Raw genomic sequence first — 57,671 nt, forward strand, 5'->3', positions numbered from 1 at the left:
GATTTACCACAACGTTTCCAGAATACTCCATTATTTTATTCAAAACGGTACCGGCATGAACAAGATTCCCTTCTGTGTCCTCTGCGTCCTCTGTGGTGAATAAATGAACTTTATAAAGCGACTATTGTTTTCTTCAAACCTAAACTTTTAACGAATAAGCATTATGAAGATACAGACGGGACGAGGAACAATTCCTCTTATCACTTTAATTGCCATTTGGTCTATTTCGGCATTGACTTCATTGCCAGGACTCGCTGTTTCACCCATATTGGGTGACCTTACAAAGATATTTCCGAAAGCTACGGATCTGGACATACAGATGTTGACATCACTGCCATCATTGCTCATCATACCTTTTATATTGCTGGGTGGTAAACTGACGGAGAAAGTCGATTATGTCCGTGTATTGAAAGTCGGACTCTGGCTTTTTGCCGCAAGCGGTGTTCTGTATCTGATATCCAATCGAATGTGGCAGTTGATTGTGGTTAGTGCTCTGCTCGGCATCGGGTCCGGACTTATTATCCCTTTGTCTACCGGACTGGTTTCCAGATATTTTGTGGGAACTTATCGGGTGAAACAGTTCGGGTTGAGTTCGGCCATAACTAATTTTACGTTAGTGATAGCAACTGCCGTGACAGGTTATCTGGCAGAAGTCAGTTGGCACCTACCTTTTCTTGTTTATCTTCTTCCGTTGGTTTCCATTCTGCTGGTGGGACATTTGAAAGAAGACCGGTCCGGAGAAGTCGCTTTTACGGCATCTTCTTCGTCTGCTACTGCTGCTACTGCTACTACTACGGCGGCGGCAAATGTAGCAACTGCGAATGCGGCGACGGTGACTTTGCCGGAGACGAATTCAGCGGACGACAGCAAAGCTACCCGACAGTCTGCCATAGACATTGGAGGCAGTAAATATGGTATTCACATCAAGCATTTGATAGAATTGATGCTTTTCTATGGGGTGATTACATATATCGTAATAGTAGTGATCTTCAATCTGCCTTTCTTAATGGAAAAGCATCATTTCTCCAGTGGTAATTCCGGACTGATGATTTCGCTTTTCTTCCTGGCTATCACGGCTCCGGGCTTCTGTCTGGATAAAATTGTAGGCTTGCTTAAAGAACGTACGAAGGCATATAGCCTGTTGTCGATGGCATTGGGACTATTATTAATCTGGATAGCTCCGATAGAGTGGCTGATTATTCCCGGGTGTATTCTGGTCGGTTTAGGGTATGGCATTATCCAGCCCATGCTTTATGACAAGACCACGCAGACCGCATTACCGCAAAAGACCACATTAGCTTTGGCATTTGTGATGATGATGAACTACCTGGCTATTTTGCTCTATCCCTTTATCGTCGATTTTTTCCAGTGGGTATTCCATACCCAATCGCAAGAGTTTCCGTTTATCTTTAATCTGCTGATTACTGTTGTTACTCTTTTCTGGGCATACCGGCGTCGTCATACCTTTTTGTTTAACGACCAATTGAAATAAAAAATGAAGAATAAGAAACTGGAAGCCAATCTTAGCATGGCCGTCTCGAAAGTTTTTAGCGGGTTAAATATGAATGCCCTGAAGTATCTTCTGCCTTTGTGGATGAGTCCGCTGACAGGAGCAACCCTTCGCTGCACGTTTGCGGCAGCAGCCTTTTGGGTAATCGGGTGGTTTATGCCTCCGGAAAAATCATCCGCCAAAGATAAATGGCTCCTTTTCCTGTTGGGGGCCTTGGGACTTTATGGCTTTATGTTTCTCTACCTGGCCGGATTGAGTAAAACAACTCCTGTTTCCAGTTCTATTTTTACCAGCCTCCAGCCTATTTGGGTTTTTCTCATGATGATATTCTTTTATAAGGAGAAGGCGACCACTAAAAAAATAATAGGAATTTCTATCGGTCTGATAGGAGCATTGGTTTGTATTTTAACCCAGCAAAGTGATGATTTGGCGTCCGATGCTTTCACGGGAAATATGCTTTGTCTTCTTAGCTCTGTGGTATATGCTGTCTATCTGATTCTTAGTCAGCGTATCTTGACTGCCATCGGAGCAATAACCATGTTGCGCTATACCTTTTCCGGTGCTGCCGTATCTGCTATAATAGTAACGTTCATTACGGGATTTGATGCTCCGGTATTTTCCATGCCGTTCCATTGGACACCTTTCCTTATCCTGATGTTCGTATTGATTTTCCCGACCACTATCAGTTATATGTTGTTGCCTGTCGGTTTGAAATATCTGAAGACAACGGTGGTTGCCATTTATGGTTATCTGATTCTGATTGTGGCAACTATTGCCTCCCTTGCTTTGGGACAAGACCGTTTTAGCTGGACGCAGACGTTTGCCATTATTTTTATCTGTATCGGAGTTTATTTGGTAGAAGTTGCCGAAAGTAAGGAGCGATAAAAGTTTCTCGGTGTGGAACAGGTTGTTCCTCGGTGAGGAACACTTCGTTTCACACCGGGGAACACTTTGTTTCAAGGCATGGAATAAAAAAAGAGCGTCCTTCACAGAACGCTCTTGCTTATTTCATCATCATGTTTTATAGAGAGGAGTTGATTGCTTGTGCTATGGACTTGAATTCTTCATCCGACAATTTCAGTTTCGGATTCGAGAACAACATATCCGATTCCTTTTGAATAGGAATTAAATGAATATGTGCATGAGGAACTTCCAGTCCGATAACCGCTTCGCCCACCTTTTTACAGGGGAAAGCTTTTTCAATGGCACGGGCCACTTTCTTTGCAAATACATGCATAGCAGCCAGGTCCTCATCGCTCAAATCGAAAATATAGTCTACTTCCTGTTTGGGCACCACCAATGTGTGTCCCTTTACCAACGGATTGATATCGAGAAACGCAAAAAACTTTTCGTTTTCCGCCACCTTGTAGCAGGGGATTTCGCCTGCGATGATTCTACTGAATATTGTTGCCATAACTTTTATTGATAAATGAAGGCAAGCCCCACAAGGAGACCTGCCTTTACGTTAAATTGATATGTTTACTACTTCCAATGCAATTTTACCTTGTGGAACAGTGATTTCGGCTACATCACCCACCTTCTTGCCAAGCAGACCTTGTGCAATCGGGGTGTTAACGGAAATCTTTCCTTCCTTCAGGTTAGCTTCACTTTCGGAAACGATGGTATAAGTCATCTTCATACCGTTCTTTACATTCTTCAGTTCCACTTTATTTAAAATCTGTACAGAATCTGTTTTCAGCTTAGATTCATCAATGATTTTTGCGTCTGCAATGGTAGCTTTCAATTTGTTGATGCGCATTTCAAGCATACCCTGCGCCTCTTTGGCGGCATCGTATTCTGCATTTTCCGACAAGTCTCCTTTATCTCTGGCTTCGGCTATTGCCGCAGAGATCTTCGGGCGTTCCACTGTTTCCAGTTCCTTCAGTTCCGCCATCAGTTTCTTGTAACCTTCTTCTGACATATAAGCCATGATGTTTTCCTCCTTTAATTGTTTTAAATGGTCATATAAACAAAAAAGAATTCCAACATGAGCCATGTTGGAACCCTCTTATCATTATTTCTTTGCAAAGATAGACTTTTAAGTGATACGTGTCAAGTGAAAAAAGATGCTATGTAACATATTTAAATGAAATATGCTAAATTATAACAACTTAGAGCAATGACTTGACAGCTGCTTCCAAATTCTTGATATCTTCGCCACGAAGCTTCAATTCGTTGTTACGGTTAATCAAAAAGATAGATGGAACTTGACGAACATTATATACAGCCACGTTGGTAGAATACACTCCGTTTCCATCGCGTACACAAACCCAAGGAAGGTTGTCTGCCGCAGTTTTCCAGTAGTGTTCGTCCGCATCGAGAGATACCTGGTATATTTCCAGTCCTTGTTTTGCGTATTCATTATATAGTTCGCGAAGCATCAGGTTGTGAGGAGATCCGGCAGGCGACTGGAATACAGAGAAATCGAGCAATACGACTTTTCCTTTTAGGTCGGTCAGTTTGCGCACATTTCCTTTCACGTCACGCAGGGCGATGTCGATAATTCCGGTTTCCACTATTTTCTCTTGAGGAATCTCCAATGCTTTCGCCTGTGGCTGGCGTGTGTTCTTCATCCCCTTAATTACAATATTATAAAGGTTCTTGGAACGTACGGCATGAGGGAACGCATTGTTGAGGCTCGTAGCAACAGCAGCGAAGCATTTCACATCATCTTTATTGTTCAACGGATCGAATATCAGGTAATTATTGAGTTTTTGGAACAGGGCAAAGTAAGCGGCTGCCGTGTTGGGAGCAGCGAAAATATAGTTCACTTTGACATCTTCCTTGTAATTGTTGAGTAACGTTGCCAGACTGTCTTCAAACACATCATGCCCCATTCTGTTACTGCGTAAAGCTGCCAGCAAGTCGTCCACCTCTTTTTGCAGGCGGATCTGCTTCAGCGTCAGCTCTTTTATCTTGTTGCTGTTTTCCGAACCTTCCACCGTGTAAGTTGTGGAGAAATCCACATACGGCGCTTTGATCTGAATCGTTTCGATAGAATCTACAGAAAAATTGATGATTTTGTCGTCAATCCGCAAGCGATAAAATTCGGGTGATTCGGGACGAGGCTGCTTGAAACTGAATGTACCTTCCCCCTTCAGCTTCACTGAATCGAGCGGAACAATACCTTCCAGACCGGAAGCTTCGAGATAAAGCATTTTACCATCGGCTCCTGATACATCCCCGTTCACCTGGAATTTAGGACCGGAACTACAAGCAGTAATAGTAAGTGCGGCGAGCGCTGCAAAAGTAACCTTTTTCATATAGTGTGTGTTATTAACGAGATGCAAATATACTTCTTTTCGAGATTAGTCAAAGCATTTTGCCGGGTTCTTCATCCTAATTTTGAAAAAAAATCAGTTCACCACTAACTTTTTACCTCATTTCCACCTGATTACCACGATAAATGTATATCTTTGCAGGAATTTTGAAAGAAAAAGTATAGATAAAACAATTTTTATGATTAACCCAATTGTTAAGACAATCGAGTTACCTGATGGAAGAACCATCACACTCGAGACGGGAAAGTTGGCAAAACAGGCAGACGGTTCTGTAATGCTCCGCATGGGCAACACCATGTTGTTAGCTACTGTTTGTGCCGCTAAAGATGCAGTTCCCGGAACAGATTTTATGCCTTTACAGGTAGAGTACAAAGAAAAATTTGCGGCATTCGGCCGTTTCCCTGGTGGTTTCACCAAGCGAGAAGGTAGAGCTTCTGATTATGAGATTCTTACTTGCCGTCTTGTAGACCGTGCTCTCCGTCCTTTATTCCCCGATAATTATCACGCAGAGGTATATGTGAACATCATCCTCTTTTCTGCTGATGGTGTGGATATGCCGGATGCATTGGCAGGACTTGCCGCTTCTGCAGCACTTGCCGTTTCAGATATTCCTTTCAACGGACCGATCTCTGAAGTACGTGTAGCACGTATCGATGGTCAGTTCGTAATCAATCCTACTTTTGAACAACTGGAAAAAGCTGACATGGACTTGATGGTAGCCGCTACTTATGAGAACATCATGATGGTAGAAGGTGAAATGCATGAAGTATCTGAAGCTGAATTGCTGGAAGCAATGAAGGTAGCTCACGAAGCTATCAAGATTCATTGCAAAGCGCAGATGGAGTTGACTGAAGAGGTTGGAAAAACTGTAAAACGCGAATACAACCACGAAGTAAACGACGAAGACTTGCGCAAGGCTGTTCGCGAAGCATGTTACGACAAGGCTTACGCAGTTGCCGCTTCCGGAAACAACAACAAACACGAACGTTTTGCTGCTTTCGAAGCGATCCGCGAAGAATTCAAAGCTCAATTCTCTGAAGAAGAGTTGGACGAAAAGGCTGCATTGATCGACCGTTACTACCACGATGTAGAAAAAGAAGCCATGCGCCGTTCTATTTTGGACGAAGGTAAGCGTCTGGATGGTCGTAAGACTACTGAAATCCGTCCGATCTGGTGTGAGGTTGGTCCTCTGCCTGGCCCTCACGGATCTGCTATCTTTACTCGTGGTGAAACACAGTCATTGACTTCTGTTACTCTGGGTACAAAACTGGATGAGAAGATTATCGACGATGTTTTGGAACACGGAAAAGAACGTTTCTTGTTACATTATAACTTCCCTCCTTTCTCTACAGGCGAAGCAAAAGCACAACGTGGTGTAGGCCGTCGTGAAATCGGTCACGGTCACTTGGCTTGGCGTGCTTTGAAAGGACAGATTCCTGCTGACTATCCGTATGTAGTACGTGTGGTTTCAGATATCCTCGAATCTAACGGTTCTTCTTCTATGGCTACCGTATGTGCCGGCACATTGGCATTGATGGATGCAGGTGTGAAGATCAAGAAACCGGTATCGGGTATCGCTATGGGATTGATTAAGAATCCGGGCGAAGAAAAATATGCTGTATTGTCTGATATCCTGGGTGACGAAGACCACTTGGGAGATATGGACTTCAAGGTGACCGGAACAAAAGATGGTATCACTGCTACACAGATGGATATCAAGGTAGACGGTCTGTCTTACGACATTCTGGAACGTGCTTTGAACCAGGCTAAAGAAGGACGTATGCATATCCTTAATAAGATTACTGAAACAATTGCTGAACCACGTGCCGACCTGAAAGAACATGCTCCACGTATCGAAACGATGACAATTCCTAAAGAATTCATCGGTGCTGTGATCGGCCCTGGTGGAAAGATCATCCAAGGTATGCAGGAAGAAACTGGTGCTGTGATTACTATCGAAGAAATTGATGGTATGGGACGCATCGAAGTTTCCGGAACAAACAAGAAATGTATTGATGATGCAATGCGCATGATTAAAGCAATCGTTGCTGTTCCTGAAGTAGGCGAAGTTTATAAAGGTAAAGTTCGTTCTATTATGCCTTATGGTGCATTTATCGAATTCTTGCCGGGCAAGGATGGTTTGCTGCACATCTCCGAAATTGACTGGAAACGTCTGGAAACAGTAGAAGAAGCCGGAATCAAAGAAGGTGATGAAATCGAAGTAAAATTGATTGATATCGATCCGAAAACTGGTAAATTCAAACTTTCACGCAAGGTATTGTTGCCAAGACCGGAAAAGAAGTAAGAAAGCGATAGCTTCTATATATAATGAAGGCTGTTTCAAATTTAATTTTGAAACAGCCTTCTTTTTTATTAGTATCCTCCGGAGTTGAACTGTTTTATATATAGAGTTAGTATATATTAGATTTATCCAGTTTATTAAAACCTTTAAAAAGATGAAAGACACCTTATTATATCCTCCCCAAAAAAGAATCGGAAAGTACCCCCATACTTCCCGATTCGAAACAGTCAAAAATCGACCTTAATCAATTTATTAACTTAACACGTCGCAAAGATATGAGAAAAATTTCTTTGAAAGAGCTTTTTTATTTAAAAAGTTTATGATACAGGCAAATATACCTGTTAATAAGGTCGTTTTTCTTGCTTTAAAACCAAAGCTTCACTCCTTTTAAAGGAACGCCCCCTTCCTTTAAAAGGAAGAGGCCGTTGGTTCTAAAGAAATCTGGTGGGGTGTTTATATAGAAATTTGGATTAATGATTTTTCAATTATATAAATCCGTTTACAAGTTTGTTTTATACTCCTCTTTTATTCGTATTATGTGTGCTAAGTTCTTTTCCAGTAATTCATTTAGCTCATTATCCGAAAAACATTCTCCTAAATAGATCGTGCTTTCTGTTTCAAAATCAAATGATTCGTCGTCTTCATTCACAACAATCTCAATTTTTCCTTGTGCATCTGTAGAGATCACTGCATTGTATTTAGTCATCAATTCTTTGAGCTCTTTTATGAACCTGTATTCTTTATTTGTCAATATTCTTTTCATGTTCGTAAGCTCTTTTGTTTTGTTGCCCTTTCGTGCGGTAAAGTTCGTGATAATTTAACACATTATACGCTGTTTGAAGTATTCATTTTATTCTATTTGTCAGGTTGTAATATTCATTTTATCCATATTATCACATCTATTCGTTTTTTTCGTATATTTGCTTCGAGCGAAACTTTTCATTTGTATATTTGTTGGATTTTAAAAAGAAAGAAAATAAAAATGGAAACAGAAGAATTGACAATTGGGAGAGTCCATCACGGACGCAATATACGTCGTACCCGTATTGAAAAGAATATGAACCAGGAGGGTTTGAGTGAATTAGTACATCTCTCACAACCTGCTGTTTCTAAATATGAGAAGATGAAGGTGATTGATGATGAGATGTTGCAACGCTTTGCACGTGCATTGAATGTCCCTTTCGATTATCTCAAGACTTTGGAGGAGGATGCACAGACGGTGGTGTTTGAAAATAATACGGTGAATAATTCAGAACAAAGTGCAGGTGGGGCAAACATCAGCATGGGTATAGTTAAGTCTGATACCGAAGATAGTATTAATGATAGTCGAGTTAACAACTTCAATCCTATCGACAAAATCACTGAACTCTACGAGCGTCTTTTAAAAGAAAAGGATGAAAAGTATGCAGCATTAGAACGCCGTTTGCAGAATATTGAAAAAAGTCTGCAGAAATAAGAGACAGATAAATTGAAAGGAATCGCAATATGATGAAACAAATACCTTACGGAATAACTGATTTTAGCCGAATTCAGAAAGAGAATTATTATTATGTAGATAAGACAATGTTCATTGAAAAAATAGAGATGCAACCGCCTTATCTGTTTCTGATACGTCCCCGTAGATTTGGGAAGAGTCTGACTTTGGCTATGTTAGAGGCCTATTATGACGTAAATCATGCTGAACAGTTTGACGAGTTGTTTGGTCAGCTATACATAGGTCGGCATCCGACGAAGCTCCACAATCAGTTTCTCATCATGCGATTTAATTTTTCGGAAGTGAGTTCCAATGTCAATGAAGTAGAGCTATCGTTTAAGCTGCATTGTTGTAGCAAACTTAAAGATTTTGTCTTTAAGTATGAAGATTTGTTAGGAAAAGAAATTTGGGATGTTCTTGATGAGAAAATACAAGAAGAACCCGGTGCTTTTCTGTCTGCGATTAATTCCTATGCTACCCGTAAGAAAAATATTCGTATTTATTTACTTATTGATGAATACGATAATTTCACCAATACCATTCTTTCAACTTACGGTACGGAGTTTTACAGAAAAGCAACGCATGGCGAAGGTTTTATTCGTGGCTTCTTTAACGTGATAAAATCTGCCACTACCGGAACCGGAGCTGCTCTTGAACGGTTGTTTATTACCGGAGTGAGTCCGGTGACGATGGATGATGTAACTAGTGGCTTTAACATCGGAACCAATATCACAAATGATTCATGGTTTAATGATTTGGTTGGATTCAGTGAGAAAGAATTGCGTGAGATGTTGACATATTATAAAGAGCAGGGAGTGCTTCAAGAATCTATAGATGAAATAGTTGCCATGATGAAACCCAATTATGACAATTATTGCTTTAGTGAAGATACATTGGAACAGTGTATGTTTAATTCTGACATGGCACTTTATTTTCTGAAATCTTTTGTACTTCATCATAAAAAGCCTAAAGAAATTGTAGACCCTAACATTCGCACTGACTTTAACAAGTTGGCATACTTGATAAAATTAGATCATGGATTGGGAGAGAATTTTTCTGTTATAAAGGAAATAGCCGAGCAAGGAGAGATTATTACTGACATTGTTACTCATTTTTCTGCATTGGAGATGACGGACCCCAGTAATTTCAAGTCTTTATTATTCTATTTCGGACTTCTTTCCATCAAAGGTGTAGATATGGTGGGAAGACCCATCCTGCATGTACCGAATTTAGTTGTAAGAGAGCAGCTTTTTAACTTCTTGATACAAGGCTACATCAAGCATGATATCTTTAAAATAGACATGAACAAGATGAGTGCTTTATTTGAGAATATGGCTTTCAGAGGAGATTGGAAACCTTTGTTCGATTTTATCGCCAACGCTGTTCGTGAGCAAAGCCGTATCCGTGAATATATTGAAGGTGAAGCGCACATTAAAGGCTTCTTGCTTGCTTATTTAGGAATGTATCGTTATTATCAACTTTATCCGGAATACGAATTGAATAAAGGCTTTGCAGATTTCTTCTTCAAACCTAGTCTGTCGGTTCCCGTACTTCCTCCTTTCACCTATCTGCTTGAGGTGAAATATGCAAAAGCCGGTGCTTCGGAAAAAGAAATACGTGCCCTTGCTGATGAGGCGCGCGAACAGTTACTTCGTTATAGTGAAGATGAGCTGGTGGCAGAAGCCAAGGCGAAAGGTGAACTGAAGTTAATTACTATTGTTTGGCGTAGCTGGGAGCTTGCCTTGTTGGAAGAAGTAACTCTTTCTTAAGAAATAAGTACCATAAATGTTACTACAAGGTTTGCGGTTCATCCATTTTACCTAATTCTTGAAATGCTGAGAAATAAGGAGATAGCAGGTAAAAGTATAGAGTAAAATAAGATGAAACCGATAGAATCGATAAATCAATAGTTTATGTTACTTGTAAACTTGTATCGGCAATTCTCCTTTCAATGCTCCTATGGCGTTAAAAGCTAACGACTCCATTTCATTCTCTCCCGGATAAACATAGATGGGAGCCAGGAAAGAGATTCTTTTTTTCAGCCTTGAAACCACATAGTCCGAATAAGCGATTCCTCCTGTCAGGAGGATAGCATCTACTTTCCCGCAAAGTACAGTAGCACTGGCGCCTATCGCTTTTGCAACATTATAAATCATGGCGTCCAGTATCAGTTCCGCCTTTTTATCTCCTTCTTCTATCGATTGGATGATGGCAGGCACATCGGTCGTACCTAAATGAGCAGTCAATCCGGCACGTCCGGAGATACGTTTCTTCAATTCGTCTTTGGTATGCTGACCGCTAAAACAAAGGTCGATCAGTTGACCGGCAGGAAGTGTGCCGGCGCGTTCCGGTGAGAAAGGGCCTTCACCATCCAACGCATTGTTGGCGTCGATGGCTCTTCCATGGTGATGGACTGCGACAGAAATGCCTCCTCCTAAATGGCAGATGATTAAATCCAACTCTTCGTATTGCGTCCCTTGCTCTTTGGCGAAACGCCGCGCGATTGCTTTTTGGTTCAAGGCGTGCCAGATGGTAATTTTCGGCATTAACGGAGAACCTGTAATGCGGGCTATATCTTCCAGTTCATCCACCACTCCCGGATCAGCGATGAAAGCCGGGCAATCGGGTAGGGTGGCGGCCAGTTCACTGGCAATCAGTCCTCCTAAGTTGCAGGCATGGGTACGCATGGCATGCACTGTATCACGTTTCATGGCATCGTTCACCTCATACACTCCGCCCGGTATCGGTTTCACCAAACCTCCGCGTCCAATGATTGCGTCAAAGGAAAAAGGGATCTTGTTATTCTCCAATTCTTGTAATACCAGATTTTTCCGGAATTCAAACTGATCTATTACCTCGGGAAAAGCGGACAGTTCTTCTACGGAATGTTTTATATTGCTGATAAACAACGGAGTTTCGTTTTCGTAAACCGCAATCTTTGTAGAAGTAGAGCCGGGGTTGATAACCAGTATTTTCATGAATGGTGAGTTTTAAATGGTGAATTTAGAATGATGAGTTGGTGACCTGACTGGCCTGTTTTCTGCACTCGCAATCTCTTGACACTTGTAAGCATGCCATCGCAATGCTATAATATTTGGACAAGCCGGAATCGCTACGTGACGGAAGTACTACAGGACAAATAGGACCTTGCAGTAATCCTGCCATCTCTGCTTTTGCAAACAGGGAGACAGATTTGTAGAATGCATTGCCCGATTCGATGTTCGGGAATATCAGTACGTCTGCCTGTCCGTTGATAGGAGATACAATCCCTTTTATATCACCACTTGCCTGTTCGCACGCAGTACGTACATCCAGCGGGCCGTCAATAATCACATTTCCGAATTCTCCTGCTTCGGCAAGCTCTACGATATTCACATAATCTAATGAATGAGGGAACTTGGCACTCACTTTTTCCGTACAGTGAATCAAGGCGACACGCGGCTGCTCGATGCCAAAGTGGCGGCAGGTACAGATAGCATACCAAATCATCTCTATGCGTTGTTGTAGCGTGGGACGCGGAATGACCGCAGCATCCGAAAAGAAAAGCAGTTTATGATAAGTAGGAATTTCCATCACTGCCAGATGCGTGAGGATTTTTCCTTTCGGCAACAACCCTTTTTCTTTGTCGAGTATGGCATGCAATAAGTTGTCTGTATTGATAATCCCTTTCATCAAAATATCGGCTCCCCCTTCGCGAACGATACGGACAGCCTCGCGTGCCGCTTCGTCCGGATTTTCGATATGGATAGTTTTTACATATTCGGGATATTGTTTGAGCGTGGGATATTTCTTCAGAATTGTAGAATCTCCAATCATAAGAAATTCTGCAATTCCCTCTTCCAGCGCACGAGAGATGGCATACTCTGTGTTAGGATCGTTGGCACAGACCACGGCAATTCGTTTTCTATGGTTTAGCTTTTTGAGATGGGCCGTTAGCTGGGCAAAATTTAGAATAGGTTCCATAACGTTAGATTTTTAGCAAATATCAGAAAAATGATTGAAAAAATAACGATTATAACCCGAAAAAAATGCATCCATTATGTAACATTTTGCTATATTTCATTTGTTTTGACTGTTGGATGTGCATGGAACCGTTTTTTCCTGTATTTTTGCAGATGAAAACAAATGCATCCGGGCAGTCTGGTATTTTATCAACGAAAGTCAATTAAATAAGAATATATATGGATATTCAATTTCCTCCCTTTTTGCAGAAAGGTGATAAAGTGGTTATTGTATCACCTTCGAGTAAGATAGACCAACAATTCCTGAAAGGAGCCAAGAAACGGATTGAATCATGGGGCTTGAAAGTGGCTATGGGAAAATATGCCGGAAGTTCATCCGGAAGATATGCCGGAACAATCAGGCAACGGCTGAAAGATTTGCAGGACGCGATGGACGACCCTAAGGTGAAAGCTATTCTGTGTAGTCGCGGAGGGTACGGGGCGGTACATTTGATTGATAAAATTGATTTTACGGCTTTTCATGAACATCCGAAATGGTTACTGGGTTTTAGCGATATAACGGCGTTGCACAATCTGTTTCAGAAGAATGGATATGTTTCCCTACATTCATTGATGGCCCGTCATCTTACGGTAGAACCGGAAGATGATCTTTGTACGAACTATCTGAAGGATATCTTATTTGGAAATATCCCTTCTTATACGTGCGAGAAGCACAAACTAAATAAGCAGGGGACTGCGCAAGGCGTTTTGCATGGTGGCAATATGGCGGTAGCATACGGTTTGCGGGGAACTCCATACGATATTCCGGCAGAAGGGACGATACTGTTTATTGAAGATGTCAGCGAACGTCCGCATGCCATCGAGCGTATGATGTATAATTTGAAATTGGGAGGCGTACTTGAAAAACTGTCCGGACTGATTATCGGCCAATTTACGGAATATGAAGAAGACTGTTCGTTGGGTAAGGAATTGTATGCAGCTTTGGCGGATTTAGTAAAAGAGTATGATTATCCGGTCTGCTTTAATTTTCCGGTAGGACACGTGACTTATAATCTTCCGCTTATAAACGGCGCAAAAGTAGAACTTGTGGTCGGAAAGAAAAATGTGGAACTGAAGTTTATATGTTAATAAACCATTCCATCTGAACGATGCTGTGAGGAAAATAACTAATTTTGAAGCCCTAATAGATAAAAGGACGATGAAAAAGAAAACTATGATAGTATTAATGAGTGCCTTTTTGTTATTATCAGCATTCTCTTGCGGAGGAGGTAATAAGGCAAATAGTACGAGTGAACAAAGCGAAGAGACAGCAGTGAATGTACCTCAATTTGATGCGGATAGTGCTTATTTGTATGTAAAGAATCAGGTAGATTTCGGGCCTCGTGTTCCTAATACAAAAGAACATGTTGCCTGTGGCAATTACCTTGCCGGTCAGTTGGAGGCTTTCGGTGCTCAAGTGACTAATCAATATGCAGATTTGATTGCTTATGACGGAACGTTGCTGAAAGCGAGAAACATTATCGGTTCTTATAAGCCGGAAAGCAAAAAACGAATCGCTCTGTTTGCGCACTGGGATACACGTCCATGGGCTGATAACGATCCTGACGAGAAGAATCATAATACTCCGATTTTGGGTGCCAATGATGGTGCCAGTGGTGTAGGTGCCTTATTGGAAATAGCTCGCCTGGTCAATCAGCAACAACCGGAGTTAGGTATCGATGTTATTTTGCTGGATGCAGAGGATTATGGTGCGCCGCAGTTCTATACGGGGCAGCATAAAGAGGAATTCTGGTGTCTCGGATCACAGTATTGGGCACGCAATCCTCATGTACAGGGATATAATGCACGTTTTGGCATCCTGCTCGATATGGTGGGCGGTGAAGGTAGCGTGTTTATGAAAGAGGGATATTCTGAAGAATTTGCTCCCGATATAAATAAGAAAGTCTGGAAAGCGGCGAAGAAGATTGGCAACGGGAAGACGTTCATGGATGGTAACGGAGGATTTGTTACCGACGACCATCTGTTTATTAATCGCTTGGCACGTATTAAAACAATCGATATTATTCCATATAATCAGGAGGGTGACTTTACTCCAACATGGCATACCGTCAATGACAATATGGAGCATATAGATAAGAATACGTTGAAAGCAGTAGGCCAGACGGTATTGGAAGTGATCTATAATGAGAAATAACAGGATTAAATAATTATTTATAATGTCAATTAATGAATTACAGGACGAAGTGATTGCAGAATTCAGTGACTTCGACGATTGGATGGACCGTTATCAACTACTTATTGACTTGGGAAATGAGCAGGAACCACTTGAAGAAAAATATAAGACGGAACAAAATCTGATTGAGGGATGCCAAAGTAGGGTGTGGCTTCAAGCGGATGATGTAGATGGTAAAATCGTTTTTAAAGCGGAAAGTGATGCTTTGATAGTCAAAGGAATTATTGCCTTATTGATTAAAGTCCTTTCAGGACATACTCCTGATGAAATCTTGAATACAGATCTTTATTTTATAGACAAGATTGGGCTGAAAGAGCATCTGTCGCCAACGCGTAGCAATGGTTTGCTGTCGATGGTGAAACAAATACGAATGTATGCATTGGCATTCAAAGCAAAAGAGGGGAAGTGAAAAACTTCCCTTTTTTTATGGTTGCTTTCTGGAAGTCAGATTGTTCATGGTCAGTATGGTGCAGATAAGTAGCAGGACTGAACCGAACAGAGCGACGAGATACGGGGTGCCGTTAATCAGGTCATCCATATTTTCGGCTTCGGGATATTTAATACTAAGATATACGGATAGCGAGTTATTGAGCACGTGCATGAGTATACACGGTATCAGGCTACCTGTTTTGTAATAAGTCCATGCCAGCAGGATACCGATTAGAAATGCCGGAAGGATCTGGGCCGGATTTATATGAAAGACGCCGAACAGAAGCGCGGAAATCAGAATGGCTTTAGTCGGATTGTATTGTTGAAGTAAAGCGCGGGTGATTGCTCCGCGAAACAAGATTTCTTCAAGCACAGGACCGATGATAGCTATTGCAAGAATACCGCCCCAACCGGATTGAAGAATGTCGAAAGATTGCTCCATGATGTTGGGTATCCAGTCTAGCAGTCCTATAAGTGCAGATACCAGAAAGCCAGCGGTGAGAATAGCCAGCCCGCTACAAATTAGGAATGGCACTGATACAGGCGACCATGTCGCTTTCTTTTTATTGATATAGCCGGCTTTCCATAGATAAATACCCATCATAATCTGACCGGCTAACTGGGCCGGAATCATAATCATTTGCGTCAGGGCAACCTTATCCAAATCTCCTGTGGTGACTAACAAATAGATCGTACAGGGAATCATAATCAGGATAGGGGCGACAATCTGCGCAATGAGAAGGTCTATTAATATCAGTTTGATAGCCGTTTTCATTGGTCTTTAGTTAGTTGTAAAGAAACTATAGATAAACATAGCTAACATCGAAATAGCTATTACCACCAAAGAGATGCTCATAAATGACTTTTGCATAAGAATCTATTTTTAAATTATTATTGTTCGGTTATTGTATTATTTATTTTGTTTCTCTGCTGTTACTGTTTGCCTTGCTGGCAAGAAGAATAGCTTCCGTCTCTTCTGCATCTTTATGGAGTTGCACTATTAACTCGTCGATACTGGAGAATTTCAGTTCGGGACGCGTCCGTTTTACAAAAGTAAGCCGGATGAATTTATCGTATATGTCCGAATGGAAGTGAAGGATATTCACCTCAATGGTCCGGTTGGGCCCATTATCAATCGTCGGGCGGACACCTATGTTCAGCATCCCCATATATGTCTTTTTATCGAATGTCACCCATACGGCATATACACCGTCCGCGGGGATCAGTTTATCAGGATCATCCACGCTTAAATTGGCCGTTGGAAAACCTATTTTGCGGCCTACCTGATAGCCGCCTACTACTATTCCATCCAGGAAATATTCATATTTCAGGCAATCGGCAGCCAAGTCTACTTCTCCTTGATGAAGAAGTTTGCGGATCAGGGAAGAACTTACCGGAACATTGGGTACGTTCTCTATTTCTATATTGCTGGTATATGCTTTGGCGCGGATCACTTCTATGCCAATTTCTTTCCCATAGCGTACATAATCCTCGAAACCTTCGCTGCGGTTGTGCCCAAAACGATGGTCATAGCCGATAACCAGGTATTTTACCTGGTAACGTTCTTTTAACAGCTGCGTCATGAACTCTCGGGCAGTAAGCCGGGAAATTTCTGGAGTGAAATCAAGCATCAGACAGTAATCTACCCCGATGTTTGCCAGCAGCCTTATTTTTTCTTCCGGGGTAGTCAGAAGTTCCGGACGATAATTCGTGTTCATCACTTTGCGGGGATGAACGGGGAAAGTAACCAATGCAGAGCGTAGACCTTTGGCGGCGGCTATCTCTTTCACTTGCTGAATCAGATAGCGATGTCCTGCATGTACTCCATCAAAAAAACCGATGGTAGCTACACTGGGTTCCGGGTTAATAGCCGATGTGTCACGTATAATCTGCATATCTCTAAAATTATTTGCTGTTGAAAAGATGGCTCCAGTCTTCGCCTTCTTTTGCTGTGTAAGTGGAAATTCCTAAATTCTGGGCTGCCTTACAGTTCATCTCGGAATCATCGATGAAGAGTGTTTCTTGCGGCTCGATACCGGCATCCTCTATGATTGCCTTGAAGATTTCCGGTTCGGGCTTGGCCATTTTCATTTCAAAAGAGAGATATGTTTTCTCAAAATAGTCTTCCACCTTAAATGTGCGGTAGGGAAACAGATGAATACATGTCCAGTCCCAGTGGATTTGGTTAGTATTGCTCAATAAATAAACGACATATTTCTCACGTAATTTTAATAATAAATCGAGTTTGTGTGTCGGTATGTCTACTAAAAAACTATTCCAGGCTGCATCTATTTGTGTGTCGCTCACTGCTTTGCCTATCATTTTACGAACTCCGTCACGGAATTCGGCGGGGGTAATCAATCCTTTTTCCTGTTGCATCAGGAGTCCGTTCGGATTATGGATATCCAGTAGGTCCTCCACGTTCCGGAGCCCTAATTTCTGAAAGTTCTCAATGCAACGTTGGCGGTCGAGATTGATAAGTACACCACCCAAATCAATAAGAAGGTTTTTTATTCCTTTACTTTTCATTTCTGTTTTTTTTGTGAATAATACGTTGAACAAGGCGAATAAGTTCTCCAACCCATAACACCGTGGACGAAACGCCTATAATAAGAAGCCAGGTTTGCCAGTTGAGCGGCTCCGTACGGAATACAGCTCCACCGAACTGTACGATCAGGAATTGTCCGGCAAGAATAGCCAATACAATAAGTTCCATACCATACGATTTGGAAAGTCCCTTGAATGCCGAATCGGTAGTGCCGAATACACGGGCATTGAACAGATTCCAGAATTGCAGCATGACAAAGAAGGTGAAGAAAATGGTCAGGTTGTGTATATCCATACCTTCCGTGCTGTGGTCGAAATAATAAATCATTCCGAGCAGTACGATGAGGAAGATGGAGCCTACACCTAATATATTAGACCGCATTGCCTTACTGATAATAAAATCAGTGCTTCGACGGGGTTTCTCAAGCATCACGGTTTCGCTGGGCGGAATGGAAGCAAGTGCCAAAGCGGCAAAAGTGTCCATAATCAGGTTCACCCATAACATTTGTGTGACAGTTAGCGGAAGTTCCGTACCGATCACAGAACCTAACAAGACAATGAGCAGTGCTACGAAGTTGATCGTCAGCTGGAAAACAATGAAACGCTGGATATTCTTATACAGGGAGCGTCCCCACATAACGGCAGTTCCGATACTGTTGAAGGAGTCGTCGAGCAGGGTAATATCGCTGGCCTCTTTGGCTACAGAAGTACCTGTACCCATTGACAAACCTACTTGGGCATGATTCAAAGCCGGGGCATCGTTGGTCCCGTCTCCGGTTACGGCTACGACTGCTCCTTTTTGTTGAAGCAGCTGCACCAGGCGTTGCTTGTCAGTCGGGCGGGCGCGGGACATGATTTTTAAGTCCATCACTCTATCCAATGCTTCTTCATCGCTCAATTCAGCAAATGCAACACCGGTGATTCGATTTCGTTCGGTATCTGTTTCGGGGTTCCAAAGACCTATCTGGCGTGCGATTTCCGTTGCCGTTCCCGGAGTATCACCGGTTACGATCTTGATGCCGATACCTGCGGACTGGCATTTAGCAACCGCAGCAGGTACGTCCGGACGAATCGGGTCGGAGATGGCAACTACTCCCAAGAAATTCAGGTCGTTGGCTGAAACCAGCTCCGTACAATCGTTTGGCTCATTTTCTCCGACAATCTTGAATGCAAATCCAAGTGTACGCATAGCCATATTCTGATAGCTCAAAAGTTGTGCTTCTACTGTGGAGCGATATTCTACGGCGTCCACTCGTCGTCCGTCCAAGACTACTTCTTTACACTTGCCCAAAACAATTTCCGGGGCTCCTTTTATATAAAGTATTTTTTTTCCGATTAATGGAGATTCAACAAGAGTTGCCATGAATTTCCGTTCGGTAGAGAAGGTGAGTTGGTCGAGGATATGTGCTTTCTCGCGAAGTTCCAGATAATTTCTTCCCTGCTTGTTCAGCCAGAGCAATAAAGCTACTTCGGTGGGATTTCCTACTCCTTTCGGTTTCTCATCGGTCGTTGACTCTTCGAGGAAAGCAGTTGAGTTAGCGCTTATTCCTTCTGCAATGAGTGTGCTGATATCATCATCGGACAACGCACTGCCATTTTTGATGCCGTAAAAATTGGGTTCGTGCACTTGCATCAGGTTTTGAGTCAGTGTACCGGTTTTATCCGTACAAATCACAGTGATGGCTCCCATTGTTTCGCAGGCGTGCATTTTCCGCACCAGGTTGTTGGTAGAAAGCATGCGGCGCATATTCAATGCCAGACTAAGAGTGACGCTCATTGGCAATCCTTCGGGCACAGCTACCACAATCAGCGTAACTGCCATCATAAAATATTTCAGTGTCCGTTCGAAAACAGGAAGCCACTCATGCCATCCGTTCAGTGAACCGAAATCAAAGAATAACAATACGTCTTTGACAAAGAAAATAAGGAAAGCGAGACCGGCAACGGTAAAACCAATCTTTCCGATGAGGTTTGCGAGTTTGGTCAACTGTATGTTCAGCGGAGTAGGTTCGAGATTGTCTTCCGTGCTCTGTCGGGCTACTTTCCCGATTTCAGTAGCATCTCCCACGTGCAGCACGCGCATGGTGCCATGACCGTCCACCACTGTCGTTCCACGCATCACCAGATTGGAAGCATAAGTTGCCTCTTCATCAAAGTCAGCTTCTACAGTTGTTTTATTAATAACGGGTTCGCCTGTCAGATTAGATTCGTTTACTTGCAAAGAGATAGCTTCCAGTAATTCTCCATCGGCAGGAATTTCTTCACCGGTTTCCAGAATTACAATATCACCTACCACTATGTCTTTGCGGGGAATTTCCTGTACACGTCCGTTTCGGATCACTTTTACCAATGTTTCTTCATTGACTGCATTCAGCAGATCAAACTTTTTGCTGGCATCATACTCGAAAAAGAAACCGATTCCGGTGGCCAGTAAGATAGCTGCTATAATTCCGATTGTTTCAGCGTATTCGTTCTCGATGATGGAAATGATTAGCGAGAATACGGCTGCTACTAACAGTACGCGTACAACCGGGTCTTCAAATTTTTCCAGATAAAGTTTCCAGAGGGAAGGACGCTTGGGAGGTGTTAACAGGTTAATACCATTTTTCTCCCTGCTTTGTAGGACTTCGTCATCCGTAAGTCCTAAATGATAATAGTCATTTTTATTTGTACTCATGCAGATACATGCGTTTAGTTTGAACCGCAAAAATACAACATAAAATTGTGATAAAATGTTTAATTAAAACTTTTTATGAAGTCGAATTTGTTACCGTGGTTTACCACATGTGCGATAAGGAATTGTAAACCAGAATGTAGAGCCTTCACCTTCTACGGAATCCGCACCAATCTGACCGCCTAGTTTCGTGACAATGGTTTGAGAAATAGAGAGTCCCAGTCCGGCTCCTTTCTTATCTTTGTTCAGTTTTACAAAGCGCTCGAATACATCCGGTAGTTTTTCTGCCGGAATTCCGGCTCCGGTATCTTTTACATAAAAGTAAAGTTCGGTATCTCTTGCCTCATATCCGATGCGGATACTACCTTCATGGGTGAATTTAATGGCATTACCGGCAAAGTTGGAAAGCACCTGTGCCACCCGGTTGCGATCCGTTTGAATTATGCACGAAGAACGAGACGGTTCTGCTATAATTTGTATCTTTTCTCCAGCGTCATTGACTCTCATCTGGAAAAGTTGTTGTAAATCTGAAAGCAACAGATTGACGTCGACCGTTGTCTGTACAAATTCCAAGGTTCCGGCTTCGATTTTGGACATATCCAGAATGTCGTTGACCAACTGCATCAGGAGATCAGCATTCATTTTTATGATTTCCTGGTATTGAGCCTTTTCCTCTTCGGTATTTGCACTGCCCAATATCTCTGCAAATCCGGTAATAGCGTTGAGAGGAGTACGGATCTCATGGCTCATATTGGCTAAAAAGGCAGATTTTGAAATATCGGCTTTTTCAGCTTTTTCTTTGGCTAGTCTCAATTCATTTTCGGCCTGTTTCCGTCGGGTGACGTCATGTACGGTGATAACCATATTCTCTTCTTCATTGAGGAGGAAATAGGAACCGGATATTACTGCATCACATTCCACAGTCGTATTATCAGATGTGACTACGGATAAAGTTGCTTCGAGATCCGTGAAGTTCCGTCTCTGTTCGAAGGCCTGGCGTATGGCAGTACGTATCGGACAGGAACCGCAGAAACTATGTGTGCCGCAGCCTCCTTCGGCAGCCAATGCGTTACGGCATTGCAGCAGGTCGCCCACTCTTTTTTCTTCTGTTCCTTTTCTGGTTCCGGTTTTTTGGTAATAGTTGGTCTTCAGTACTTTAAAATCGTTGTTTATGAGGAGAATAAAGGCATGTACATTCTTTAAAACGGCACCGGCGATATGGCTGGTACGTTCCAACTTTCTGGATTCACGGAACAATCGTTGTTGCATCCGCAAGCATTTCCTGCGTTCCCATAAAAAACTGATTAGTAGGACTGCGCATAAAACTATTAAAGTTGACAATAGTGCTATAAGCATAGTTTAATATTGTTGTTTTAGCTTGATAATATGACTACAAAGATAGCTTTTTTCTTTAGTTTGGAAAATAGTGTTGAACAAATATCTAGCTATTTGTGTTATATTATTCAGAAAACCATTTAAAAATACGAACGTTATGAAAAAGTACATTTGCACGGTCTGTGAATATATTTACGACCCCGAACAAGGAGATCCGGAAAGCGGAATTGAACCAGGAACAGCATTTGAAGACATTCCAGATGATTGGACTTGTCCATTATGCGGAGTCGGCAAAGAAGATTTTGAACCGTACGAAGGATAAAACCAAGAGAGAGAGAATTATTAAGAGGAAAATGGCCGGGTGTATAGATATATGCCCGGTCTTTTTTTATTTTTGGGAGGATGATTTAATTTAAAAAGGAGAATCAATTATACTATGATAGACTGATTCTCCTTTTTTTATGATTCAATTAAGCGCTCTCAAGAAGCTTTTTTCTCTTTCACATCGCTGCTGGCTTCCACTACATTCACTATATAGTCGCCTAGCTTTTCACATTCGGCAATAATATCCATGTAATAAACCCCCATCTGATAATCATATTCTTTGTTGTTTACGTCCAGAATGTTCTGATTCTTCAGTTGGTTACGGTAGTTATTAATTTCATTTTCGATGTTAAAGGACTTGTTGATATCGATGCTCTGATGTTCCGGCTTTTCTACTACCACAATCATTTGAGCAAGTGCATCGTTAGTCAGCTTCATCATGAAATGAATATGCTCATATTGTTTCTCGGTAAAGTCCTGGTTGGTTTGGCGTTTCCGGTTGATGGTACGTGCCAGGTTATAACAACTGTCGCCGATACTTTCAATTTCCGTCACTTCACGCAGCATGGCACGTATCTGTAATTTACTTTCAGAGCTTAACCGACCTTCAGATACTTGATTCAGGTAGTTGGCTATTTCAAGTTCCATGTTGTCGCTGATATTCTCATACTTCTCGATCCGGCTGAACAGCTTGTTGAAATCGTCATCCTTTTCTGTGTGTAGCAAATCCTGCACCATGCCGAACATCCGGTGTGTACGTTCTGCAAAAAGATGGATTTCTTTGCGTGCCTGAAGGATAGAAAGTTCAGCGGTAGAAAGCATACCACCGGTGATAAACCGCAAACGGGGCTCTTCATCTTCTTCTTTGGGGTGGATAAGAGCACATACGGTACGTTCAATCAGTTTAACCGCCCATATCAGAATACATACATTACAGATATTGAAGATTGAGTGGAAAGCAGATAACTTGTAGGAGATGGCAACTTCCGGATTGTTACTTTGGAAAAAGGTATCTACTACCCAGTTTACCAGTTCCATGAAAGGATGGAAGACAATCAAGACCCAGATAACACCGAACACGTTAAAAACAAAATGGGCCAATGCTGCCCGCTTAGCCTGTGTATTGGCTGTAAGTGCGGCAAGATTGGCCGTGATAGTGGTTCCGATGTTTTCTCCCAAAACAAGTGCTGCTCCCAGTTCCAGACTGATCCATCCGTTGGCGCACATAATCAATGTAATTGCCATGGTGGCGGCGGAGGCCTGTACAATCATCGTCAATATAGTACCGATGAGTAAGAACAGAATGATGGAGAAGAATCCCATGTCCGTGTAGTTCTGTACGAAGGCAAGCATTTCCGGGTTGGCATTCAGGTCGGGCGCGTTTGCTTTCAGATAAGAAAGCCCCATGAAAAGGAAAGAAAAACCGAAAATGAATTCACCGATGGACTTGCGGTTGCTTTTGCCGGAGAAGATGAGCGGAAGGGCGATGGCTAAGAGCGGGAGAGCGAAGGCTGCCATATCAACCTTAAATCCGAAAATTGAAATGATCCAGGCAGTCACGGTAGTACCGATATTAGCACCCATAATGACGCTGATGGATTCGGCAAGTGTGAGCAATCCGGCGTTTACGAAACTTACGACCATCACTGTCGTTGCTGAAGAAGACTGGATAAGAGCTGTTATCAACACTCCTGTTAAAACTCCCGTTACCCGATTGGTAGTCATTGCCGTTAGAATACTTCGCAATCTGTCACCCGCGACCTTTTGTAAGCCCTCGCTCATAATCTTCATTCCGTAAAGGAAGAGTCCTAATGAGCCTATGAGCTTTAAAAAATCATAAAAAGAATATTCCATCTATAATATTTTTAATGGTTATTTGTTCTCTATCTGATTATAAGTATATTAGTCCCAAATTATTCACCTTTTAACGAACTCGATGAAACAGATGTTACAAATATGTTGCAAAAATAACAATATTTCCAAAGAATTCCCTATCGGAAGCTCACTTTTGGATATTTATTACGGTTTTAATCTTAATTTTCCTTATCAAGTAGTAAGTGCCAAGGTCAATAATCGCTCCGAAGGACTTAACTTCAGAGTTTATAATAATAAGGATGTAGAGTTTTTGGATGTGAGAGATCAGTCCGGTATGCGTACGTATGTCCGTTCGCTTTGTTTTGTCTTGTTTAAGGCTGTCACGGAACTGTTTCCCGACGGAAAATTGTTTGTAGAACATCCTGTTTCAAAAGGCTATTTCTGCAATTTGCGGATTGGCCGTCCCATCGAACTGGAAGATGTGACACGCATCAAGCAACGGATGCAGGAGATTATCGCGGAGAATATTTCCTATCATCGCATCGAATGTCATACGGCTGAAGCTGTGCGTGTTTTCAGCGAACGGGGAATGAATGATAAAGTGAGATTACTGGAAACTTCCGGTTCGCTCTATACCTATTATTATACATTGGGTGATACCATTGATTATTATTATGGGAATCTGCTACCCAGTACCGGATATCTTAAATTATTCGATATCGTGAAATATTACGATGGATTGCTCCTTCGGATTCCGAGCCGGGAAAACCCGAATGTGCTTGAAGATGTGGTGAAGCAGGAAAAAATGCTGGATGTCTTTAAAGAATATCTGAACTGGAGTTATATCATGGGGCTTAACAATGCCGGAGATTTTAACCTGGCCTGTGAAGAGGGGCATGCAACCGATCTGATAAATGTTGCAGAAGCACTGCAGGAGAAGAAAATAGCCCAGATAGCCGATACCATATTCCATCGTGGTGAAAACGGTAACCGGGTAAAACTGGTATTGATTGCCGGACCATCCTCTTCGGGAAAGACAACTTTCAGCAAACGGCTTTCTATACAGCTAATGACCAATGGACTGAAACCATTCCCGATCTCTTTAGATAATTACTTTGTGGATCGTGAAGAGACTCCTCTGGATGAAAACGGAAATTATGATTATGAATCACTGTATGCACTTGATTTGGAACTGTTCAACCAACAGTTGCAGGCACTCCTGCGCGGTGAAGAGGTCGAACTGCCTCGTTTTAATTTCTCCCTTGGCAAGAAGGAGTATAAAGGTGATAAACTGAAAATAGAAGATAATACGATTCTGATTCTGGAAGGTATTCATGCCCTGAACCCGGAACTGACGCCGCATATACCGGCTGAACGGAAATTCAAGATTTATGTTTCGGCATTGACCACCATCTCTTTGGATGACCATAACTGGATTCCGACAACTGACAACCGTCTGTTGCGTCGTATTATCCGTGACTTCAATTATCGGGGATATTCGGCACGTGAAACGATATCACGCTGGCCGAGTGTACGTGCCGGTGAAGATAAATGGATTTTTCCCTATCAGGAGAATGCCGACGTAATGTTTAATTCAGCGTTGCTTTTTGAGTTTGCAGTACTCCGTTTGCATGCCGAACCTATTCTGATGGGTGTACCGCGCAACTGTCCTGAATATTGCGAAGCATACCGGTTACTTAAGTTTATCAAATATTTTGTTCCTGTACAGGATAAGGAGATTCCGCCTACGTCTTTACTGCGCGAATTTTTGGGAGGTAGTAGCTTTAAATATTAAGTAGAAAAATTAGGATATATTCGTTATTTGTACTTTCTTTGCAGAAAATATGAATTACCTTTTGTTGTAGTAAGGCAAGAGAACACAAAATAAACAATATTTGAATAGGATTCTTTAGGGGAGAATACTGTATAATGACTGTTATACTAAACTATAATATTGAACCTTTGGTTACTTTTGCTGTTATAAAAGGACTACATGCAACAAAAAAAATGTGAATATGATTTTTTATAATAGTCTTTTAGCAAAGTGGTTCTTGGGAAAAGGAAAGAAACACTATTTTATGTTAGGCTGGTTTTTCTTTACCCGGTATAAATATCTGGAAGTTTGGGAAGATATGGAGTTACGGATACATGCAAAGCAATATTGGGAATGCTTTTCTCTGACTCTGATACCAGCGTTGATTTTGTCATTACTGTTTTCATGGTGGTGTATGATACTACCATTCATAACTTATGACCTCCTTTATTGGTTTGAAAAGATCATCTACCACCATTCAATATTTAATTGGGAGGCGATAAAGCATAGCGGCGATACGCTTTATCTCCGAAAGAGAAAAGCGTATGCCTGGAAGAAAGGTTACGGGAAAAAAGAGTTGCCCGTATCCAGATGGAATGATTGATTCTTTATTTCAAATGCTTCTTTATCCAAAGCAGATGTCCATATTCTGTATCGTTGGAGGTCCAATGCTCATTAATAGGAGTAATCAGGGCTTCTTTCGGACAGTTTAGTACATTGTATACTATATAGCTGGTAGTCGGAGGACATACATCGTCATTGAATCCCCATGTTATATAGGTGTCTGCTTTTATCAATTTAGCAAAGTTCACTACATCATAATAGGCCATTGTCTTTATTTTTTCGGGGGTATCCATATCCACCGAATTTCTAAAGAAATGAGGATAGCCACCGGCACGTCCGGCTTTATAGCCTGCCATATCGCTTAATGCAGGATGATTGGCGACACAAACTGTCACCCGTTCATCCAGTCCGGCAGCGATTAATGCCAGGGCGCCTCCCTGACTACCTCCTTGTGCGATTACATTTTTGCCATCCCATTCCGGCAGGGAAGTCAGAAAGTCGATACCGCGTACACAGGCCAGATATACCCGTTTCATATAATAATTATCACGACTGTCGAGCCCGTTGGTCAGATAGCCGTTTTCTCTGCCATTGAAAGCGTTGCTGATTTCTTTAAATTCTTCATCAGTCATTTCCGGATTCAGGCCGTGTATCTCGAATTCAAAACGGATGCATCCTTGCTCCGCATAATATTTATGGCGTAGAGGTTCTTTGATGGTTTTGATGCCTGCTCCCGGAGGGCACAAGACAACCGGAAACTTTCCTTCTTTTTTCGGATAGAATAAATATCCGTAGACGCATTGCCCACGTTTGTTCAGTTGCAATTTTACGAGATAACAGTCTATTTTATCAGTGGAATATTTTTCGACATGTTCTTTGGTATACGTTAGGGGAAATTCCTTTTGTTCCGCTTTTGCCTTTTCCCAAAATTCCTTGAAATCGGAAGGCATGGTGGTATACGGACGAAGTTTTTCCGGTGAAAATCCTACTTTGATATGATGTGAATAGGTCTTTCCATCTACGGTTGCTTTCAGGCGACAGTCGCGGAATCCCGGCTCTTTCATTGTGCCCACAGGAATCACTCCCCTGCCATTCTTTAAAGTTACACTTCCTTTGGTATCGGCAACAGGCATCATATCACCACCTATTTCATAAGTGACGGTTACGTTATCTCTGGGGATACCGTATTTATAGAATTGTACCTCCACAGTTGCTTTTTCTCCTGTTTTATAAAGCCAGTCGGCATGATTGGGTACGGTGACCCAAAGCACATCGCTTTTATAAGGATAGTTTTCAGCTACGGCGGATAGCAAGGTAAGTGACAATAGCCATACAGATAAAAGTAGTCTCTTCATGGTGTTATTCTTTGTTTTATCTTAAAGCTTCCACCTCTTCCGGTGTCAAAGGAATCTTCTTACCTAATCGGCGGGCGCCGGTTTCTGTAATCAGATAATCTTCCTCATTGCGGATACCACCGAAGTCCTTATAAGTTTCCACTACATCATAATTGATGAAATCGGTAAATTTCTTTTCTCCTTTCCACATGTCGATCAGTTCCGGAATAAAATAAATACCCGGTTCTACCGTGTGTACAAATCCCGGTTCCAACGGAATGGCGAGACGTTGCGATTTGCGACCGAACTGTGTGCTCTTCGGCTGGCCGTTATATCCTACCCATATCTCTCCCAGATTCTCCATATCGTGTACATCCAATCCCATCATGTGACCTAATCCGTGAGGATAGAATAACGCATGAGCACCTTCGCGGACCGCATCTTCCGTATTTCCTTTCATCAATCCGAGTGCCTTCATACCGTCTACCATGACACGGGCAGACAGTTCGTATACCTCCATATAAGGAATACCCGGACGGAGGGCTTTTACAGATTCCAGATGCATCGCATTCTGAATCTCGTATACTTCGCGCTGGCGGGCTGTAAACTTTTTGTCGGCAGGAATGGTAGACGACATATCGCCTGCATAGCCTGATTCTACTTCTGCGCCTGCATCAATTAGGAATAAATCACCCGGTTTTACTTTATTTCCATGATAGTGGTTGTGTAAAGTCTGTCCGTTGATAGTGGCAATGGTGGCAAAAGAAAGCTGGCAGTTGTTAGATTCGGCCACCCGGTTCATTTCCGCTACCACTTCGTATTCATACATGCCCGGACGGAGCACTTTCATGGCGGTGATGTGCATATCGGCAGTTACATCGCAAGCCTTCTCTATTTCTACAATTTCTTCGGCAGATTTGTAATTACGTTGGGCTATAACGGCACGGATGAATGGAACAGAACCTTCCTGACGTGTAGGGGGAATACCCAACCAATCCATCAGTTTCAATTTATGCTCGGGACGGTAAGGCGGCAAATAATGAACCGCTTTCCCTTTCTGGACGCACTTGTGGAGATAGCTTGTAATTTCTGCGGACGGCATCAGATTTTTTACGCCCACACGTTCGCATTTTTCGTGTAGTGTAGGTTGCGATCCCATCCATACGATTGCGTCGATAGACAGTTCATCTCCGAAAATGATTTCTTTGTCTTCATCAATATCAATAATAGCCGAAAGGCCGGCGCATGAAAGTCCGAAATAATAAAGGAAAGTAGAATCCTGACGATAACGGAAGGTGTTATCCTCGTAGTTTAGTCCGCACTCGTCATTTCCGAGAAATAACAATACCCCGGAGCCTAAATTCTTTTTTAGCAGGGCTCTTCGCTGCATATACGTTTCTTTGGCAAACATATTGTCCTAATTTTTAAGTTCGTGCAACAAAGATAACGAATTTTGTGTTATAGGATTAAAAATTATCTCCCTAATCTGTGTAATCTCTCGTTAAAAAGTTACTTTTGTAGCGAGAAATAGTAGAAAGCAAAAACGAATATGGCACAAGGTTCCCGTCAAATACAATCTCAGGCGCAACAGCAGGTACAAACGCTCTCGCCCCAGCAGATTCTGGTCGTGAAACTGTTGGAGCTTCCCGCAGTAGAGCTGGAAGACCGTATCCATGCTGAACTGCTTGAAAATCCGGCACTTGAAGAAGGTAAAGAAGAAAACACTGCGGATGAGTATGCTGATTCCGACACTACGGAAGATGGCATGGATAGTGATGCCAACGATTATGATTCTTTGAGTGATTATCTGACTGAAGACGATATTCCCGATTATAAATTACAAGAAAACAACCGTTCGAAAGATGAACAGGCGGAGGATATTCCGTTCTCCGATTCCACCTCTTTTTATGAAATCCTGAAAGAACAGCTGCGTGAACGCAACCTGACTGAACATCAGTGTGACCTGGTGGAGTATCTGATCGGTTCATTGGACGATGACGGACTGCTCCGTAAGTCATTGGAGAGCATCTGTGATGAACTGGCGATTTATGCCGGCATCGAATCGACAGAAGAAGAACTGGAAGAAGCACTCTGTATCTTGCAGGACTTTGATCCCGCTGGTATCGGTGCCCGTAGCCTTCAGGAATGTCTGTTGATACAGATTTGCCGGAAGAAGGATGAAGAGAAGAAGCCCAACCCGATACTGGAGCTGGAAGAACGTATCATCAGAGAGTGTTATGAAGAATTCACCCGTAAACACTGGGAGAAGATAATAAAGAAACTGGACATTGATGAAGAGACTTTCCAGGAAGCTCTTAATGAGATAACCAAGCTGAATCCCCGTCCGGGTGCTTCTTTGGGAGAAGCGATCGGCAGGAATCTCCAACAGATAGTTCCCGACTTTATCGTGGAAACGTATGATGACGGAACCATCAATATAAGCCTCAATAACCGTAATGTCCCCGAACTCCGTATGAGTCGCGACTTCACGGAAATGGTGGAAGAGCATACCAAAAACAGGGCTAATCAATCAAAAGAATCCAAAGAAGCGATGATGTTCCTGAAGCAGAAAATGGATGCGGCACAAGGATTTATCGATGCTGTGCGGCAGCGTCAGAATACCCTGATGACTACCATGCAGGCTATCATTGACTTACAACGTCCTTTCTTCTTGGAAGGAGACGAATCTCTGTTGAAACCGATGATTTTAAAAGATGTGGCCGAACGTACCGGACTGGACATTTCAACGATCTCCCGCGTGAGCAACAGTAAATATGTGCAGACAAATTACGGCATCTATCCGCTCAAATTCTTTTTCAGTGATGGGTATACCACGGAGGACGGTGAAGAAATGTCTGTCCGTGAGATACGCAAGATTCTGAAAGAGTGTATTGATGGGGAGGACAAGAAGAAACCGCTGACAGATGATGAATTGGCGGACATCTTGAAAGAGAAAGGTTATCCCATTGCTCGTAGAACGGTAGCCAAATACCGTCAGCAGTTGAATATTCCGGTTGCGCGACTTCGAAAATGAGAACGAATATAAAGTATTAAGTATTAGTGCTGATGGACAGAGAGAGAGAACATATCATAGCGGATAAGACAATGTTGCAGGTGGCGAGAGCTACTTCGATGGTCTTTACTCCATTTTCTATTCCGTTTTTATCGTTTCTGGTGTTATTCCTGTTTTCTTATCTTCGTATCATGCCGATACAATATAAGTTGATCGTGTTGGGAATTGTTTACTGCTTTACCATACTGACACCTACCATTACCATTTTCCTGTTTCGTAAAATCAATGGCTTTGCCCGTCAGGAGTTGAGTGAGCGCAAGAAACGTTATGTACCGATTCTGCTGACTATCATCTCGTATGTGTTCTGCCTGTTGATGATGCGCCGGCTGAATATACCTTGGTATATGACAGGTATCATCCTCGTTTCTTTGGTAGTATCTGTTATCTGCATTGCAGTGAATTTGAAATGGAAATTGAGTGAACACATGGCAGGAATAGGCGGAGTGATCGGCGGACTGGTTTCTTTCAGTGCTTTGTTCGGTTACAATCCGGTCGGATGGTTATGCCTGTTTATATTGATTGCCGGTATATTAGGTTCTGCACGAATTGTATTGGGACATCACACGTTGGGTGAGGTGCTTTCCGGTTTTGCGGTTGGTTTGATATGTGCCCTTTTGGTACTTCATCCGGTGAGCAACATCTTATTTCGAGTATTTTTATTTTAAAACAGTATAAATCCTAAAAACTAATTATTATGAACTTTCCACAGAATTTGAAGTACACGAACGAACACGAATGGATTCGCGTTGAAGGAGACATTGCATACGTAGGTATCACTGATTATGCTCAAGAACAATTGGGTGATATCGTGTTCGTAGACATACCGACTGTTGGTGAAACGTTGGAAGCCGGTGAGACATTCGGAACCATCGAAGTAGTGAAAACAATTTCCGATCTTTTCCTGCCTGTAGCAGGTGAAGTGATGGAACAAAATGAAGCATTGGAAGAAAATCCGGAACTGGTTAATAAAGATCCGTATGGCGAAGGTTGGTTGATTAAAGTGAAACCGACAGACCTGAAAGCCGTTGAGGACCTGCTGGATGCCGAAGCATACAAAGCTGTGGTAAACGGATAATTCTTACCTCACTTTAAATTGTAAATAGTAAATCGTAAAATAGTAAATCAAAATGACTCCAATTGTAAGTATTATCATGGGTAGCACGTCCGACCTTCCTGTTATGGAGAAGGCTGCGCAACTGCTGAATGATATGCATGTACCGTTCGAAATGAACGCGCTTTCTGCTCACCGCACGCCTGAAGCTGTGGAAGAGTTTGCAAAGAATGCCCGCAACCGTGGCATTAAAGTTATTATCGCCGCTGCCGGAATGGCTGCCGCCCTTCCCGGTGTAATTGCAGCCAACACTACACTGCCGGTGATCGGGGTACCCGTAAAAGGCTCCGTGCTCGATGGTGTAGACGCGCTTTATTCTATCATCCAGATGCCTCCGGGCATTCCTGTGGCAACGGTTGCTATAAACGGAGCGATGAATGCCGCTATCCTTGCCATTCAGATGTTGGCATTGAGTGACGAGAAATTGGCAGAAGCTTTTGCTGCTTACAAAGAAGGACTGAAAAAGAAAATCGTAAAAGCAAACGAAGAACTGAAAGAAGTTAAGTTTGAATATAAAACAAACTAATGTGATTTACGATTTGACAATTTACGATTGGCGATTGAAATATCTTCGTAAATCGTATGTTGTCTTTGCACGTTGTCTTTGCATATTGCGCAGAAAGTGTTTTCAGTCATCAAATCATATATCGTAAATCATAAATCATAAATCAAAATGGTTGATCTATTCAATTATTTTCGAAGAGAAACCACAGAAGTAAATATTGGGGCTGTGCCGTTGGGCGGCCCCAATTCTATTCGTGTCCAGTCGATGACAAACACGTCTACGCAGGACACACAGGCTTGTGTGGAACAGGCGAAACGTATTGTTGATGCAGGTGGCGAGTATGTCCGCCTCACAACGCAGGGTATCAAGGAAGCGGAGAATCTGATGAATATCAATATCGGACTACGCAGTCAGGGATATATGGTTCCATTGGTTGCCGATGTGCATTTCAATCCGAAAGTGGCGGATGTAGCTGCTCAATATGCGGAAAAGGTGCGCATCAATCCGGGAAACTATGTAGATGCTGCGCGTACTTTTAAGAAACTGGAATATACAGACGAGGAGTATGCGCAGGAAATACAGAAAATCCATGACCGGTTTGTCCCGTTCCTGAATATCTGTAAGGAGAATCACACTGCGATCCGGATCGGTGTGAATCATGGCTCTTTGTCCGATCGCATCATGTCACGCTATGGTGATACTCCCGAAGGAATGGTGGAATCCTGTATGGAATTCCTTCGTATCTGTGTAGCGGAGAACTTCACAGATGTGGTGATTTCTATCAAAGCCTCCAATACCGTGGTAATGGTGAAAACCGTTCGTCTGTTGGTGGACGTCATGGAAAAAGAGGGGATGGCTTTCCCATTACACCTCGGAGTGACAGAAGCCGGAGACGGAGAGGACGGGCGTATCAAGTCGGCTCTCGGCATCGGAGCATTGTTGAGCGACGGGTTGGGCGATACCATCCGCGTATCTTTGAGTGAAGCACCCGAAGCTGAAATTCCGGTGGCCCGTAAATTGGTGGATTATGTTCTATTGAGGCAGGAGCATCCTTATATTCCGGGATTGGAGGCGCCTGAATTTAACTATCTGTCTCCTGAACGCCGGAAGACAAAAGCGGTCCGTAATATCGGAGGCGAACATGTGCCCGTAGTCATTGCCGACCGCATGGACGGAAAGACAGAAGTAAATCCGCAATTCACTCCGGACTATATTTATGCCGGAAGAGCCTTGCCCGAACAACGGGAAGAAGGCGTGGAATATATTCTTGATGCGGACGTATGGCAAGGAGAGGCCGGAACCTGGCCTGCTTTCAATCATGCGCAACTACCATTGATGGGTGAATGTGATGCAGCGCTTAAATTCCTGTTTATACCCTATATGGCCCAAACAGATGAAGTGATAGCCTGTTTGAAGTACCACCCGGAAGTGGTAATCATCTCTCAAAGCAACCATCCGAACCGTTTGGGTGAGCACCGTGCATTGGTGCATCAGCTAATGACGGAAGGTTTGCAGAATCCGGTTGTCTTCTTCCAGCATTATGCGGAAGATGATGCGGAGAATTTGCAGATAAAATCCGCAGCCGATATGGGAGCCTTGATCTTTGACGGTCTTTGCGATGGTATCTTCCTGTTCAATCAGGGCAGTTTGAGCCATGCCGTTGTCGACGCCACTGCTTTCGGAATCTTGCAGGCCGGACGTACCCGTACCTCTAAGACAGAATATATATCCTGTCCCGGTTGTGGCCGTACGCTTTACGACTTGGAGAAGACAATTGCCCGTATCAAGGCAGCCACTTCACATTTGAAAGGCTTGAAGATCGGCATTATGGGCTGTATCGTGAATGGTCCCGGCGAGATGGCGGATGCTGACTACGGTTATGTAGGAGCAGGACGAGACAAAATCAGTCTTTATAAAGGCAAGGTGTGCGTAGAGAAGAATATTCCTGAAGAAGAGGCGGTAGAACGACTCCTGGAGTTTATCCGAACAGATCGGGAAGAAAACCAACAATGATAATTGGGCACGGAATACAGGTGATGGGGACTGATCTCATAGAAAAACTGTCATCCGTGCCTAACTATGTACTACATATCTTCCAATGACAAACACATTGTTTCAATAGTATAACGAGGCAATAGCTTTTTCTTCAAATGTTCAACTTTCTGTTCCAGCAACTCTGGCTTAAAGTTTTTACGTTGGCGTTTTACTTCAGCAACTACTGCTTTGTTTTTTTCAAGACCGAGTGCAACAATATCTATTTCGTTTTGGTTCCCTTTGTTTTCCCACCATGACCCGATGGCACGGAATTGATAACTTTCTGCGAATTTCTGTTTGAAGTAAAGTTCTAATATCTTTCCGCTGTAGGTTGGATAATCAGCTTTTATGATATTACGCAGCCCTACAAAGTTTTTAATTTCTATCAATGAACGGTTACGATCGAAGTAATTGAACCAAAACCTAATAAAATTATCACATATTTCATATCGGACAGTTGTTGAGCTCTCTTTAGCTAAAATGGGACGTTGGCGTATGATAATATTATAATCGTCTATCAGACGTTTCAGGTAGCCACCTGCGCTTTTTTCTCCTAGTGCTGCCTCAATTTCTGCTTGTGTATTTCTGCCTCCGGCAATTGCACTTAAAATAGAAAAGTAGGTTCCGTAATTTTTTCCAAATTCTTCTATCAACAAATTTTTTCCTTCTTCGGTAAAGGGAGAATTATCGCGAGCCATAAAATGGATCATGCTTTCCACGTGAAGCATATGGTTGTCGCAAAAAAGTTCCACGTATTTAGGTACCCCGCCAGTAAAAGTATAAAGTGCTAAAAGATCATCATTCGAATGTGTCGGGGCATATTCATGCATGATTTCTTTTAGAACAGAGAGACTAAAGGCTGACAGCTTGATTATGTTATCAGCTCTTCCGAAGAGTGGTTCTTTGTTGTCTTGGAAAATTTTTTGCATAAGAGAATAGATGGAACCACTGACAATCAAATTCATGTGTGAGGACTTCCGATATTGGTCCCAAATATTTTGCATATCGCTGAATATGGATTCATTAATAGTATAGAATTCCTGAAATTCATCAATAACTAGGTTGAAAGTCCGTTGTGTCGAAAGCTGCATTAGGTATTGGAATAAGTTTCGGAAACTTCGGATTTCTGTCGGAACAAAGATTTGTAGGGCTTGTGCGATAAGTGGGATGAATTCTTCGCACAAGGTTGCTTCATTTTTGCGCCCTATAAATAAGTAGACAGTGGGAGTCTGTTCAACGGCTTTCATAATGAGGCTTGTCTTCCCAATTCTACGGCGACCGGTAACGACTGTCATTCTTGAACTTTCCTCAAATGCCAATTGCTGAATTCGTTTTAGCTCTTTTAGTTCTTCTTCTCTATTATAAAACCTCATAGTCAGTGAATTATATTAGTAACTGTGGTTACTGTAACCACGGTTACAAAGATATTTATTCTTAGGGGAACGGCAAACTTTTTCTTTCTTTTTATAAATTCTTTACCCTTCCCAATTAAAAATTTTATGATCGTTTCTATTGATTTATACCAATTTTATTGTCAAACTGTCAGGGTGATATTCAAGTATATGAATATCAATACTATATCACCTGACAATAGATGCTGATAATAGGCTGACAATAAAATATATCTACTTTTACTGTCAGCCTTATTTTTATCTCTTATGATCCTTTTATGACTTGATAAATAATAGCTTTAGAAGCATGTTCTGAAGTAACGTCGCATTTTAGTAACAGCCTCCCAAAGTGATATCTACCTATATAGTTCCATTAACGTGCCTATGTAGTTGCCCTAGAGTGCCAGTATAGTTCTACTAAAGTACCGCTATCTTTACTTTGTCACGGCCGTGGTAACTTCTTCCCACAGCCGTGACGAGTTCCTACCACGGCTGTGGAAAGATCTCGTCACAGCCGTGGAGAGTTAACAATACTGATGCTTTAATGGAACAATACCTACTTGTTAAGTGAAAGATACCGGCTATATAACATTCATTTAATAGAGGGATTCATTTTAAAAAGCTGCTTTCTATGTGGATGGTATGGTTACTGCAGGCGATGATGTCCTTCAGGTGCTTATAAAATGGAACAGGCTGACAATAAAAGTTCTGATTTTTTATTGTCAGCCTATTGTCATGGCTTATTGTCAGCATGTAAACCGGTGATAATCATTATACTATCGGGAAAAAACTTTGGTTGACAATAAGAATCATCAAATTTATATGTAATCTTCTTCTGTCCTGTCAAAGTTCGTCCTGTAAAGGATAAGTAGCAGTTGACAACTAAAGAAAATAGTAGCTACAGTTGGAAAGAAAAAGAAGTCTTGCTTAATATATTAAGCATGTTTTTGCTATATTTGTGCAATATAAAGAGCATATTTTATGGAAAAACGAATAATAAAGGCAATTATAGCCGAGCGTCAGCAAGAAATTAGTAAGATTCAGCTGGTTGAAAGACCGATATCATTACTTGGGATGAAGAAAGGACAATTTCAGGGAATGAGTTGGATATAGAAGTCGTGCCGGTTTGGAAATGGCTGTTGCGATATTGCTGACATTGAAAGGTGCTAAAACCGATTTATGCAACTTTGTTGCATAAATCATTTGCTACCTTTGCATCAACTAAATGATGAATGTTATGGGACATTGTAGTTGTGGCGCTCACTCATGCGCAGCAGAAAAAAAGGTTGATGTAAAGGTTTCGGTATTCCATGAATATGGGAAAGTGATATTCTCTCTCCTGCTGCTGGCAGGTGGAATAATAATGAATGCTCTCGATTTAGCATTCTTCCGTGAAGGATATGTTTCTTTGATATGGTATATCGTAGCCTATCTTCCGGTAGGGATTCCGGTGATGAAAGAAGCCTGGGAAAGTATCAGGGAAAAAGACTATTTCAGTGAGTTTACTCTAATGGTTATTGCTACTCTGGGGGCTTTCTATATTGGCGAATATCCGGAAGGAGTGGCCGTGATGTTATTTTATACAGTAGGAGAACTGTTTCAGGATAAAGCGGTAGATAAGGCCAAACGTAATATCGGAGCCTTATTGGATGTAAGACCCGAGAAAGCACTGGTACTTAGAGAGGGTAATCTTGTTCTTGAAAGTCCTAAAAAGATAAAAGTCGGTGAAATCATAGAAATAAAGGCAGGTGAGCGAGTACCACTCGATGGAACCATGCAGAATGAGGTTGCCGCTTTTAATACAGCTGCATTAACGGGCGAAAGCGCGCCTCGTAATATTCGGAAAGGGGAGGAAGTGCTTGCCGGAATGATTGTAACCGACAAGGTAATCCGACTTGAAGTGACGAGACCTTTTGACAAGAGCGCACTCGCCCGAATATTGGAACTTGTTCAGAATGCCGCCGAACGTAAAGCTCCGGCAGAATTGTTTATTCGCAAGTTTGCCCGTGTTTACACACCGATTGTTATCATACTGGCCGTATTAATTGTATTATCTCCATTTGTCTATTCACTTATCAATCCTACATTTGTATTCACATTTAATGATTGGTTATACAGAGCTTTGGTCTTTTTGGTGATTTCATGTCCATGCGCATTGGTGGTTAGTATTCCATTAGGCTATTTTGGTGGTATCGGAGCGGCATCCCGATTGGGTATTTTATTCAAGGGCGGTAATTATCTGGACGCTATCACTAAGATCAATACGGTGGTATTCGATAAAACAGGAACCCTGACAAAAGGAACCTTTGACGTGCAGGCCTGTAAAAGTGCAGGCGATATTTCGGAAGAAGAATTAGTGAAACTGATTGCTTCGGTAGAAAGTGATAGCACACATCCGATTGCCAAGGCTGTTGTAAACTACGCAAAAGAACAAAACATAGAACGCGTAACCGTTACCGATACGAAAGAATATGCCGGCTTCGGATTGGAAGCAACGGTAGGCGGAATACCGGTTCTGGTTGGTAATTGCCGGTTACTGTCCAAGTTTGATATATCCTTTCCGCAAGAATTGTTGAAGATGACAGATACCATTGTAGCCTGTGCTGTTGGAAACCGTTATGCCGGTTATCTGTTGTTGGCTGATGCCTTGAAAGAAGACGCAAAGGTAGCTATTGACCGCTTAAAAGCTTTAAATATTGAAAACATACAGATATTATCCGGTGATAAACAGAGTATTGTTACTAACTTTGCGGAGAAGCTCGGCATATCGAAAGCCTATGGCGACTTGCTTCCGGAAGGGAAAATGAAACACGTGGAAGAATTGCGTCAGGATGAGGCAAACCGGATTGCATTTGTCGGCGATGGAATGAATGACGCACCGGTGCTTGCTTTGAGTCATGTCGGTATTGCTATGGGAGGATTGGGCAGTGATGCAGCCATTGAAACAGCCGATGTCGTGATACAGACAGATCAGCCGTCGAAAGTAGCCGAAGCTATCAAAGTAGGAAAGTTGACACGAAGAATCATTTGGCAGAATGTATCACTGGCATTTGGAGTGAAATTGCTTGTATTGATTTTGGGAGCCGGTGGAATCGCTACTCTTTGGGAAGCTGTCTTCGCAGACGTAGGCGTTGCGTTGCTTGCTATTATGAACGCCGTCAGAATACAGAAAATGATAAAATAGGAGAAAGATGGAAGAAGATATTTATTTGGATAAGCTGGTCAGAAGAGACATTAAGCCAACTGCAATAAGGCTCTTGGTGATAAAAGAGATGATGCAGGCAGAGCGTGCAGTGTCATTGCTTGACCTCGAAACATTGCTCGACACAGTTGATAAATCGACCATATCCCGTACCATCGCTCTCTTCTTGTCTCATCACCTCATACATAGCATAGACGATGGAAGCGGCTCGTTGAAGTATGCCGTTTGCGACAACTCTTGCAATTGTGTGGTACAGGATTTACATTCGCATTTTTATTGTGAGAAATGTCATCGTACATTCTGCCTGGAAGGTACCCATATCCCGGTGATTGATTTGCCTGAAGGATTTACTTTGCATAGCATTAATTATGTCCTTAAAGGGATTTGTCAGGAATGTTCTTCCGTGGGAATGACATTGGCAATGAAATAAAAAAGGCCGAAATCCGGAACGATAAAAAGATCGTCAGGTTTCGGCCTTCTGCTTTCGCTAATATTGTTTGATTAGTCAATATTGGGATTCAAAGCATGCCAGTCCTTAATGGCTGGGATGATTCCCATTTCAATCACTTCGTCACGAAGTTTACATAAGTGTTCGTAGCTCTTTTCTAATTCTTCCTGTTCGGCAGGAGTTCCGGCTATTTCTTTATAAGTAACGCCGTCTTTAGTAATTGAAGTTTCCATCGCCATCATGATATGGTCGAATTTGCCATTGGAAACATACGTTCCGGCAGGCCAGCGGAATGGCTGTCCGCCCATAGCAGCAGCAATCATTTCGATAGACAGATAAGCCGGGCTTTGGAAAGAAGAACGGCCGCGCAGGTCGATGATATGTTTTCCACCCTGGATGACACGTACTTTCAGTGCTTCCCATTCCGTCAACGGAAGGCGGGTAGTACCGATGAAATCGGTCAGGGGTTCTCCTTTTATTTTGGTGGTAGATGCAAATACAGCCATTTGTTCTCCATGACCGCCATACGTACGGCAATTCTGAATGTCGGAAGCGGGGATATGGAAGTATTTCACCAGTTCGTTTTGCAGGCGGGTGCTATCCAACGCAGCCAATGTAGAAACTTGTGAAGGTTTCAAACCTGCATACAATAAAGTAATCAGACCGGTGATGTCTGCAGGATTAAAGATGACAACGATATGTTTTACGTTCGGGCAATATTGGCGAACGTCTTTTCCGAATTGAGCGGCAATCTCTGCATTTCCTTTCAACAGATCTTCGCGGGTCATACCTGCCTTACGGGCTGCTCCACCGGAAGAAACAATATAAGAAGCTCCGGTCAGCGCTTCCTTGATATCGGAAGTATAGGTAAGGTTGACACCTTCAAAACCGCAATGATACAGTTCTTCAGCTACTCCTTCCAAAGCTGGTGCGAATGGATCATAGAGACAAATATTCGGAGTGAGTTTCATCATCATGGCTGTTTGTGCCATGTTGGAGCCGATCATTCCGGCAGCTCCCACAATCGTAAGTTTCTCGTTGGTTAGAAATTCCATAATTTTATATGTTTAAAAAGGTGAATAATTTACTCTTTCTTTTTGTCGCTACAAAGTTAACATATTAGAACGCAGATTGTTCATTGCAAATAGTTTTTCTCGATAACGAAAAGTTATAGCTGACTGATTGAGGGATCTATTCAAAATAGATTATCTTTGCTGCTTATATAATATAATAGATAAGAATATGAGCATCGAATTAGGAAAGTTCAACCAGCTTGAAGTCGTGAAGGAAGTCGATTTCGGCGTATATCTCGATGGTGGAGAAGAAGGTGAGATTTTGTTGCCTACCCGCTATGTGCCCGAGGATTGTAAGATAGGAGATTTTTTGAATGTGTTTCTTTACCTGGATATGGATGAGAGGCTGATTGCTACGACACTGACCCCGTTAGTGCAGGTCGGACAGTTTGCTTGTCTGGAAGTCTCCTGGGTAAATCAATACGGAGCTTTCCTGAACTGGGGATTGATGAAAGACCTGTTTGTGCCGTTCCGTGAGCAGAAGATGAAAATGCAGGTTGGACGGAAATACGTGGTTCATGCACATGTGGATGAAGAGAGTTACCGTATTGTGGCTTCAGCAAAAGTGGAACGTTATCTGTCGAAAGAAAAGCCAGAATATGCTCCGGGAGCAGAGGTGAATATTCTTATCTGGCAGAAGACGGACTTAGGCTTTAAGGCAATTATAGATGATATGTATAGCGGTTTATTGTATGAAAATGAAATATTCTGTCCGTTGGAGACAGGGATGGAAATGAAAGCTTTTGTGAAACAGGTGCGTGAAGATGGTAAGGTCGATTTGATTCTTCAGAAACCCGGTTTTGAAAAGATTGACGATTTTTCGAAAACGCTGCTAGACTATATCAAAGAGCACGGGGGACGAATCAACTTAAATGATAAAAGTCCTGCGGAAGATATCTACGACACGTTTGGTGTCAGCAAGAAAACCTTTAAGAAAGGAGTGGGCGACTTGTATAAGAAACGTCTGATAACCTTGCACGAGGATGGCATTGTTTTGGCGGATTCCTAAACAGAATAGGGATTTCCCTACATACGAATAGAGAGAATCATTGGGGTGGGGAGTTTCCTCACCCTATTTTTGTGGTATCAGATTAAAGATATAAATAATAAAAACGAGATAAGTTATGCGTAAGATTATAATAAGTTTCTGCATCCTGTTCGCTGCCCTTTCCTTACAAGCGCAGTCTGTTAACGGAATCCGTATCGACGGCGGAAATACTCCGATACTTGTTTACTTGGGAGGAAACCAAATCAGTTTGCCTACTACTACCTGCTTTATAGCCAATTTGAATCCCGGACATTATACTGTTGAAGTATATGCCACCCGCTTTACCCGTCCGGGAGAGCGAGTATGGAAAGGAGAAAAATTGTATAAAGACTATGTTTATTTCGATGGTAGGGGAGTGAAAGAGATATGGGTGGACGGACGTGATAACGTGCACCCGGAAAGACCCGACCGCCCCGGACAGGGGGGACATCGTCCGGGACAAGGAGAACACCGCCCAGGATATGGTTACAACAGGGTCATGAACGATCAGCTCTTTCAAACGTTTTATAATGAGATGAAGAAGGAGCCTTTTAAAGATGATCGTATAAAGTTGCTTAATGCTGCATTGGCCGGTTCTGATTTTACATCTGCCCAATGTCTCCAACTGACCAAACTTTATACATTTGACGATGACCGGATGGAAATTATGAAGATAATGTATCCCCGCATTGTAGATAAAGAAGCTTTCTTTACAGTGATTAATACCCTGACATTTACTTCCAGCAAGGACAAGATGAATGATTTTGTGATAGGGTATGGTCGGCGTTGATACTATTAACTGTACGGTTATAGAGATATGTTACGCATGTTTATTGAGGAATATTATCGGAATAATAAATGATAGGAGATTGAATTATGAAACGAATACTTTTTTTACTCTTTGCGGTCGGCCTGACTGCCAATATGACCGTAATGGCTGGAATGAGCACCAGCAAGGTACGTAAGGAGACACGTTTTCTTACCGATAAGATGGCGTATGAATTGAGTTTGAGTACACAGCAATATAATGATGCGTATGAGATTAATTACGACTTTATTTATTCTGTCCGTAATATAATGGATTACGTAGCACGTGGTTACGAATGGGCATTGGATGATTATTATGAAGCTTTGGATATCCGTAACGACGATCTTCGCTGGGTATTGAGTGATGCGCAGTATCGCCGGTTTCTCGGTGCCGAGTATTTCTATCGGCCGATTTATGTAACCGGAGGGAAATGGAGTTTCAGGGTGTACATCAATTACCCGAACCGTAGCTTGTTCTATTTTGGTGTGCCTTATCATTACCGTACTTATTGTGGAGCGCATTATCGTCCGCACTTTCACCATACAAGCTACTATCGGGGAAGATATACTAATTTCAACCATTACTCTGCACCGCACCGGGTGAGAGATCAGAGAGTATATCACTCTTATCGTCGTTCGGACTTCGGTTCTGTCCGGTTCCGTCCGAATACTTCCACTCGTCCGCATAATGCACCGACACGTCCGGGTAATTCTTCCCGTCCGGGTTCATCGGCAACACGACCTGGAACATCTCGTCCAAGTACATCTACTCGTCCTGATACGTCTCGTCCCGGAACGACAACGCGACCTGGTACGTCTACTCGCCCTCGTCCGGAATCAGGAGATAGACCTTCAACTTCTGTCAGACCGTCTACACCGTCCGGAAGTGGGAGACCGAATAAAGAGGTTGTTCCTGATAGAAACGGGAATACAAACAGAGTAGAAGGAGATCGTAATTCCGGTCGCCGTCCGGAAACAAGTTCCGGTTCTTCAAGCTCTAATCGCAGACCGACAAGCGGAAGTTCGACAAGTAGCGGTTCCAACCGTGAAAGTGGAAAAACAAGTAGTAGTTCAAGGGAAAGTTCAAGTAGGCGAAACGATAGTAGTGGTTCCTATAATAGAAATAACAGTTCTGATAGAAACAATAGTTCTTCCAGTCGTGGTAGCTCCGGTCGTGGCAGTTCTAGTTCCAATCGTGGCAGTTCTAGCTCCAGTCGTAGTAATTCCAGTCGCAGTAGTGAAAATACTACCAGCCGTCGCAGTAGTACTACCTCTAGCCGTAGTAGCGGTAGTTCGAGTTCTACTCGAAGCAGCGGTAGCTCTACCCGGAGCAATGTTTCCAGCGGACAAACAGAAAGACGCTCTTCTTCCGGAAGTACGAGAAGTAATAGCACTCAAAGCTCTTCCCGTTCTTCTGAAAGAAACAGCAGTTCAAGAAGATAACCTATTCCTTTATTATTTATATCAATCTCATTGCTCCTCAGCGGTAGGAGAACTAGACTCCGGTTTTTCACCGGCTAGACTATTCCGGGCGTCGCCCGTAACTTGGATATCGGGGCGGATACTATCCGCCTCGATTTCACTTATTACTCCTTGCTGTGCAAGACGTTTTGCAATCAGCTTGTAGTAACCTTCCATATTCTCCTTTAATTGTCCGCCTTCTGCAAAAGAACTGCGGAAATGCTTGGGTTTCGGGATAATGGAAGCCAGGAAAATACTTTCTTCCGTGGTCAGTTGCGAAGGGCGTTTCTTGAAATAATAAGCAGACGCTTCCTGAATACCATAAACGAGCGGTCCCCATTCTACAATATTCAGATATACTTCGTACATACGTTCTTTGGAAGTTAGTCTTTCATTCTCTATCAGCCACACAATCAATGCTTCTTCCAGTTTACGCGCAAAGTTCTTGTTACGGTTCAGGAATACATTCTTTACCAGTTGCATGGTGATCGTACTTCCTCCGCGTGCAAAGCGTTTCACTTGCAGGTCGTAAATCAGTGCTTCCCGTAAGGCATCGGGCAGGAAACCGCGATGATAAAAGAATGCTCCATCTTCGCTTTGCATGACAGACATTCTTAGAATGGGGGAAATGCTGTCTAAGGGTGTAAAGTGATTGCATGAAGGGCCGATAGGGAAGGTTCGTACCGGCACTCCATTCTCATAAGCTGTGTAAATGAACTCACCGGACATTTTGGAGAGTGAAGTAGCTCCATAGCTTATGATATGGAAATCTTTTTCTTTCAATTCAGATTCCAGTTTGAGACTATCCAGTTGCGCAAAATCAATGTCTAACAGAAAATGATAAGCCAGCTCACCACTTGTCTTGATGCCTTCCAGATTACTGAATAATCCTTTCGGCAGAGAACTGAACAGATCGTCTGCCGGAAACCAGGATTTGTTGACTGCTGCAGTGAAATGCCAGTTTCCCTTCTCCTTCTCGACCCGTAAATAAGGATGGAACTGGAGCTTGTTGAAGTCAACAATGGTGGTACTGTCCAATTCAAATGAGTGTCCGTTTATGTTCATCTCGTAACAGAGTTGTCCGCGATCGAGATGAATGATTTCAGGAGAGAGGGCTTTATGAAATACGTCCAGCCCGTTCACTCTTGCTTTTCCTTTGAGGAGCAGTTGGGCGGTCGCACGTTTATCTTTAGTCATGCTATAAGATAATGTGTCGAAAGTGACTTCTGCTCCAAAACGGCGGGTAATATAAGGTAGTGAGATTTTCTTTTTCTCCGGAGCAAAGAGAGCTGCTTTTAATGTATAGTCTCTTCTGTTCAGTTCACCCGATGCTTGCCATTGTTGTTGAGGCAGTGTATCTTCTTTTATCTGAATGGTTGATTGAAAATGATTATCCTTAATAACAAAGGAGGGGATGTTGACTGCAACGAAGTTACTATCTTTGCGTTCGGTTATTTTTATTTGGTTGAGTTGGCCGTTTTCGGGCAGAAAACCGTAAATGAGGTTCAATACCCGGTCGATGCGGTTGGCATAGTTGCTCTCTATGGCGGGCTTTGACTCTGTCTCTTGTTGTCGTTTAAGGAACAGGAAGTCATAGTTGGCTAGGGAATCATATTTGATAAAGTTTATTGCCAGCCCATCCATATGGACATTGCGTACTTCGACTTCTCCTTTTAGCAACTTCCAAAAACTTAGTTTTACGTTGACAGATTGCAATGTCAGCAGGGTATCCCGTTGGTTGGGAATAATAGAAAGTCCTTGTAAAACCACCTTATTGCAGCCTTCCATTTGTAACTTCTGATAATGAATCTGCAGTCCGTATGCCTGTTCGATACGTGTAGTCCGTTTGTCAACGATATGGCATAAAATAATATTGCGGGATATAAAGAGACAAATGAGGCCGGTAAGCAAGATACCGGTAGCGGATAGAATAATAATTCTTTTTTTGCTGGACGTTTCCATCTTCTTTTTCTTGATATGATAATCGCTGCAAAGGTAGATAATAATTTGGGCAACAAGCGGAGTATTTTCCCATTTTTAGAGTTATATTCATCAGTAGAGAGAAGAAAATACAAAAAAAGGCGCTTTATTTGCAATATTAATCTTTTGTTAAGGTCTGTATTAATCTTTTCGTTTACTCGTTAATGTTACTTTTACGCTCAAAACCAATACTTTTGAAATTATGATGCGAATGAACAAACCGATGACTACTGCAATGTTTTGCATGGCATTATTGCTTGGAGGACTCTCATCTTGTACCACTAATGATGTGGAAGATATACAGGGAGGTGGTGAGCAAGACCTTTATGAAATTAAAGATCGTGCGTTGGGAGAATACCTTGTTTATAACTGTAGCCGTACAGACGAAAACAAGCTTCCTTATGAAATGGCTGTTGCGGAAAATGGCAAATTCTACCTGAACACCCAAAAGGCTGCTACCGTAGAAAATCTCTATCTGGTAAAAAACGATGCGCAGATAGCTAAACTGGAGAATGCGGGATTGGCTACAGCTGCAGTGAAGATTGTAGATATGGACGGTTTGCAGTTCTTTACCGCTCTAAAGACATTGAAGATTACTTCCAATTCGGTGGAGCGTATGGATCTGACTGCATTGACCGAGCTGGAAACGGTTGAGATGAATAATAACTCTGTTGCAGCACTGGACTTGTCGCAGAATACAAAACTTATTCGCTTTCGCTATGGTGGAAATTCGGCCGGTGATACATCTACCAAACTTTCTACAATTAGCTTTGCAAATAATAATGTGATAGAACATATTTATTTAAAGAACCAAAATCTTCAGGAAAATGGCTTTATTCTTCCTTCAAACTATGCAGCATTGAAAGAACTTGATTTGAGCAATAACCCGGCTGCTCCTTTTGCTATTCCGGAGGATTTAATGACCCAGTTGACTACTGCTGTCGGAGTGGTGGCTGATTCCGAAGGTGGAGGAGGTGAAGACGGTGAATTGTTCACAATCCCGGATAAGGCTTTTGGAGAGTATCTTTATTATCTTTCAACAGATGCTGGTAAATTGCCACAAGGGCTGGTTGTGAAAGAGGGCAATGAATATCAGTTGGATAAGACGATTGCGGCTACTGTTACGGCGGTAAATGTAGCGAAAACATCAGCCGCTACCAGTGAGTTGGTTACAGCCGGTCTTGAAACGGCAGAGACCCCTATAGCTTCTGTAGATGGCTTGCAGTTCTTTACAGGATTGGTTGAATTTACTGCCACCTCAAATAAGTTTACCGAGGCACTTCCGCTTACTGGACTTAGTAATTTAGAGGTCCTACAAGTGAATACGGCAGGAGTCGGTTCATTGGATTTGAGTGGTAACCCTAAATTGCGTATTTTGAATTGTAATGGTAGTACGAAAAGTGGATATGGTACGCTTTCGACCATTAATCTCTCATATACCCCCAATCTGGAAACTCTTAATCTGAAAAATAATAAATTGACAGAAATCAATGTTTCGAATCTGGTTAAATTGACAGAACTCGACTTAAGTGGCAATCCTGGTGCAAACTTCAAGATTCCGAGCGCAATATTTAATAATTTGACTACTACTAAAAACAAAGGTGTAGAAGCAGAATAATTCAAATAAAGAATACTATGATGATATATATAGGTGCATTTATAGCCTTACAGGTAATTGTATTGGTAGCTTATTGGCTAATGAAAAAGAATAACCCGCAAGGAGTATTGATGGTAGCCGGGATTTTGATGTTAGCACTTAGCATGTTGCTTGGTATGCATTCGCTAAGTCTGACCGAAACAACGGGGACGCCGGTTTTCGACCTCTTTCGGATTATAAAAGAAACTTTTTCATCGAACATGCTTCGTGTTGGTTTGATGATTATGACTATTGGAGGTTATGTAGCTTACATGAAAAAGATCAAGGCTAGTGATGCATTGGTATATGTGTCTATGCAACCGCTGGCTATTTTCAAGAAGTTTCCCTATATCGCTGCTTCCATTGTAATCCCTATCGGACAGATGCTTTTCATTTGTACACCGAGCGCAACAGGACTTGGTTTGTTGCTGGTTGCTTCTATCTTTCCTATTTTGGTAGGTTTGGGAGTGAGTCGTCTGACGGCAGTATCGGTTATTTCTGCCTGCACTATTTTTGATATGGGTCCCGGTTCGGCCAATACCGCCCGGGCGGCGGAACTTGTCGGTCAAAATAATATGCTGTACTTTGTTGAACACCAGCTTCCGCTGGCCATTCCGCTTACTATTTTGCTAATGATTGTTTACTATCTCACCAATCGTTATTTTGACCGCAAGGATCGCCAGTCAGGACGTACGCAACCAGAAATGATGGATACAAAAGATTTCAAGGTGGATATTCCATTGATTTATGCGATTCTGCCAGTGTTGCCGTTATTCCTGTTAATCATCTTTTCGAAATATGTACACCTGTTCGACCCTCCGATTGAATTGGATACCACTACGGCTATGTTTGTCTCTCTGGCAGTTTCCATGTTGTTTGAGTTGATACGTCTTCGTTCTTTTAAAGCTGTTTTTATGACTATGAAATCATTCTGGGAAGGGATGGGTAAGGTATTTACCAATGTGGTGACACTGATTGTTGCGGCAGAAATCTTCTCTAAGGGGTTAATTAGCCTTGGCTTTATTGATGCGTTGGTTGAAGGATGTACCAGTCTGGGATTCTCTGGCATTTTGGTTTCGATTGTCATTATCCTGATTCTTTTCCTGGCTGCTATCCTGATGGGAAGTGGAAATGCTTCGTTCTTCTCGTTTGGTCCGCTGGTTCCGTCAATTGCTACCAAAGTCGGTATGACTCCCGTAGATATGATATTACCTATGCAATTAGCATCGAGCATGGGACGGGCGGCATCACCTATTGCCGGTGTGATTATCGCCATTTCGGAGATTGCCGGTGTGTCGGCTACCGATTTGGCCAAACGCAATATCATTCCGTTGTCAATCACATTGATTGCTATGATAGTTATTCACTTTTTTATCTAACAAGTAATACTGATTATGATGTTCAAACTGATTCAAAATATACATCTTTATGCTCCTGAAGACAGGGGGATAAACGACCTGCTTATTTGTGGTGAAAAGATTGCTTGTATCGCACCCCATATCGATATTCGGGGATTAGAGGTGGAAGTGATCGATGGGGCAGGCATGAATGCTGCTCCCGGCTGTATAGACCAGCACGTACATATCATTGGCGGAGGCGGACAAACCGGCTACTTTTCTTTGGCCCCTGAAGTACCGTTAAGCCGTTTACTGGCTTGTGGAACGACTACGGTAGTCGGACTGTTGGGAACCGATGGTTTCGTGAAACAATTACCGGCACTGTATGCCAAAACGAAAGCACTGTGCATGGACGGTATATCCGCTTATATGCTTACCGGTTACTATGGACTGCCCACTCCCACATTGACAGATAGCATTGCCAACGATTTGATTTTCATTGATAAAGTGATTGGCTGTAAGATAGCAATCAGTGACGACCGTAGTTCCTATCCTACTAAAACCGAATTGATGCGTATCATTCAGCAAGTACGCTTGGGAGGTTTTACTTCTGCCAAAGGCGGAGTGATGCATGTGCATTTGGGAGCTTTGCCCGGAGGAATTGAGCTATTGTTAGAGATAGCACGGGAGTATCCTTCATTAATCAGCTATATTTCTCCTACTCACATGGGACGTACACACGATTTATTCTTGCAAGGAATTGAATTTGCCCGTATGGGGGGAATGATTGATATTTCCACAGGAGGAACAAAATATTGTGAACCTTATGAAAGTGTACTGGAGGGATTGAATGCCGGAGTATCTATTGACCGTATGACTTTCTCATCGGATGGTAATGCCGGCGTACGTCGTAAGGATCCGATAACCGGTGAGGATAGTTATACTGTGGCGCCGTTACATCGAAACCTGGAGCAAGTGATCCGGCTGATTGTGGACGGAGGCATTGCTCCTTCGGATGCTTTCCGCCTGATAACTTCCAACCCTGCCCGTACAATGAAGCTGAAAGGAAAAGGAGAACTTCGGGAAGGATGGGATGCGGATATAACGCTGTTTGATGACAATTGGAAACTGCAAGGTGTCTATGCCCGTGGTGCGGAAATGATGCACGAAGGTGTCGTGATGCGTAAGGGAAATTTTGAAATGTAATACTAAAACAACATGGATATGAAAAAATATCTATTATTCCTGATAGGGCTATTCTTGCTCCTTCCGGTAATGGCACAGACAGACGAAGGTAGTGATGACGCCGAAATAGTGGAAGCCAGCGATGAAAGTTTATCAGATATCGACAATAAAGTAGTCCTCCATCGCTATAAAATGGGGGATGGCTTAAGATTCACAACACAAGGCGGCAATAAACTGACGGTCAGCGGGATGGTACAAACATCGGTAGAAAGCCGTCGCTTTGAAGATGTGGATCAGATGTACAACCGTTTTCGTGTGCGTCGTGCCCGTGTACGTTTTGATGGAAGTGTCTATCACGATAAATTGCGTTTCCGGTTGGGACTCGACTTGGTGAAAGGTAGTGAGACGGATGATGACTCCGGGTCGTTATTGATGGATGCCTATGCTGCCTATCGCCCTTGGGGCTCTAAACTTGTCATTTCGTTTGGGCAGCGTTCCACTCCTACGGATAACTATGAATTGCAGATGAGTTCTCACACGTTACAGTTTGGTGAACGTAGTAAAATAACTTCTGCATTTAGCACGATTCGTGAATTGGGTGTTTTTGCCGAAAGTTCTTTCCGGCTAGGCAGCAAAGGACTTTTACGTCCTTCCATTGCTATCACCGATGGTTCCGGTCCGATCTCGGAAGGAAAGCGTTATGGTGGATTGAAGTATGGCGGCCGGTTGAATTACCTTCCTTTTGGAGCTTTCCGTTCGATGGGAGGAAGCAGAGAAGGGGATATGGCTTACGAACTGACTCCGAAGTTGAGTGTCGGTGTTGCATATAGTTATGCGGACGGTACATCCGACCGTCGTGGCGGGCGCAGTAACGGAGATATTCTTTATATGAATGACCGTGATGAAATAGATCTTCCCGATTATGCTAAACTGGTGGCGGACTTTGCTTTTAAGTATCGCGGATTTTCGATGTTGGGCGAATATGCAAAGACATGGGGATATGTTCCTTCTTCTATAACGAAACGGGTACGAAACGACGGTTCCACCGCTACCACCTTTGACGTGAACGGAGAACAGAATGTAGAAGCTTACATCAAAAACCGAATGATGTTGGGACAAGGATTTAATATCCAGGCAGGATATATGCTCCGTAGTCTTTGGAGTTTTGATTTGCGCTATACATACCTTAAGCCTGATGAATATTCGTATATGAATAATAATCTGTATTTCAACAGGCATAACTTTTATGATTTCAGTGTCTCCAAGTATCTGACACGCAATTATGCTGCCAAGATACAATTGACTGTCGGACTGGCTCGTAGCAATGGTGAAAACCGTACTCCTGATAGTACATACACCTATAATGGCAATGAGTGGATAGGTAACCTATTGTTCCAATTTAAATTCTGATGAAGCTATGAAACGAATATTATTAATACTTTGTCTTTTATTGTCCGGTCTTCCATTCTATGCCCAACAGACCGGAAAGGTGACGGCGAAGTTTTTCCCGGATCCGCAGGTCGATATTGATACCCCGGCATTTGCCAAGAAACACGGCTTCACCACATATCGTGAGATGATGACGTTCTTACATGACCTGGCTACTACGTATCCGGAACGAGTGAAACTTCAAATTGTTGGTCGCACCCAGCGTGGACGTGAAATACCCATGATAAAAGTGAGCAAGGGAGGAAATGATAAATTACGTGTCCTCTATACAGGGTGTGTGCATGGAAATGAGCCTGCTGGCACCGAAGGTCTTCTGTATTTTATGAAACAACTGACTTGTGACTCTCAACTGTCTGCTCTGCTTGATAAAATGGACTTCTATATTATGCCTTCGGTAAATATTGACGGAAGCGAACAGGGAGAACGGGTCACTGCCAATGGTATAGACCTGAACCGTGATCAGACGCTTTTGTCAACTCCGGAAGCACGTACCTTACAACGGGTTGCTTTGACAGTCAAACCTCATTTGTTTATTGACTTCCATGAGTATAAACCACTCCGCGCTTCTTATGAAGAAGTGACCGACGGACTGCTGGTTACCAACCCTAACGACTTTATGTTTTTGTGGAGCAGCAACCCGAATGTGTCTCCGGCATTGCGTACTGTTGTAGACGAATTTTATGTGCCTGAAGCCATTCGCATGGCCGATGCGGAAGGGCTGACACATCACACCTATTTCACTACCAAAAGTAATCGTGGAGAAATTATATTCAATATTGGCGGTTCCTCACCCCGTTCTTCCACTAATATCATGGCCTTGCGTGGAGCTATCTCCATGCTGATGGAAGTACGTGGTGTCGGTCTGGGGCGTACCTCCTATAAGCGTAGGGTATATACTGTTTACAAATTGGCAGAGTCATTTGCCCGTACTACTTTTGAACATGAAGGCCAAATACGAAAAGCAGTGGACGAATCCGCCTATTATAATGGTGATGTTGCTGTGACATTCCGTTCAAAGGCCGCTTCCGGTTATCCGTTGACCTTTATCGACATGCTTGCCTGTAAAGAGGTGACTGTGCCTGTTGAGGCGCGTATTGCTCCCGAATCGGAGGTCGTATTGACCCGCCAACGTCCTGTTGCCTATTATCTGGATGCGAACCAAAATCGTGCAGTCGAAATATTGCAGCAATATGGAGTTGAACTGGAGCGGCTGGCATCTCCGGAAACGATTGAACTGGAGTGCTATACCGTTACCAAGGCGGTAGAAAGTCATGATTTAGTGGCTGGTATCTTGCCGTTGAACGTGGTAACAAATACCAGTAACCGTACGATTACTCTTCCGGCCGGTAGCTATCGTATTTCCATGTCCCAACCTTTGGCTACCCTTGTGACAGTATTGCTGGAACCGGAATCGGCCAATGGTTTCGTCAACTACCGCGTGATTGATGCTGCAGTAAATAATACGCTGGGCGTCTATCGTAAAATGAAATAGATTAATTAATGACGATAAATAGAATACAAGATATGAAAAAGATAATAATAGGAGTTTTCTCCTTGATTTTGGCTACTGGTCTGTATGCGCAGACAATTGGAAACGAGGCATTTCCGCAACTGAAAGATGGTTTGCTTGACTTGAACTTGAGAGCACCCGGTCAGAAACTGCGTTTTGGCGGTTATCTTCAGGGTTCCGGTTACTATACAGATATAAAGAACGCAGAGTCGGAATATGGATTTGATATCGATCATGCTTATTTGAGCCTGGAAGGTTCGTTCCTGAATGAGAAACTGGGCTTCTTCTTGCAAGCTGATTTTGCCGATTCTTATCCTTTATTGGATGCATGGGTTTCGTATGCTCCCTGGAAACAATTGAAAATCAGTGCCGGACAGAAACAGACCTTTACTAATACCCGGCAAATGATGATGCTCGATCAGGGACTTGCTTTCGGTGAACATTCGTTGATGGATCGTACATTCTCCCGCACAGGGCGTGAATTGGGATTATTTGTTGAAAGCCGCTTGTCACTTGGCAAGTTAGGATTCGATTTAGGCGCTGCTGTAACTTCCGGTGACGGACGCAATTCATTTGGCTCCTCAAGTACTGATCCGGATTTGGGCGGATTGAAATATGGCGGACGTGTCACTGTTTATCCGTTGGGTTTCTTTACGAGCGGTAATGAGTTGGTCTTTAATGACTTTATTCGTGAGAAATCTCCTAAACTGGCTATCGGTGCGGCATATAGTTATAATGTCGGTGCCAGCAATATGGTAGGTGAAGGGCATAATGATTTTCAGATGTATGATAAAGAAGGTGCTGCGGATTATCCCGACTATCGTAAGCTGTCGGCCGATTTACTATTCAAGTGGAATGGCTTCTCGTTGTTGGCAGAGTATGTCAATGCAACGGCGAATGGCTTGAACGGACTTTATGTAGAAAAGGATGAGGGTGCAAAATTGAAACCGCGTCAGATAGCCAATTACTTGGCTTTGGGAAATGGACTCAATGTACAGGCCGGATATCTTTTCCGTAAATTATGGGCACTGGATGTCGCTTATAGTAAAGTGAACCCCGAATGGAAAGAGACGGGGCAGAGTGTCTTGCGTGAGGCGGATAACATTACTTTCGGCGCATCTAAATATTTCAATAATAATACGTTCAAGTTGCAGTTGGCCGGTTCATATACCTCATACAATCAGTTAGTGGGTGCAGGATCCAAGGAATTTCAGGTTAAGTTGAATCTTCATATTCTCTTTTGATAATGATGCGTGTAGCAAACTTATTGATTTTACTTATTGCCGTATTGATGACGAGTTGTTTTAAAGACGACGAATCAGAATCTTTGGGAGAAACCTCCAAGTTTCTCCCGGGAGACGGTATCGTGACATATTCCGGATATGCGCCTTTGGCTGATCGTCCTGTCCGCATACATTTTCATATCCCTGCCAACGGGGATATGAAAAAGATGCCGGTGTTGTTTGTATTTCCCGGACTGGAAAGGAATGCTGCTGATTATCTGAATGCATGGCGTACAGAAGCGTCCAATAGGAATGTGATGGTATTTGTGTTTGAGTTTCCTACGGAGACTTACTCTACTGCACAGTATATCGAAGGCGGTATGTTTCAGGGAAATACACTGCTCGACCGTTCGGAATGGACATTCTCGCTTATCGAGTCCGTTTTTGATACTGTCCGGAAAGATACCGGTTCTTCGCGGACTAAATATGATATGTGGGGACATTCTGCCGGAGCGCAGTTTGTGCACCGGTATGTGACGTTTATGCCCGATACTCGTGTCGACAGGGCAGTGAGTGCCAACGCAGGCTGGTATACACTACCTGATGTGGATGTTGCTTATCCTTATGGCCTGAAAAATACGGATGTCGCGACTTCTTCCCAAGTAGCATCGTTGCTTGCCCGTAAACTGATTGTTCATTTGGGTACGGCAGATACGGATCGTAACGGACTGAACACTTCAACCGGTGCCGAAGCACAAGGCGCAAACAGATATCAGCGTGGTAAGTATTATTTTTCGGAGGCAAAGCGTATCAGTGCCAAAGGCGGTTATTCGTTGAACTGGGATAAGTATGAGGTGACAGGTGTTGCGCACGAGTATGCTAAAATGGCGGCAGCCGGGGCAAAAATACTCTATTAAGTAAGACCAAAATTTTGAGTCATCAGTTAAATAGCTTATTTTTGTTGACCTATTCATCAGACACAGGTATTTAAAATGTTTCTATCGGCATCGTATATACAAGGCTTCTATTCTTCAGGGCAAAAGATTATATTATTGATATTCTGCCTCCTTTTCACTGTATCCCTGCGTGCTGTGCGTTCAGCAGAAGAGATTAAGAGTGTCAAGGCAGATCAGATACTTGATACCAAGCAGTTTAATTACTTGGATAAGGGAAGTGTCATCACATTGCAAGTCATGCTTCCCGGACAGGATAAAGTGGTGTTTGAGTCGCTGATGCGCATTGAAAGCACAGATAAAGAGTTATATAATCTGATTCTTTCCCGTTCTCCTCAAGCCGGTACCGAATTATTATGGGTGTGCAATTCGGAGGTGGAGAAAGTGCAGGTCAGTTCTCCGGAAGATTCAATCTCGACTGATACCCTGTCAGTTGGCTTTTCGGTTTATTTTCCGGCAGACTCCGTTTATATATCCGCAAATGGACATTCTTATGCCTTTTCGTCGCATGGTATCCGTTCGGACCGGGGGTATCGGTTCCATATTCTTGGCGATAAACGTTCTCATTTGAAGTTACTTGAGAGGCACGCTGAATTGTTGTCGGTTGGAAAGGAAGAACAACATCTGTCCGCCTGGTATTGGATTCTGTTGATTATAGTGGTGGACATGATTGTATTTCTGGGGATGCATTGGCGGCGTAGGCGCCAGAAGAGGTTGAAGGCAAGCAACCGGGTTGAAATACTCACTTCATTTGGCGATGAAGGAGAAAAGGTCAGGTTGCCCCGCTATAATGCCGTTTATCTGTTTGGTGGATTGCAGGTTTTTGACCGTAATGGTGAAGAAGTCTCGCAACGTTTTTCTCCGCTTTTGCGTGAGTTGTTTGTTTTGCTGATCTTGCGGTCGGCGGAGAATGGAATATCGTCGGAAGAACTCACTACCATGTTGTGGTTTGATAAAGATGATGTAAGTGCCAAAAACAATCGGGCGGTTAATCTTTCCAAGTTGCGGGTGCTGGTAGAATCTGTTGGCGGGTGTACGATTTCCAAGATCTCGGGTAACTGGCGGGTGCAATTTGAGAAGAACGCTTTTGTGGATTACTATGAATGTCTTCCGGAGCGGATTCGTCCCGATAGCCTGACAACTGAACGAATCAAAATCATTGCAGCACTGACTGCTAAGGGGGGCTTGCTGAATGAATGTGACTATCTGTGGCTTGACGCTTTTAAAAGCCGGATAGCAGACAATCTTATTGAGTCTTTATTAAAGTACGCCACTTTACTGGATGAGCATGAAGCTTTTGATACCAAACTATTAATATCCGATATTATCTTCCGGTTCGACTCCGTGAACGAAGCGGCACTTAGACTCAAATGTGCCACATACGTATTCATGCGTAAGCAATATATGGCTAAGACTACCTATGAACACTTCTGCAGGGAATATAAATCACTGTATGACGAACCTTTCGAACATTCTTTCAATAGCATTATTAGTCAGTAATTTATTTATTTGTTCGTTTTTTAATTGGTTGTTCGATTCTAAGCGTACAACTGTTCATTTTCGTACACCATTCTGTTTTGCAATCTTTCTGATTATTAACTTGTTATCTTTTTGGCACGCTCGTTGCATATCTATAGTCGCAAGCGGACAACGAAGAAACATGAAAAAAGTTCAGAATGTTGCAACCGTTTGAGACACTTGATCCGTCTAATAAACAGAAGAACAAAAAACAGAATGTTGAACAAATAAAAAATATACAATTATGAAAACTACAGTATTATTCAGAATGATCGTTTTAGTTGCTATGGTATTTGCAGGTATCTCTAATGCAACAGTGAAGGCACAAAACAATAACTTCATTACTAATGAAGAAACAGTAGGTGATCTTGTAGTATCGAAGGTGATTTACAGATTAGATGGCTCTCTTTATCGCCACATGAAATATGATTTTACCTATGACGATCAAAAGAGAATGGCTACCAAAGAGACTTTCAAATGGGACGCTTCCACTGACAAATGGCTGCCGTACTTCAAGATTGAGTATACTTATTCTTCTAATGAAATCACTTTGGTATACGCACGTTGGAATGATTCTCACAGAGCTTACGATGCGGCTGTTGAAAAGAGCGTGTACGAATTGAACGACGCTAATATGCCGGTAGCTTATATGAACTATAAATGGAATGATAAATGGATTGAAGAATCTAGTGTGAACTGGGCTATGAACGTGGCTACTCCGGCAACGAATGAAGCAACTCTGTTGACTGCCAGCAGATAAAAATAAATTAGGAGTTGTGAAACTCCTTCTCTCTCTTAATTTAACTGCATTAAAAACGGTGGATTGCCCTATGAGGAAGTCCACCGTTCTGTTTATCTGATAAACAGCTTATATTGATTTGTATTACTTTCCGGTGTGCTTATTTAATGAGTGGCAAATATTCTCCATAACCTTCCTCTTTCATTTTCTCTTTCGGGATAAAACGAAGGGAGGCGCTATTGATGCAATAACGTAATCCGCCTTTCTCTTTCGGACCATCTGTGAATACATGTCCCAGATGCGCATCCCCGGTTTTACTGCGCACTTCCGTACGTATCATGCCATGCGAAGTATCTTTCTTCTCTGCGATGATATCTTTTTGAATCGGCTGGGAAAAGCTAGGCCACCCGCA

At 42.6% G+C, this 57,671-nt stretch carries 49 protein-coding genes (1 of these 49 running past the window's edge); 31 read left to right on the top strand and 18 right to left on the bottom strand.

Annotated features, from left to right (window positions below; translation table 11 throughout):
* The first annotated feature begins 163 nt into the window (after window positions 1-163).
* Window positions 164-1,492: an MFS transporter gene (locus DW862_RS15075; RefSeq protein WP_120069096.1), complete on the top strand. Its 1,329-nt coding sequence runs from the start codon at window positions 164-166 to the stop codon at window positions 1,490-1,492.
* A 3-nt stretch (window positions 1,493-1,495) separates the two neighbouring features.
* Window positions 1,496-2,395 carry a DMT family transporter gene (locus tag DW862_RS15080; protein ID WP_004316636.1) on the top strand — a complete coding sequence of 300 codons (900 nt, stop codon included), beginning with the start codon at window positions 1,496-1,498 and terminating at the stop codon, window positions 2,393-2,395.
* A 136-nt stretch (window positions 2,396-2,531) separates the two neighbouring features.
* Here the strand turns inward: DW862_RS15080 and DW862_RS15085 are convergent, their stop codons facing one another.
* The 3 genes from DW862_RS15085 to DW862_RS15095 all read right to left on the bottom strand — a co-directional run bounded on the left by DW862_RS15085 (window position 2,532) and on the right by DW862_RS15095 (window position 4,773).
* On the bottom strand, window positions 2,532-2,924 hold the full coding sequence (locus DW862_RS15085; protein WP_008026146.1) for an HIT family protein: 393 nt from the start codon (window positions 2,922-2,924) through the stop codon (window positions 2,532-2,534).
* Between the two features lie 51 nt (window positions 2,925-2,975).
* Window positions 2,976-3,440, bottom strand: a complete 465-nt coding sequence (greA, locus tag DW862_RS15090; RefSeq protein WP_032811363.1) for a transcription elongation factor GreA — start codon at window positions 3,438-3,440, stop codon at window positions 2,976-2,978.
* 181 nt (window positions 3,441-3,621) lie between these two features.
* Entirely contained in the window at window positions 3,622-4,773 is a 1,152-nt protein-coding gene (locus DW862_RS15095) for a TlpA disulfide reductase family protein (RefSeq protein WP_120069099.1), read from the bottom strand.
* Between the two features lie 196 nt (window positions 4,774-4,969).
* On the opposite strand from DW862_RS15095, the gene pnp reads away from it, so the two are divergent.
* Window positions 4,970-7,096 (top strand): polyribonucleotide nucleotidyltransferase, encoded by a 2,127-nt coding sequence (gene pnp, locus DW862_RS15100; RefSeq protein ID WP_004311937.1) that lies wholly within the window; start codon window positions 4,970-4,972, stop codon window positions 7,094-7,096.
* Window positions 7,097-7,592: 496 nt separating this feature from the next.
* Here the strand turns inward: pnp and DW862_RS15105 are convergent, their stop codons facing one another.
* The gene (locus DW862_RS15105; protein WP_009040167.1) at window positions 7,593-7,856 is read right to left on the bottom strand and encodes a hypothetical protein; all 264 of its coding nucleotides are present in this window, start codon (window positions 7,854-7,856) and stop codon (window positions 7,593-7,595) included.
* Between the two features lie 219 nt (window positions 7,857-8,075).
* Between DW862_RS15105 and DW862_RS15110 the strand changes: the two genes are divergently transcribed.
* Together DW862_RS15110 and DW862_RS15115 are read left to right on the top strand one after the other, a co-directional pair.
* A complete protein-coding gene (locus DW862_RS15110) occupies window positions 8,076-8,549 on the top strand; it encodes a helix-turn-helix domain-containing protein (RefSeq protein ID WP_004316645.1) in 474 nt (157 codons plus the stop codon).
* A 29-nt stretch (window positions 8,550-8,578) separates the two neighbouring features.
* Window positions 8,579-10,336 carry an ATP-binding protein gene (locus tag DW862_RS15115; RefSeq protein WP_120069103.1) on the top strand — a complete coding sequence of 586 codons (1,758 nt, stop codon included), beginning with the start codon at window positions 8,579-8,581 and terminating at the stop codon, window positions 10,334-10,336.
* A 147-nt stretch (window positions 10,337-10,483) separates the two neighbouring features.
* Here the strand turns inward: DW862_RS15115 and buk are convergent, their stop codons facing one another.
* Window positions 10,484-11,545 carry a butyrate kinase gene (gene buk / locus DW862_RS15120; RefSeq protein WP_008018575.1) on the bottom strand — a complete coding sequence of 354 codons (1,062 nt, stop codon included), beginning with the start codon at window positions 11,543-11,545 and terminating at the stop codon, window positions 10,484-10,486.
* Window positions 11,546-11,570: 25 nt separating this feature from the next.
* The gene (locus DW862_RS15125; RefSeq protein ID WP_087317828.1) at window positions 11,571-12,530 is read right to left on the bottom strand and encodes a phosphate acyltransferase; all 960 of its coding nucleotides are present in this window, start codon (window positions 12,528-12,530) and stop codon (window positions 11,571-11,573) included.
* 218 nt (window positions 12,531-12,748) lie between these two features.
* On the opposite strand from DW862_RS15125, the gene DW862_RS15130 reads away from it, so the two are divergent.
* The 3 genes from DW862_RS15130 to DW862_RS15140 all read left to right on the top strand — a co-directional run bounded on the left by DW862_RS15130 (window position 12,749) and on the right by DW862_RS15140 (window position 15,171).
* Window positions 12,749-13,657 carry an LD-carboxypeptidase gene (locus DW862_RS15130; protein ID WP_120069107.1) on the top strand — a complete coding sequence of 303 codons (909 nt, stop codon included), beginning with the start codon at window positions 12,749-12,751 and terminating at the stop codon, window positions 13,655-13,657.
* Window positions 13,658-13,727: 70 nt separating this feature from the next.
* Entirely contained in the window at window positions 13,728-14,723 is a 996-nt protein-coding gene (locus DW862_RS15135; RefSeq protein ID WP_120069110.1) for a M28 family peptidase, read from the top strand.
* Between the two features lie 22 nt (window positions 14,724-14,745).
* Window positions 14,746-15,171, top strand: a complete 426-nt coding sequence (locus DW862_RS15140) for a SufE family protein (protein ID WP_004316653.1) — start codon at window positions 14,746-14,748, stop codon at window positions 15,169-15,171.
* Between the two features lie 15 nt (window positions 15,172-15,186).
* Here the strand turns inward: DW862_RS15140 and DW862_RS15145 are convergent, their stop codons facing one another.
* The 5 genes from DW862_RS15145 to DW862_RS15165 form a co-directional block, all read right to left on the bottom strand.
* Window positions 15,187-15,966 carry a CPBP family intramembrane glutamic endopeptidase gene (locus DW862_RS15145; protein WP_087317830.1) on the bottom strand — a complete coding sequence of 260 codons (780 nt, stop codon included), beginning with the start codon at window positions 15,964-15,966 and terminating at the stop codon, window positions 15,187-15,189.
* 139 nt (window positions 15,967-16,105) lie between these two features.
* Complete coding sequence (locus DW862_RS15150) at window positions 16,106-17,086, bottom strand: bifunctional riboflavin kinase/FAD synthetase (protein ID WP_087317831.1); 981 nt, start codon at window positions 17,084-17,086, stop codon at window positions 16,106-16,108.
* A gap of 10 nt (window positions 17,087-17,096) precedes the next feature.
* Window positions 17,097-17,720 (bottom strand): HAD family phosphatase, encoded by a 624-nt coding sequence (locus tag DW862_RS15155; RefSeq protein WP_074560097.1) that lies wholly within the window; start codon window positions 17,718-17,720, stop codon window positions 17,097-17,099.
* Window positions 17,710-20,415, bottom strand: coding sequence for a calcium-translocating P-type ATPase, PMCA-type (locus tag DW862_RS15160; protein ID WP_087317832.1), 2,706 nt, complete (start codon window positions 20,413-20,415; stop codon window positions 17,710-17,712). Before DW862_RS15160 ends, DW862_RS15155 begins: the two co-directional genes overlap by 11 nt.
* Window positions 20,416-20,505: 90 nt before the next feature.
* Window positions 20,506-21,681 carry a HAMP domain-containing sensor histidine kinase gene (locus DW862_RS15165; protein ID WP_074560103.1) on the bottom strand — a complete coding sequence of 392 codons (1,176 nt, stop codon included), beginning with the start codon at window positions 21,679-21,681 and terminating at the stop codon, window positions 20,506-20,508.
* Between the two features lie 223 nt (window positions 21,682-21,904).
* On the opposite strand from DW862_RS15165, the gene rd reads away from it, so the two are divergent.
* Entirely contained in the window at window positions 21,905-22,069 is a 165-nt protein-coding gene (gene rd / locus DW862_RS15170) for a rubredoxin (RefSeq protein WP_004306971.1), read from the top strand.
* Between the two features lie 158 nt (window positions 22,070-22,227).
* Here rd and DW862_RS15175 read toward each other — a convergent pair whose 3' ends face one another.
* On the bottom strand, window positions 22,228-23,925 hold the full coding sequence (locus tag DW862_RS15175; protein WP_008026180.1) for a Na/Pi cotransporter family protein: 1,698 nt from the start codon (window positions 23,923-23,925) through the stop codon (window positions 22,228-22,230).
* An 82-nt stretch (window positions 23,926-24,007) separates the two neighbouring features.
* On the opposite strand from DW862_RS15175, the gene DW862_RS15180 reads away from it, so the two are divergent.
* Both DW862_RS15180 and DW862_RS15185 read left to right on the top strand, forming a co-directional pair.
* Complete coding sequence (locus DW862_RS15180) at window positions 24,008-25,681, top strand: nucleoside kinase (RefSeq protein ID WP_008016291.1); 1,674 nt, start codon at window positions 24,008-24,010, stop codon at window positions 25,679-25,681.
* A 220-nt stretch (window positions 25,682-25,901) separates the two neighbouring features.
* A complete protein-coding gene (locus tag DW862_RS15185; RefSeq protein ID WP_008026182.1) occupies window positions 25,902-26,303 on the top strand; it encodes a hypothetical protein in 402 nt (133 codons plus the stop codon).
* Window positions 26,304-26,307: 4 nt separating this feature from the next.
* On the opposite strand, the gene DW862_RS15190 is transcribed toward DW862_RS15185, so the two are convergent.
* Both DW862_RS15190 and DW862_RS15195 read right to left on the bottom strand, forming a co-directional pair.
* Window positions 26,308-27,618, bottom strand: a complete 1,311-nt coding sequence (locus DW862_RS15190; protein ID WP_008026183.1) for an acetylxylan esterase — start codon at window positions 27,616-27,618, stop codon at window positions 26,308-26,310.
* A gap of 16 nt (window positions 27,619-27,634) precedes the next feature.
* The gene (locus DW862_RS15195; RefSeq protein ID WP_015531661.1) at window positions 27,635-29,008 is read right to left on the bottom strand and encodes an aminopeptidase P family protein; all 1,374 of its coding nucleotides are present in this window, start codon (window positions 29,006-29,008) and stop codon (window positions 27,635-27,637) included.
* 138 nt (window positions 29,009-29,146) lie between these two features.
* Here DW862_RS15195 and rpoN point away from each other — a divergent pair, with 138 nt between their 5' ends.
* The 5 genes from rpoN to DW862_RS15220 all read left to right on the top strand — a co-directional run bounded on the left by rpoN (window position 29,147) and on the right by DW862_RS15220 (window position 34,299).
* Window positions 29,147-30,631: an RNA polymerase factor sigma-54 gene (gene rpoN, locus DW862_RS15200; RefSeq protein ID WP_049701192.1), complete on the top strand. Its 1,485-nt coding sequence runs from the start codon at window positions 29,147-29,149 to the stop codon at window positions 30,629-30,631.
* Window positions 30,632-30,663: 32 nt separating this feature from the next.
* Window positions 30,664-31,335, top strand: coding sequence for a hypothetical protein (locus DW862_RS15205; RefSeq protein WP_120069113.1), 672 nt, complete (start codon window positions 30,664-30,666; stop codon window positions 31,333-31,335).
* A 29-nt stretch (window positions 31,336-31,364) separates the two neighbouring features.
* Entirely contained in the window at window positions 31,365-31,745 is a 381-nt protein-coding gene (gcvH, locus tag DW862_RS15210; protein WP_008026188.1) for a glycine cleavage system protein GcvH, read from the top strand.
* Window positions 31,746-31,797: 52 nt separating this feature from the next.
* Window positions 31,798-32,307: a 5-(carboxyamino)imidazole ribonucleotide mutase gene (gene purE / locus DW862_RS15215; protein WP_004296231.1), complete on the top strand. Its 510-nt coding sequence runs from the start codon at window positions 31,798-31,800 to the stop codon at window positions 32,305-32,307.
* A 147-nt stretch (window positions 32,308-32,454) separates the two neighbouring features.
* Window positions 32,455-34,299 carry a 4-hydroxy-3-methylbut-2-en-1-yl diphosphate synthase gene (locus DW862_RS15220; protein WP_087323310.1) on the top strand — a complete coding sequence of 615 codons (1,845 nt, stop codon included), beginning with the start codon at window positions 32,455-32,457 and terminating at the stop codon, window positions 34,297-34,299.
* Window positions 34,300-34,370: 71 nt separating this feature from the next.
* Here DW862_RS15220 and DW862_RS15225 read toward each other — a convergent pair whose 3' ends face one another.
* The gene (locus tag DW862_RS15225; protein WP_049701189.1) at window positions 34,371-35,693 is read right to left on the bottom strand and encodes an ATP-binding protein; all 1,323 of its coding nucleotides are present in this window, start codon (window positions 35,691-35,693) and stop codon (window positions 34,371-34,373) included.
* A gap of 999 nt (window positions 35,694-36,692) precedes the next feature.
* Here DW862_RS15225 and DW862_RS26635 point away from each other — a divergent pair.
* The 3 genes from DW862_RS26635 to DW862_RS15240 all read left to right on the top strand — a co-directional run bounded on the left by DW862_RS26635 (window position 36,693) and on the right by DW862_RS15240 (window position 39,343).
* On the top strand, window positions 36,693-36,824 hold the full coding sequence (locus DW862_RS26635; protein ID WP_008026195.1) for a hypothetical protein: 132 nt from the start codon (window positions 36,693-36,695) through the stop codon (window positions 36,822-36,824).
* A 124-nt stretch (window positions 36,825-36,948) separates the two neighbouring features.
* Window positions 36,949-38,895: a heavy metal translocating P-type ATPase gene (locus DW862_RS15235; RefSeq protein ID WP_165861931.1), complete on the top strand. Its 1,947-nt coding sequence runs from the start codon at window positions 36,949-36,951 to the stop codon at window positions 38,893-38,895.
* A gap of 7 nt (window positions 38,896-38,902) precedes the next feature.
* A complete protein-coding gene (locus DW862_RS15240; RefSeq protein ID WP_004314986.1) occupies window positions 38,903-39,343 on the top strand; it encodes a Fur family transcriptional regulator in 441 nt (146 codons plus the stop codon).
* A 71-nt stretch (window positions 39,344-39,414) separates the two neighbouring features.
* Here the strand turns inward: DW862_RS15240 and DW862_RS15245 are convergent, their stop codons facing one another.
* The gene (locus DW862_RS15245) at window positions 39,415-40,416 is read right to left on the bottom strand and encodes a malate dehydrogenase (protein WP_008026201.1); all 1,002 of its coding nucleotides are present in this window, start codon (window positions 40,414-40,416) and stop codon (window positions 39,415-39,417) included.
* Between the two features lie 187 nt (window positions 40,417-40,603).
* On the opposite strand from DW862_RS15245, the gene DW862_RS15250 reads away from it, so the two are divergent.
* The 3 genes from DW862_RS15250 to DW862_RS15260 all read left to right on the top strand — a co-directional run bounded on the left by DW862_RS15250 (window position 40,604) and on the right by DW862_RS15260 (window position 43,711).
* Window positions 40,604-41,443 (top strand): S1 RNA-binding domain-containing protein, encoded by an 840-nt coding sequence (locus tag DW862_RS15250; RefSeq protein ID WP_004314988.1) that lies wholly within the window; start codon window positions 40,604-40,606, stop codon window positions 41,441-41,443.
* A gap of 115 nt (window positions 41,444-41,558) precedes the next feature.
* A complete protein-coding gene (locus tag DW862_RS15255; protein ID WP_087317846.1) occupies window positions 41,559-42,251 on the top strand; it encodes a DUF4476 domain-containing protein in 693 nt (230 codons plus the stop codon).
* Window positions 42,252-42,337: 86 nt separating this feature from the next.
* Entirely contained in the window at window positions 42,338-43,711 is a 1,374-nt protein-coding gene (locus DW862_RS15260) for a hypothetical protein (RefSeq protein ID WP_120069119.1), read from the top strand.
* 27 nt (window positions 43,712-43,738) lie between these two features.
* On the opposite strand, the gene DW862_RS15265 is transcribed toward DW862_RS15260, so the two are convergent.
* Window positions 43,739-45,691, bottom strand: coding sequence for a transglycosylase domain-containing protein (locus DW862_RS15265; protein WP_118219067.1), 1,953 nt, complete (start codon window positions 45,689-45,691; stop codon window positions 43,739-43,741).
* A gap of 220 nt (window positions 45,692-45,911) precedes the next feature.
* Here DW862_RS15265 and DW862_RS15270 point away from each other — a divergent pair, with 220 nt between their 5' ends.
* From DW862_RS15270 to DW862_RS15310, 9 genes are all read left to right on the top strand, one after another.
* Window positions 45,912-47,327: a leucine-rich repeat domain-containing protein gene (locus tag DW862_RS15270; RefSeq protein ID WP_120069122.1), complete on the top strand. Its 1,416-nt coding sequence runs from the start codon at window positions 45,912-45,914 to the stop codon at window positions 47,325-47,327.
* 20 nt (window positions 47,328-47,347) lie between these two features.
* Complete coding sequence (gene dcuC, locus DW862_RS15275; RefSeq protein WP_118219089.1) at window positions 47,348-48,724, top strand: C4-dicarboxylate transporter DcuC; 1,377 nt, start codon at window positions 47,348-47,350, stop codon at window positions 48,722-48,724.
* An 18-nt stretch (window positions 48,725-48,742) separates the two neighbouring features.
* Window positions 48,743-49,888: a beta-aspartyl-peptidase gene (gene iadA / locus DW862_RS15280; protein WP_118219088.1), complete on the top strand. Its 1,146-nt coding sequence runs from the start codon at window positions 48,743-48,745 to the stop codon at window positions 49,886-49,888.
* Window positions 49,889-49,906: 18 nt separating this feature from the next.
* Complete coding sequence (locus DW862_RS15285; RefSeq protein WP_004314995.1) at window positions 49,907-51,277, top strand: hypothetical protein; 1,371 nt, start codon at window positions 49,907-49,909, stop codon at window positions 51,275-51,277.
* A 7-nt stretch (window positions 51,278-51,284) separates the two neighbouring features.
* Entirely contained in the window at window positions 51,285-52,808 is a 1,524-nt protein-coding gene (locus tag DW862_RS15290; protein WP_008026212.1) for a M14 family metallocarboxypeptidase, read from the top strand.
* Between the two features lie 32 nt (window positions 52,809-52,840).
* Complete coding sequence (locus tag DW862_RS15295) at window positions 52,841-54,070, top strand: hypothetical protein (protein WP_015531668.1); 1,230 nt, start codon at window positions 52,841-52,843, stop codon at window positions 54,068-54,070.
* A gap of 2 nt (window positions 54,071-54,072) precedes the next feature.
* Window positions 54,073-54,966 (top strand): hypothetical protein, encoded by an 894-nt coding sequence (locus DW862_RS15300; protein ID WP_118219061.1) that lies wholly within the window; start codon window positions 54,073-54,075, stop codon window positions 54,964-54,966.
* A gap of 75 nt (window positions 54,967-55,041) precedes the next feature.
* On the top strand, window positions 55,042-56,502 hold the full coding sequence (locus DW862_RS15305; RefSeq protein WP_120069125.1) for a hypothetical protein: 1,461 nt from the start codon (window positions 55,042-55,044) through the stop codon (window positions 56,500-56,502).
* 262 nt (window positions 56,503-56,764) lie between these two features.
* Window positions 56,765-57,280 carry a DUF3836 domain-containing protein gene (locus DW862_RS15310; RefSeq protein ID WP_120069148.1) on the top strand — a complete coding sequence of 172 codons (516 nt, stop codon included), beginning with the start codon at window positions 56,765-56,767 and terminating at the stop codon, window positions 57,278-57,280.
* A 139-nt stretch (window positions 57,281-57,419) separates the two neighbouring features.
* Here DW862_RS15310 and msrB read toward each other — a convergent pair whose 3' ends face one another.
* Window positions 57,420-57,671: the end of a peptide-methionine (R)-S-oxide reductase MsrB gene (gene msrB, locus DW862_RS15315; RefSeq protein ID WP_120069150.1), read on the bottom strand. Its footprint extends 777 nt past the window's final position; only the last 252 of its 1,029 coding nucleotides appear in the window; the start codon falls outside the window, past its right edge; it ends in the stop codon at window positions 57,420-57,422.

Origin of the sequence: Bacteroides sp. AM37-9, from assembly GCF_003603455.1 — a bacterium.
Classification (GTDB): Bacteria; Bacteroidota; Bacteroidia; order Bacteroidales; family Bacteroidaceae; genus Bacteroides; species Bacteroides xylanisolvens.

Excerpts from the sequence above, each read along its gene's own strand:
- DW862_RS15260 (WP_120069119.1), top strand. The coding sequence starts at position 42,338 with ATGAAACGAATACTTTTTTTACTCTTTGCGGTCGGCCTGACTGCCAAT.
- DW862_RS15150 (WP_087317831.1), bottom strand. The coding sequence starts at position 17,086 with ATGCAGATTATACGTGACACATCGGCTATTAACCCGGAACCCAGTGTA.
- greA (WP_032811363.1), bottom strand. The coding sequence starts at position 3,440 with ATGGCTTATATGTCAGAAGAAGGTTACAAGAAACTGATGGCGGAACTG.
- DW862_RS15180 (WP_008016291.1), top strand. The coding sequence starts at position 24,008 with ATGAAACAGATGTTACAAATATGTTGCAAAAATAACAATATTTCCAAA.
- DW862_RS15075 (WP_120069096.1), top strand. The coding sequence starts at position 164 with ATGAAGATACAGACGGGACGAGGAACAATTCCTCTTATCACTTTAATT.
- pnp (WP_004311937.1), top strand. The coding sequence starts at position 4,970 with ATGATTAACCCAATTGTTAAGACAATCGAGTTACCTGATGGAAGAACC.
- DW862_RS15300 (WP_118219061.1), top strand. The coding sequence starts at position 54,073 with ATGATGCGTGTAGCAAACTTATTGATTTTACTTATTGCCGTATTGATG.
- purE (WP_004296231.1), top strand. The coding sequence starts at position 31,798 with ATGACTCCAATTGTAAGTATTATCATGGGTAGCACGTCCGACCTTCCT.
- DW862_RS15235 (WP_165861931.1), top strand. The coding sequence starts at position 36,949 with ATGGGACATTGTAGTTGTGGCGCTCACTCATGCGCAGCAGAAAAAAAG.
- DW862_RS15285 (WP_004314995.1), top strand. The coding sequence starts at position 49,907 with ATGAAAAAATATCTATTATTCCTGATAGGGCTATTCTTGCTCCTTCCG.
- DW862_RS15185 (WP_008026182.1), top strand. The coding sequence starts at position 25,902 with ATGATTTTTTATAATAGTCTTTTAGCAAAGTGGTTCTTGGGAAAAGGA.
- DW862_RS15250 (WP_004314988.1), top strand. The coding sequence starts at position 40,604 with ATGAGCATCGAATTAGGAAAGTTCAACCAGCTTGAAGTCGTGAAGGAA.
- buk (WP_008018575.1), bottom strand. The coding sequence starts at position 11,545 with ATGAAAATACTGGTTATCAACCCCGGCTCTACTTCTACAAAGATTGCG.
- DW862_RS15225 (WP_049701189.1), bottom strand. The coding sequence starts at position 35,693 with ATGAGGTTTTATAATAGAGAAGAAGAACTAAAAGAGCTAAAACGAATT.
- rpoN (WP_049701192.1), top strand. The coding sequence starts at position 29,147 with ATGGCACAAGGTTCCCGTCAAATACAATCTCAGGCGCAACAGCAGGTA.
- DW862_RS15135 (WP_120069110.1), top strand. The coding sequence starts at position 13,728 with ATGAAAAAGAAAACTATGATAGTATTAATGAGTGCCTTTTTGTTATTA.
- gcvH (WP_008026188.1), top strand. The coding sequence starts at position 31,365 with ATGAACTTTCCACAGAATTTGAAGTACACGAACGAACACGAATGGATT.
- DW862_RS15190 (WP_008026183.1), bottom strand. The coding sequence starts at position 27,618 with ATGAAGAGACTACTTTTATCTGTATGGCTATTGTCACTTACCTTGCTA.
- DW862_RS15160 (WP_087317832.1), bottom strand. The coding sequence starts at position 20,415 with ATGAGTACAAATAAAAATGACTATTATCATTTAGGACTTACGGATGAC.
- DW862_RS15295 (WP_015531668.1), top strand. The coding sequence starts at position 52,841 with ATGAAAAAGATAATAATAGGAGTTTTCTCCTTGATTTTGGCTACTGGT.
- DW862_RS15155 (WP_074560097.1), bottom strand. The coding sequence starts at position 17,720 with ATGAAAAGTAAAGGAATAAAAAACCTTCTTATTGATTTGGGTGGTGTA.
- DW862_RS15265 (WP_118219067.1), bottom strand. The coding sequence starts at position 45,691 with ATGGAAACGTCCAGCAAAAAAAGAATTATTATTCTATCCGCTACCGGT.
- DW862_RS15240 (WP_004314986.1), top strand. The coding sequence starts at position 38,903 with ATGGAAGAAGATATTTATTTGGATAAGCTGGTCAGAAGAGACATTAAG.
- DW862_RS15220 (WP_087323310.1), top strand. The coding sequence starts at position 32,455 with ATGGTTGATCTATTCAATTATTTTCGAAGAGAAACCACAGAAGTAAAT.
- DW862_RS15310 (WP_120069148.1), top strand. The coding sequence starts at position 56,765 with ATGAAAACTACAGTATTATTCAGAATGATCGTTTTAGTTGCTATGGTA.
- DW862_RS15080 (WP_004316636.1), top strand. The coding sequence starts at position 1,496 with ATGAAGAATAAGAAACTGGAAGCCAATCTTAGCATGGCCGTCTCGAAA.
- DW862_RS15130 (WP_120069107.1), top strand. The coding sequence starts at position 12,749 with ATGGATATTCAATTTCCTCCCTTTTTGCAGAAAGGTGATAAAGTGGTT.
- DW862_RS15125 (WP_087317828.1), bottom strand. The coding sequence starts at position 12,530 with ATGGAACCTATTCTAAATTTTGCCCAGCTAACGGCCCATCTCAAAAAG.
- DW862_RS15145 (WP_087317830.1), bottom strand. The coding sequence starts at position 15,966 with ATGAAAACGGCTATCAAACTGATATTAATAGACCTTCTCATTGCGCAG.
- DW862_RS15165 (WP_074560103.1), bottom strand. The coding sequence starts at position 21,681 with ATGCAACAACGATTGTTCCGTGAATCCAGAAAGTTGGAACGTACCAGC.
- DW862_RS15195 (WP_015531661.1), bottom strand. The coding sequence starts at position 29,008 with ATGTTTGCCAAAGAAACGTATATGCAGCGAAGAGCCCTGCTAAAAAAG.
- DW862_RS15290 (WP_008026212.1), top strand. The coding sequence starts at position 51,285 with ATGAAACGAATATTATTAATACTTTGTCTTTTATTGTCCGGTCTTCCA.
- DW862_RS15105 (WP_009040167.1), bottom strand. The coding sequence starts at position 7,856 with ATGAAAAGAATATTGACAAATAAAGAATACAGGTTCATAAAAGAGCTC.
- DW862_RS15270 (WP_120069122.1), top strand. The coding sequence starts at position 45,912 with ATGATGCGAATGAACAAACCGATGACTACTGCAATGTTTTGCATGGCA.
- DW862_RS15110 (WP_004316645.1), top strand. The coding sequence starts at position 8,076 with ATGGAAACAGAAGAATTGACAATTGGGAGAGTCCATCACGGACGCAAT.
- rd (WP_004306971.1), top strand. The coding sequence starts at position 21,905 with ATGAAAAAGTACATTTGCACGGTCTGTGAATATATTTACGACCCCGAA.
- DW862_RS15245 (WP_008026201.1), bottom strand. The coding sequence starts at position 40,416 with ATGGAATTTCTAACCAACGAGAAACTTACGATTGTGGGAGCTGCCGGA.
- DW862_RS15085 (WP_008026146.1), bottom strand. The coding sequence starts at position 2,924 with ATGGCAACAATATTCAGTAGAATCATCGCAGGCGAAATCCCCTGCTAC.
- DW862_RS15115 (WP_120069103.1), top strand. The coding sequence starts at position 8,579 with ATGATGAAACAAATACCTTACGGAATAACTGATTTTAGCCGAATTCAG.
- DW862_RS15095 (WP_120069099.1), bottom strand. The coding sequence starts at position 4,773 with ATGAAAAAGGTTACTTTTGCAGCGCTCGCCGCACTTACTATTACTGCT.
- DW862_RS15305 (WP_120069125.1), top strand. The coding sequence starts at position 55,042 with ATGTTTCTATCGGCATCGTATATACAAGGCTTCTATTCTTCAGGGCAA.
- DW862_RS15255 (WP_087317846.1), top strand. The coding sequence starts at position 41,559 with ATGCGTAAGATTATAATAAGTTTCTGCATCCTGTTCGCTGCCCTTTCC.
- iadA (WP_118219088.1), top strand. The coding sequence starts at position 48,743 with ATGTTCAAACTGATTCAAAATATACATCTTTATGCTCCTGAAGACAGG.
- DW862_RS15175 (WP_008026180.1), bottom strand. The coding sequence starts at position 23,925 with ATGGAATATTCTTTTTATGATTTTTTAAAGCTCATAGGCTCATTAGGA.
- dcuC (WP_118219089.1), top strand. The coding sequence starts at position 47,348 with ATGATATATATAGGTGCATTTATAGCCTTACAGGTAATTGTATTGGTA.
- DW862_RS15140 (WP_004316653.1), top strand. The coding sequence starts at position 14,746 with ATGTCAATTAATGAATTACAGGACGAAGTGATTGCAGAATTCAGTGAC.
- DW862_RS26635 (WP_008026195.1), top strand. The coding sequence starts at position 36,693 with ATGGAAAAACGAATAATAAAGGCAATTATAGCCGAGCGTCAGCAAGAA.
- DW862_RS15205 (WP_120069113.1), top strand. The coding sequence starts at position 30,664 with ATGGACAGAGAGAGAGAACATATCATAGCGGATAAGACAATGTTGCAG.